52 protein-coding genes and 1 pseudogene (1 of these 53 only partly in view) are annotated in these 57,024 nt (G+C 72.1%); 26 read left to right on the top strand and 27 right to left on the bottom strand.

What is annotated here, in order from left to right; genetic code table 11:
* Positions 1-917, bottom strand: partial view of an adenylate/guanylate cyclase domain-containing protein gene (locus CR470_RS04340; RefSeq protein ID WP_097866244.1) — the 5' portion only. It extends 283 nt beyond the left edge of the window; the window shows 917 of its 1,200 coding nt (coding positions 1-917); it begins with the start codon at positions 915-917; its stop codon lies beyond the left edge, outside the window.
* Between the two features lie 178 nt (positions 918-1,095).
* Entirely contained in the window at positions 1,096-1,965 is an 870-nt protein-coding gene (locus CR470_RS04335; RefSeq protein ID WP_097866243.1) for a biotin--[acetyl-CoA-carboxylase] ligase, read from the bottom strand.
* A 155-nt stretch (positions 1,966-2,120) separates the two neighbouring features.
* On the opposite strand from CR470_RS04335, the gene CR470_RS04330 reads away from it, so the two are divergent.
* The 4 genes from CR470_RS04330 to CR470_RS04315 all read left to right on the top strand — a co-directional run bounded on the left by CR470_RS04330 (position 2,121) and on the right by CR470_RS04315 (position 4,841).
* Complete coding sequence (locus tag CR470_RS04330; protein WP_097866242.1) at positions 2,121-3,701, top strand: acyl-CoA carboxylase subunit beta; 1,581 nt, start codon at positions 2,121-2,123, stop codon at positions 3,699-3,701.
* A gap of 35 nt (positions 3,702-3,736) precedes the next feature.
* Positions 3,737-3,943 (top strand): acyl-CoA carboxylase epsilon subunit, encoded by a 207-nt coding sequence (locus CR470_RS04325; protein ID WP_097866241.1) that lies wholly within the window; start codon positions 3,737-3,739, stop codon positions 3,941-3,943.
* 99 nt (positions 3,944-4,042) lie between these two features.
* Positions 4,043-4,171 carry a morphogenic membrane protein MmpB gene (gene mmpB, locus CR470_RS40300; protein ID WP_097866240.1) on the top strand — a complete coding sequence of 43 codons (129 nt, stop codon included), beginning with the start codon at positions 4,043-4,045 and terminating at the stop codon, positions 4,169-4,171.
* 43 nt (positions 4,172-4,214) lie between these two features.
* Complete coding sequence (locus tag CR470_RS04315) at positions 4,215-4,841, top strand: nucleoside triphosphate pyrophosphatase (protein ID WP_179892135.1); 627 nt, start codon at positions 4,215-4,217, stop codon at positions 4,839-4,841.
* Here the strand turns inward: CR470_RS04315 and CR470_RS04310 are convergent.
* A complete protein-coding gene (locus CR470_RS04310; RefSeq protein ID WP_097866238.1) occupies positions 4,838-5,290 on the bottom strand; it encodes a hypothetical protein in 453 nt (150 codons plus the stop codon). The two genes, CR470_RS04315 and CR470_RS04310, sit on opposite strands and share 4 nt — an antisense overlap.
* Before the next feature lie 365 nt (positions 5,291-5,655).
* On the opposite strand from CR470_RS04310, the gene CR470_RS04305 reads away from it, so the two are divergent.
* Both CR470_RS04305 and CR470_RS04300 read left to right on the top strand, forming a co-directional pair.
* The gene (locus CR470_RS04305; protein ID WP_097866237.1) at positions 5,656-7,410 is read left to right on the top strand and encodes an acetyl/propionyl/methylcrotonyl-CoA carboxylase subunit alpha; all 1,755 of its coding nucleotides are present in this window, start codon (positions 5,656-5,658) and stop codon (positions 7,408-7,410) included.
* A 171-nt stretch (positions 7,411-7,581) separates the two neighbouring features.
* The gene (locus tag CR470_RS04300; protein WP_441350773.1) at positions 7,582-8,124 is read left to right on the top strand and encodes a TetR/AcrR family transcriptional regulator; all 543 of its coding nucleotides are present in this window, start codon (positions 7,582-7,584) and stop codon (positions 8,122-8,124) included.
* A gap of 65 nt (positions 8,125-8,189) precedes the next feature.
* Here CR470_RS04300 and CR470_RS04295 read toward each other — a convergent pair whose 3' ends face one another.
* Positions 8,190-9,149, bottom strand: a complete 960-nt coding sequence (locus tag CR470_RS04295) for a DeoR/GlpR family DNA-binding transcription regulator (protein WP_097866235.1) — start codon at positions 9,147-9,149, stop codon at positions 8,190-8,192.
* Positions 9,150-9,345: 196 nt separating this feature from the next.
* Complete coding sequence (locus tag CR470_RS04290) at positions 9,346-10,785, bottom strand: NAD(P)H-quinone dehydrogenase (protein ID WP_097866234.1); 1,440 nt, start codon at positions 10,783-10,785, stop codon at positions 9,346-9,348.
* A 272-nt stretch (positions 10,786-11,057) separates the two neighbouring features.
* On the opposite strand from CR470_RS04290, the gene CR470_RS04285 reads away from it, so the two are divergent.
* From CR470_RS04285 to CR470_RS04275, 3 genes are all read left to right on the top strand, one after another.
* Positions 11,058-11,495: a gamma-glutamylcyclotransferase gene (locus CR470_RS04285; RefSeq protein ID WP_097866233.1), complete on the top strand. Its 438-nt coding sequence runs from the start codon at positions 11,058-11,060 to the stop codon at positions 11,493-11,495.
* A gap of 116 nt (positions 11,496-11,611) precedes the next feature.
* Positions 11,612-12,436, top strand: a complete 825-nt coding sequence (locus tag CR470_RS04280; RefSeq protein ID WP_097866232.1) for a purine-nucleoside phosphorylase — start codon at positions 11,612-11,614, stop codon at positions 12,434-12,436.
* 271 nt (positions 12,437-12,707) lie between these two features.
* The gene (locus tag CR470_RS04275; protein WP_097866231.1) at positions 12,708-14,348 is read left to right on the top strand and encodes a phospho-sugar mutase; all 1,641 of its coding nucleotides are present in this window, start codon (positions 12,708-12,710) and stop codon (positions 14,346-14,348) included.
* A 100-nt stretch (positions 14,349-14,448) separates the two neighbouring features.
* Here the strand turns inward: CR470_RS04275 and CR470_RS04270 are convergent, their stop codons facing one another.
* Positions 14,449-15,087 (bottom strand): PH domain-containing protein, encoded by a 639-nt coding sequence (locus tag CR470_RS04270; RefSeq protein ID WP_097866230.1) that lies wholly within the window; start codon positions 15,085-15,087, stop codon positions 14,449-14,451.
* Positions 15,088-15,267: 180 nt separating this feature from the next.
* Between CR470_RS04270 and deoC the strand changes: the two genes are divergently transcribed.
* From deoC to CR470_RS04255, 3 genes are read left to right on the top strand one after another with little or no spacing between them, the layout of a single operon-like run.
* Positions 15,268-16,215 (top strand): deoxyribose-phosphate aldolase, encoded by a 948-nt coding sequence (gene deoC, locus CR470_RS04265; protein ID WP_050360204.1) that lies wholly within the window; start codon positions 15,268-15,270, stop codon positions 16,213-16,215.
* A 5-nt stretch (positions 16,216-16,220) separates the two neighbouring features.
* Positions 16,221-17,660, top strand: a complete 1,440-nt coding sequence (locus CR470_RS04260; RefSeq protein WP_097866229.1) for an aldehyde dehydrogenase family protein — start codon at positions 16,221-16,223, stop codon at positions 17,658-17,660.
* Positions 17,650-18,567 carry an aldehyde dehydrogenase family protein gene (locus CR470_RS04255; RefSeq protein ID WP_097866228.1) on the top strand — a complete coding sequence of 306 codons (918 nt, stop codon included), beginning with the start codon at positions 17,650-17,652 and terminating at the stop codon, positions 18,565-18,567. Before CR470_RS04260 ends, CR470_RS04255 begins: the two co-directional genes overlap by 11 nt.
* Positions 18,568-18,642: 75 nt before the next feature.
* Here CR470_RS04255 and CR470_RS04250 read toward each other — a convergent pair whose 3' ends face one another.
* Entirely contained in the window at positions 18,643-19,062 is a 420-nt protein-coding gene (locus CR470_RS04250) for a hypothetical protein (protein ID WP_097866227.1), read from the bottom strand.
* Between the two features lie 61 nt (positions 19,063-19,123).
* On the opposite strand from CR470_RS04250, the gene CR470_RS04245 reads away from it, so the two are divergent.
* Entirely contained in the window at positions 19,124-19,834 is a 711-nt protein-coding gene (locus tag CR470_RS04245; RefSeq protein WP_097866226.1) for a uridine kinase family protein, read from the top strand.
* 316 nt (positions 19,835-20,150) lie between these two features.
* Here the strand turns inward: CR470_RS04245 and CR470_RS04240 are convergent, their stop codons facing one another.
* Complete coding sequence (locus CR470_RS04240; RefSeq protein WP_097866225.1) at positions 20,151-20,918, bottom strand: SigE family RNA polymerase sigma factor; 768 nt, start codon at positions 20,916-20,918, stop codon at positions 20,151-20,153.
* A 182-nt stretch (positions 20,919-21,100) separates the two neighbouring features.
* Here CR470_RS04240 and afsQ1 point away from each other — a divergent pair, with 182 nt between their 5' ends.
* The 5 genes from afsQ1 (at position 21,101) to CR470_RS04215 (ending at position 24,986) form a co-directional block, all read left to right on the top strand.
* A complete protein-coding gene (gene afsQ1, locus CR470_RS04235; protein ID WP_006127084.1) occupies positions 21,101-21,778 on the top strand; it encodes a two-component system response regulator AfsQ1 in 678 nt (225 codons plus the stop codon).
* A complete protein-coding gene (locus CR470_RS04230) occupies positions 21,775-23,304 on the top strand; it encodes a sensor histidine kinase (RefSeq protein WP_097866224.1) in 1,530 nt (509 codons plus the stop codon). The genes afsQ1 and CR470_RS04230 overlap by 4 nt, the downstream gene beginning before the upstream one ends.
* Complete coding sequence (locus CR470_RS04225) at positions 23,301-23,936, top strand: hypothetical protein (RefSeq protein WP_097866223.1); 636 nt, start codon at positions 23,301-23,303, stop codon at positions 23,934-23,936. The genes CR470_RS04230 and CR470_RS04225 overlap by 4 nt, the downstream gene beginning before the upstream one ends.
* A gap of 176 nt (positions 23,937-24,112) precedes the next feature.
* Entirely contained in the window at positions 24,113-24,685 is a 573-nt protein-coding gene (locus tag CR470_RS04220) for a VanZ family protein (RefSeq protein ID WP_097866222.1), read from the top strand.
* A 94-nt stretch (positions 24,686-24,779) separates the two neighbouring features.
* A complete protein-coding gene (locus tag CR470_RS04215) occupies positions 24,780-24,986 on the top strand; it encodes a PspC domain-containing protein (RefSeq protein WP_030591389.1) in 207 nt (68 codons plus the stop codon).
* 105 nt (positions 24,987-25,091) lie between these two features.
* Here the strand turns inward: CR470_RS04215 and CR470_RS04210 are convergent, their stop codons facing one another.
* Positions 25,092-25,394, bottom strand: a complete 303-nt coding sequence (locus tag CR470_RS04210) for a hypothetical protein (protein WP_097866221.1) — start codon at positions 25,392-25,394, stop codon at positions 25,092-25,094.
* A gap of 134 nt (positions 25,395-25,528) precedes the next feature.
* Positions 25,529-26,683, bottom strand: a complete 1,155-nt coding sequence (locus CR470_RS04205) for an adenosine deaminase (protein WP_097866220.1) — start codon at positions 26,681-26,683, stop codon at positions 25,529-25,531.
* Between the two features lie 103 nt (positions 26,684-26,786).
* On the opposite strand from CR470_RS04205, the gene CR470_RS04200 reads away from it, so the two are divergent.
* A complete protein-coding gene (locus CR470_RS04200; RefSeq protein WP_373561387.1) occupies positions 26,787-27,548 on the top strand; it encodes an alpha/beta hydrolase in 762 nt (253 codons plus the stop codon).
* 27 nt (positions 27,549-27,575) lie between these two features.
* On the opposite strand, the gene CR470_RS04195 is transcribed toward CR470_RS04200, so the two are convergent.
* Together CR470_RS04195 and CR470_RS04190 are read right to left on the bottom strand one after the other, a co-directional pair.
* Positions 27,576-28,361 (bottom strand): hypothetical protein, encoded by a 786-nt coding sequence (locus tag CR470_RS04195; RefSeq protein WP_257138404.1) that lies wholly within the window; start codon positions 28,359-28,361, stop codon positions 27,576-27,578.
* Between the two features lie 110 nt (positions 28,362-28,471).
* A complete protein-coding gene (locus tag CR470_RS04190) occupies positions 28,472-29,425 on the bottom strand; it encodes a LysR family transcriptional regulator (RefSeq protein WP_097866219.1) in 954 nt (317 codons plus the stop codon).
* A gap of 62 nt (positions 29,426-29,487) precedes the next feature.
* Here CR470_RS04190 and CR470_RS04185 point away from each other — a divergent pair, with 62 nt between their 5' ends.
* Positions 29,488-30,798 (top strand): MFS transporter, encoded by a 1,311-nt coding sequence (locus tag CR470_RS04185; protein ID WP_097866218.1) that lies wholly within the window; start codon positions 29,488-29,490, stop codon positions 30,796-30,798.
* 172 nt (positions 30,799-30,970) lie between these two features.
* Here the strand turns inward: CR470_RS04185 and CR470_RS04180 are convergent, their stop codons facing one another.
* Positions 30,971-31,717, bottom strand: coding sequence for an SAM-dependent methyltransferase (locus CR470_RS04180; protein WP_097866217.1), 747 nt, complete (start codon positions 31,715-31,717; stop codon positions 30,971-30,973).
* 253 nt (positions 31,718-31,970) lie between these two features.
* On the opposite strand from CR470_RS04180, the gene CR470_RS04175 reads away from it, so the two are divergent.
* The gene (locus CR470_RS04175) at positions 31,971-32,687 is read left to right on the top strand and encodes a L,D-transpeptidase family protein (protein ID WP_032794296.1); all 717 of its coding nucleotides are present in this window, start codon (positions 31,971-31,973) and stop codon (positions 32,685-32,687) included.
* 173 nt (positions 32,688-32,860) lie between these two features.
* Complete coding sequence (locus CR470_RS04170) at positions 32,861-33,889, top strand: sigma-70 family RNA polymerase sigma factor (protein ID WP_097866216.1); 1,029 nt, start codon at positions 32,861-32,863, stop codon at positions 33,887-33,889.
* 131 nt (positions 33,890-34,020) lie between these two features.
* On the opposite strand, the gene CR470_RS04165 is transcribed toward CR470_RS04170, so the two are convergent.
* A complete protein-coding gene (locus CR470_RS04165; protein ID WP_097866215.1) occupies positions 34,021-34,395 on the bottom strand; it encodes an STAS domain-containing protein in 375 nt (124 codons plus the stop codon).
* Positions 34,396-34,657: 262 nt separating this feature from the next.
* Here CR470_RS04165 and CR470_RS04160 point away from each other — a divergent pair.
* A pseudogene (locus CR470_RS04160) lies at positions 34,658-37,909 on the top strand (S8 family peptidase); the annotation flags it as partial.
* A gap of 49 nt (positions 37,910-37,958) precedes the next feature.
* Here the strand turns inward: CR470_RS04160 and CR470_RS04155 are convergent.
* The 8 genes from CR470_RS04155 to CR470_RS39365 form a co-directional block, all read right to left on the bottom strand.
* Positions 37,959-39,236, bottom strand: coding sequence for a thymidine phosphorylase (locus CR470_RS04155; RefSeq protein WP_097866214.1), 1,278 nt, complete (start codon positions 39,234-39,236; stop codon positions 37,959-37,961).
* 122 nt (positions 39,237-39,358) lie between these two features.
* Positions 39,359-39,787, bottom strand: a complete 429-nt coding sequence (locus CR470_RS04150) for a cytidine deaminase (RefSeq protein ID WP_097866213.1) — start codon at positions 39,785-39,787, stop codon at positions 39,359-39,361.
* Entirely contained in the window at positions 39,784-41,046 is a 1,263-nt protein-coding gene (locus CR470_RS04145) for an ABC transporter permease (RefSeq protein WP_097866212.1), read from the bottom strand. Before CR470_RS04145 ends, CR470_RS04150 begins: the two co-directional genes overlap by 4 nt.
* On the bottom strand, positions 41,043-42,161 hold the full coding sequence (locus CR470_RS04140; RefSeq protein ID WP_097866211.1) for an ABC transporter permease: 1,119 nt from the start codon (positions 42,159-42,161) through the stop codon (positions 41,043-41,045). The genes CR470_RS04145 and CR470_RS04140 overlap by 4 nt, the downstream gene beginning before the upstream one ends.
* Positions 42,158-43,741 carry an ABC transporter ATP-binding protein gene (locus tag CR470_RS04135; protein WP_097866210.1) on the bottom strand — a complete coding sequence of 528 codons (1,584 nt, stop codon included), beginning with the start codon at positions 43,739-43,741 and terminating at the stop codon, positions 42,158-42,160. Before CR470_RS04135 ends, CR470_RS04140 begins: the two co-directional genes overlap by 4 nt.
* Before the next feature lie 358 nt (positions 43,742-44,099).
* A complete protein-coding gene (locus tag CR470_RS04130) occupies positions 44,100-45,149 on the bottom strand; it encodes a BMP family lipoprotein (RefSeq protein WP_097866209.1) in 1,050 nt (349 codons plus the stop codon).
* A 174-nt stretch (positions 45,150-45,323) separates the two neighbouring features.
* Positions 45,324-46,559 carry an amidohydrolase gene (locus CR470_RS04125; protein ID WP_097866208.1) on the bottom strand — a complete coding sequence of 412 codons (1,236 nt, stop codon included), beginning with the start codon at positions 46,557-46,559 and terminating at the stop codon, positions 45,324-45,326.
* A gap of 280 nt (positions 46,560-46,839) precedes the next feature.
* Positions 46,840-46,989, bottom strand: a complete 150-nt coding sequence (locus tag CR470_RS39365) for a hypothetical protein (RefSeq protein WP_179892134.1) — start codon at positions 46,987-46,989, stop codon at positions 46,840-46,842.
* A 134-nt stretch (positions 46,990-47,123) separates the two neighbouring features.
* Between CR470_RS39365 and CR470_RS04120 the strand changes: the two genes are divergently transcribed.
* Positions 47,124-48,653, top strand: a complete 1,530-nt coding sequence (locus CR470_RS04120; RefSeq protein ID WP_257138402.1) for a N,N-dimethylformamidase beta subunit family domain-containing protein — start codon at positions 47,124-47,126, stop codon at positions 48,651-48,653.
* Between the two features lie 24 nt (positions 48,654-48,677).
* Here CR470_RS04120 and CR470_RS04115 read toward each other — a convergent pair whose 3' ends face one another.
* From CR470_RS04115 to CR470_RS04100, 4 genes are read right to left on the bottom strand one after another with little or no spacing between them, the layout of a single operon-like run.
* Complete coding sequence (locus tag CR470_RS04115; RefSeq protein WP_097866207.1) at positions 48,678-49,712, bottom strand: hypothetical protein; 1,035 nt, start codon at positions 49,710-49,712, stop codon at positions 48,678-48,680.
* Between the two features lie 10 nt (positions 49,713-49,722).
* Positions 49,723-50,655, bottom strand: coding sequence for an N-acetylneuraminate synthase family protein (locus CR470_RS04110; protein ID WP_006127058.1), 933 nt, complete (start codon positions 50,653-50,655; stop codon positions 49,723-49,725).
* Between the two features lie 12 nt (positions 50,656-50,667).
* Positions 50,668-51,915: an acylneuraminate cytidylyltransferase gene (locus CR470_RS04105; protein WP_097866206.1), complete on the bottom strand. Its 1,248-nt coding sequence runs from the start codon at positions 51,913-51,915 to the stop codon at positions 50,668-50,670.
* A 41-nt stretch (positions 51,916-51,956) separates the two neighbouring features.
* On the bottom strand, positions 51,957-53,342 hold the full coding sequence (locus CR470_RS04100; RefSeq protein WP_097866205.1) for a DUF6716 putative glycosyltransferase: 1,386 nt from the start codon (positions 53,340-53,342) through the stop codon (positions 51,957-51,959).
* 208 nt (positions 53,343-53,550) lie between these two features.
* On the opposite strand from CR470_RS04100, the gene CR470_RS04095 reads away from it, so the two are divergent.
* Together CR470_RS04095 and CR470_RS04090 are read left to right on the top strand one after the other, a co-directional pair.
* Positions 53,551-54,534, top strand: a complete 984-nt coding sequence (locus CR470_RS04095) for a glycosyltransferase family 2 protein (protein WP_097866247.1) — start codon at positions 53,551-53,553, stop codon at positions 54,532-54,534.
* Positions 54,531-55,865 (top strand): polysialyltransferase family glycosyltransferase, encoded by a 1,335-nt coding sequence (locus tag CR470_RS04090; protein WP_097866204.1) that lies wholly within the window; start codon positions 54,531-54,533, stop codon positions 55,863-55,865. The genes CR470_RS04095 and CR470_RS04090 overlap by 4 nt, the downstream gene beginning before the upstream one ends.
* A 59-nt stretch (positions 55,866-55,924) precedes the next feature.
* Here the strand turns inward: CR470_RS04090 and CR470_RS04085 are convergent, their stop codons facing one another.
* A complete protein-coding gene (locus CR470_RS04085; protein WP_097866203.1) occupies positions 55,925-57,004 on the bottom strand; it encodes an acyltransferase in 1,080 nt (359 codons plus the stop codon).
* Positions 57,005-57,024: the final 20 nt, after the last annotated feature.

The following is a 57,024-nucleotide window of genomic DNA, read 5'->3' as shown; positions in this document are numbered from 1 at the left end:
AGCCGGCTGGCGAGGTTCACCGTGGTGCCGAAGACGTCGCCCATCCGGGTGGTGACCGTGCCGAAGGCGATGCCCACGCGCAGGGCGGGCATCGTCTCGTCCTGGGACATCGCCTCGATCAGCCGGAGCGCTATCTCGGCGGCCGTGCCCGCGTCGTCGGCGGCGAAGAGGACCTCGTCGCCGAGGGTCTTGATGAGCCGGCCGCCGTGCGCGGCGACCAGGTCGGCGGCGGTCGTCTCGAAGGACTCGACCAGCTCGCCGAGCTCCTCCTCCTCGAGGCGCCGGGTCAGCCGGGTGAAGCCGACCAGGTCGGCGAAGCCGACGGCGAGCCGCCGGTCGACCATCTCCTCGTCGTCCGCGGCCTGCACGACCCGGCCGGTGGCGGCGGCGAGCTGGCGCCGCCACACGTAGACGAGGAACTCCTGGAGCTCCGGGAGCAGCAGCTCGACCAGCGGGTACGTGACCTCGGTGCGGGTCATGCCGGGCTCGGGCGGCTCGGTCAGCCCCTCCAGGAACGAGTCGATCTGCCACTCGGCCAGCCGGGCGGTGGTCTGCCCGGTGGAGCGGGCGACCTGGATCGCCATCGGCTCGCTGAGCAGCCCCGCCTCGACGAGGCCGGCGAGCCGCCGCAGGGCGAGCACGTCGGCCTCGGTGAGCGCCTTGGCCTGGCCGATGTCGGCGAAGCCCATGGCCCGCCAGAACCGGGAGGCCAGGTCCATGGAGACCCCGGCGGTGCGGGCCGCCTGGAAGGGCGTGTAGCGCCGGTCGGCCCCCAGGATCAGCGCTTCGAGGCGGATGGCGAGGGGGTCGTCGGTCGGTTCCACCGTGTGGTCGACCTCGTGGTGGGGTGTGGCGTGGACCGAGGAGTCCGGCCCGGGCTCCTCACCCGCGCCGGACGTCGTGTCGCCGACGGTCACCAGCCGCCTCCTGCCCGTTCCCTGCGCACTGCCCTGCCGATCTGTCGCTGGATCGCCTCAACGATACGGCAGGTGTGCCCCAGCTCACGTCCTTGGCCGCCCGTCCCCGGTGCGTCGCGCGTGACATCCCAGGCATACGCGGTATCCGCCCGTACGCCCGTCGGGAGCGCGGCCCCCCTCAGGTCAGGCCGCCCGCCGCGCCCCGCAGGTGGACGATGTCCCCGGCCGAGACCGGCTGCTGGAGCCCGTCCTCGGTGGAGAGGACGAGACGTCCGTCCCCGTCGATCGCGACCGCCTCGCCGACCAGGGACGTCCCCCCTGGCAGCTCCGCCCGCACGGTCCGGTCCAGCGTCGCGCAGCCCGCCGCGTAGGCGGCCTGGAGCCCGCTCGCGGCCGCGTCGCCACCGGCCGCCTTCCACTGGCCGTACCAGTGCTCCAGCGACCGCAGGACGGCGCGCAGCAGGGTCTCCCGGTCGGTGGAGACCGCTCCGGCGAGCGCCAGCGACCCGGCGGTGGGGGCGGGCAGCTCGTCGGCGCGGAGCGAGACGTTGATGCCGAGGCCGACGACGATGCCGTCCCCGGCGAACTCGCCGAGGATGCCGCCCGTCTTGCGTTCCTCCCCCTCCACCGAGACGAGCAGGTCGTTGGGCCATTTCAGCGACATGTCGACACCCGCCGACTTCGCGAGCCCGGTCGCGGCGGCGACCCCGGCCAGCAGCGGCACCCACCCCCAACGCTCCACGGGGATGTCACCGGGCTCCAGGTACACCGAGAGGAACAGCCCGGAGCGGGGCGGTGCGGTCCAGCTCCGCTCCAGCCGTCCGCGCCCCGCGGTCTGCTCCTCGGCGACCAGCACCGTGCCCTCGCCCACCGCCCCGCCACGGGCCTGCCCGGCGAGGTCGGTGTTGGTGGATCCGGTGGACCCCACGACCTCCAGCGACGTCCACAGCGCGTCCGGCCGCAGCAGTCCGCGACGCAGCGCGGTCACGTTGAGGGGCGGCCGGTCGAGATCCGACCAGCGGTTGTGTGGCGCATCCGGTGGTGTCATGCAACCCAGCCTAGGTGTGGCAAAGGACGCACTGCCTTTCCGGAGGCGCGCCGATACCCTACGAGTCAGTAGCCAGAGCCGGACTGACGGCTGGCCGTCCCCCCGTGACCGGTGCCAGACGTCGTCCCCGTGACCAGGCAGGGAGCCGCCCCCCGATGTCCGAGCCGCTAAGCGACATCCACACCACCGCGGGCAAGCTCGCGGACCTCACGCGCCGCATCGACGAAGCGACGCACGCCGGTTCGGCCCGCGCGGTCGAGAAGCAGCACGCCAAGGGCAAGCTGACGGCCCGTGAGCGGGTCGAGCTGCTGCTGGACGAGGGCTCCTTCGTGGAGCTCGACGAGTTCGCCCGGCACCGCTCCACCAACTTCGGCATCGAGAAGAACCGCCCGTACGGGGACGGAGTCGTCACCGGTTACGGCACGGTCGACGGCCGCCCGGTCTGCGTGTACTCGCAGGACTTCACGATCTTCGGCGGTTCGCTCGGCGAGGTCTACGGCGAGAAGATCGTCAAGGTCATGGACTTCGCGCTGAAGACCGGCTGTCCGGTCATCGGCATCAACGACGGCGGCGGCGCGCGCATCCAGGAAGGCGTCGTCGCGCTCGGCCTGTTCGCCGAGATCTTCCGCCGCAACGTGCACGCCTCCGGGGTGATCCCGCAGATCTCGCTGATCGTCGGCCCGTGCGCGGGCGGGGCGGTCTACTCCCCCGCGATCACCGACTTCACGGTGATGGTCGACCAGACCTCGCACATGTTCATCACCGGTCCCGACGTCATCAAGACGGTCACCGGCGAGGACGTCGGCTTCGAGGAGCTGGGCGGCGCCCGTACGCACAACACCACCTCCGGGGTGGCGCACCACATGGCGGGCGACGAGAAGGACGCCATCGAGTACGTCAAGTCGCTGCTGTCGTACCTCCCGTCGAACAACCTCTCCGAGGCGCCGGCCTTCCCGGAGGAGGCGGACCTCGCCACCACCGACGAGGACCGCGAGCTGGACACGCTCATCCCGGACTCGGCGAACCAGCCGTACGACATGCACACCGCGATCGAGCACGTGCTGGACGACGGCGAGTTCCTGGAGACCCAGGCCCTGTTCGCGCCGAACATCATCACCGGCTTCGGCCGGGTCGAGGGCCACCCGGTCGGCATCGTCGCCAACCAGCCGATGCAGTTCGCCGGCTGCCTGGACATCAACGCCAGCGAGAAGGCGGCCCGCTTCGTCCGCACCTGCGACGCGTTCAACGTCCCCGTCATCACCTTCGTGGACGTGCCGGGCTTCCTGCCGGGCGTGGACCAGGAGTACGGCGGCATCATCCGGCGCGGCGCGAAGCTGATCTACGCCTACGCGGAGGCGACGGTCCCGCTGATCACCGTCATCACCCGCAAGGCCTTCGGCGGCGCGTACGACGTGATGGGCTCCAAGCACCTGGGCGCCGACCTGAACCTCGCCTGGCCGACCGCGCAGATCGCCGTCATGGGGGCGCAGGGCGCGGTGAACATCCTGCACCGCCGCGCCATCGCCGCCGCCGAGGACCCGGACGCGACGCGGGCCGAACTGATGACGGACTACGAGGACGCGCTGCTCAACCCGTACGTGGCGGCCGAGCGCGGCTACGTCGACGCGGTGATCATGCCGTCCGACACCCGGGCCCACATCGTCAAGGGGCTGCGTCAGCTGCGTACGAAGCGGGAATCCCTGCCTCCGAAGAAGCACGGCAACATCCCGCTCTAACCGGTCCCATCAGCCGCTCGCAGAAAGGTCTGCCCATGATCAAGGTCGTACGGGGCAACCCCACCCCGGAGGAGCTGGCCGCCGCACTGGCGGTGGTCCGGGCGCGCGCCGCGGCGGCGTCCGCCGTGTCGTCCGGCGCACCGCTGCCGGCCGAACAGTGGTCCGACCCGGGGCGCATCGCCCGCACCGGCCGCCCTCGGCCGGGCCCCCGCGCCTGGGCCCGGACGTACTGGCCGGCCTGAGCCGCCGGTCCGACCGCGAGCCGCCCCCGTCCCGATCGGGGGCGGCTTTGAGTACCTGTACTCAGGCGTGGGGACGGGCGGCGCAGCAGGATCGGGAGCATGCTGTGGTCCGACCCCGAGAACAAGCCGCCGAAGGAACTGCGCGACGCCCAGGCCATGCTGCGCAGAGCGGGCGTCCTGCTGGCGATGGCCATGCTGGTGGCGATGTTCGTGCTCGGCATCCGCTGAGCGGCGGGCCCGCGGCCCCTCGGCCCCCACGGGCCCTTCTACGATGGCTCGCATGACTGATCAGCGCCGTCTCGTGCTCGCCTCCGCCTCCCCCGCCCGTCTCGGCCTGCTGCGCCAGGCCGGTTTCGCCCCCGAGGTGATCGTCAGCGGGGTGGACGAGGACGCCCTGAGCGCGCCGACCCCCGCCGAGCTCGCGCTCGTCCTGGCCCGGGCCAAGGCGGCGGCGGTCGCGGAGCGCCCCGAGGTGGCGGGCGCCCTGGTCATCGGCTGCGACTCGGTGCTGGAGCTGGACGGCGAGGCGCTGGGCAAGCCGGCCGACGCCGAGGAGGCCACCGCCCGCTGGAAGTCGATGCGCGGCCGGTCGGGCGTCCTGCGGACCGGGCACAGCGTGATCGACACCGCCACCGGGCGCACCGCGTCGGCGACGGCGTCCACGGTCGTACGGTTCGGCGAGCCGAGCGACGCCGAGGTCGCCGCGTATGTGGCCTCGGGCGAACCGCTCCACGTCGCGGGGGCGTTCACGCTGGACGGCCGCTCGGCCCCGTTCGTCGACTCCATCGAGGGCGACCACGGCAACGTCATCGGGCTCTCGCTGCCACTGCTGCGCCGACTGCTGGGCGAACTGGACGTCTCCGTGACGGAGCTGTGGGTCCAGACCGGCGGCCTCTAGACCGGCAGCCCCTTTGCCGCCGCCGGGGCCACCTCGTCGCTCGCGCCGTCCTCGGCCCGGGTCCCGGGCCCGTACGCCAGCAGGGTGAGCACCAGCAGGGCCAGCACGAGCATCATGAACGCGAAGGCGCCCCAGCCCACCAGGCCGACGACGACCGCGCCGAGGACGCCGTGCACGACCGCGCAGCCGATCAGGGCGACGCGTCCGAAGCGCCCCGGGGCCCGGTCGCGGGCCCCGGCCAGCAGGGCGACCAGCCCGCACAGGACCAGCAGCAGCCCGGAGACGCCGCCCATCACCCAGGTGCCGGTGGACATGGCGTCCGGGTCCAGACCGGCGAGCGACATGTTCTGGTTCTCGGCGACCGTGGCCAGGACGGCGTTGATGAGCACGATGCCCACCGCCTCCCCGAACAGCACGAGCGCGGTCACGATCGCCACCGGTCTGCGCATGACCGTTCCACCCCCTGTTACCTGCAGTACGTGCGTAGCGCGGACCCTACTCACGGGTATTCCGTCGGACAAGAGGTACGACAGGGGTGGGGCAGGTCCGTGCGCCGGGCAAAGAATCCATCGGCCGTTCGTAGGGACTCCACAAAGAAACACCGTGAGGCGTTGACCTTAAAGACAGAGACCTGCACCACACCGGCTGGTTACTGTGCGGTGGAGGATCGCGGCGTACCGTGGTGCCACAAGGGATTTCACTACTGGGGCAAGCCTCGGATCACACTCCGTGTGGGCAAGCTCACCATTGGGGACGGGTCGTACGGCCGTGTCGGTAGTCCCTAAACTCAGCTTGTTTCGAGGAGGGAGTCATCGTGCGCAAGGTGCTCATCGCCAACCGTGGCGAAATCGCTGTCCGCGTTGCTCGGGCGTGCCGGGACGCGGGGATCGCGAGTGTCGCGGTCTACGCCGAGCCGGACCGGGACGCACTGCATGTCCGGGCCGCAGACGAGGCGTTCGCCCTGGGCGGTGACACCCCGGCCGCCAGCTATCTGGACATGGCCAAGGTGCTGCGGGCCGCGGCGGATTCGGGGGCGGACGCGGTCCACCCCGGTTACGGATTCCTGTCGGAGAACGCGGAGTTCGCCCAGGCCGTCCTGGACGCCGGGCTGACCTGGATCGGCCCGCCGCCGCAGGCCATCCGCGACCTCGGCGACAAGGTCGCCGCCCGGCACATCGCCCAGCGCGCGGGCGCCCCGCTGGTGGCCGGCACCCCGGACCCGGTCTCCGGGTCCGACGAGGTCGTCGCGTTCGCCGAGCAGAACGGACTGCCGGTCGCGATCAAGGCGGCCTTCGGCGGCGGCGGTCGCGGCCTGAAGGTGGCCCGCACGCTGGAGGAGATCCCGGAGCTGTACGACTCCGCGGTCCGCGAGGCCGTGGCGGCGTTCGGCCGGGGCGAGTGCTTCGTCGAGCGCTACCTCGACAAGCCGCGCCACGTGGAGACCCAGTGCCTGGCCGACACCCACGGCAACGTGGTCGTCGTCTCCACCCGCGACTGTTCGCTCCAGCGCCGCCACCAGAAGCTCGTGGAGGAGGCCCCGGCCCCCTTCCTGAGCCAGGCGCAGAACGAGGAGCTGTACGCGGCGTCGAAGGCGATCCTGAAGGAAGCCGGCTACGTCGGCGCCGGCACGGTCGAGTTCCTCGTCGGCGCTGACGGGACCATCTCGTTCCTGGAGGTCAACACCCGCCTCCAGGTCGAGCACCCCGTCACCGAAGAGGTCACGGGCATCGACCTCGTACGCGAGATGTTCCGTATCGCCGACGGCGAGGAGCTCGGCTACGACGATCCCGCCGTGCGCGGTCACTCCTTCGAGTTCCGTATCAACGGCGAGGACCCGGGCCGCGGCTTCCTGCCCGCCCCCGGCACCGTCACCACCTTCGCCCCGCCGACCGGCCCCGGCGTCCGCCTCGACGCGGGCGTCGAGTCGGGCAGCGTGATCGGCCCCGCCTGGGACTCCCTGCTCGCCAAGCTCATCGTGACCGGCGCGACCCGCGAGCAGGCGCTCCAGCGCGCCGCCCGCGCGCTGGCGGAGTTCACCGTCGAGGGCATGGCCACCGCCATCCCGTTCCACCGTGCCGTCGTCGCGGACCCCGCCTTCACGGCGGACCCGTTCACCGTCCACACACGGTGGATCGAGACCGAGTTCGTCAACGACATCAAGCCCTTCGCCGCCCCCGCGGACGCGGATGCGGAGGACGAGGCCGGACGGGAGACCGTCGTCGTCGAGGTCGGCGGCAAGCGCCTGGAAGTGTCGCTGCCGTCCTCGCTGGGCATGTCGCTGGCCCGCACCGGCCTCGCCGCCGGGGCGAAGCCCAAGCGCCGCGCCGCGAAGAAGGCCGGCTCCGCCGCCTCGGGCGACAGCCTCGCCTCGCCCATGCAGGGCACCATCGTCAAGATCGCGGTGGAGGAGGGCCAGGAGGTCAAGGAGGGCGACCTCGTCGTCGTCCTGGAGGCCATGAAGATGGAGCAGCCGCTCAACGCGCACCGCTCCGGCACCGTCAAGGGCCTCACCGCCGAGGTCGGCGCCTCCGTCACCTCCGGCGCCCTGATCTGCGAGATCAAGGACTGACCGCCCGGCACGCCCCGAAGGGCCCGGTCCACGTCGTGATGACGCGGGCCGGGCCCTTCGTCACAGTGGCATCCTGGAACCCACGAGGGTCCGAGGACCGAGGGAGGGGCGGAAGCCATGGCAGGGGCGATCCCGATGGAGACGAGCACGGCACAAGCGCCGGCCCGGCCGATGCGCGCGGACGCGCGCCGGAACCACGACCGGCTGGTGGGTGAGGCCCGCAGGTCCTTCGCCGAGCACGGCACGGACGCGTCGCTGGAGGACATCGCCCGGCGGGCGGGTGTGGGCATCGGCACCCTCTACCGGCACTTCCCGAACCGGGACGCCCTGATGAACGCGGTCTTCCAGGACGCCCTGTGCTCACTCCTGGACCGCTCCCGGGAGCTGGCGGCGGCGGAAGCCCCGTGCCGTGCGCTGGTGGACTGGCTGGGCGCGATCGTCACTCATGCGGGTGAGTACCGCGGCCTGGCCCACGGCCTGATGTCCGCCTCGCGCAACGAGACCTCGGCCCTCGCGCAGTGCCATCTGCCGCTCCGGGAGGCGGGCGCGGGGCTGCTGCGCCGGGCCCAGGAGAGCGGGTCGGTGCGGGCCGACGTCTCGATCGACGATCTGCTCCAGCTCACCAACGCGATCGCGCTGGCGGCCGAGCAGTCGCCCGACGACCCGGAGTTGGCGGAGCGGCTGCTGCGGCTGACGCTGCGCGGGCTGAAGTAGGGGGCCCTGCGGCCGGGCTCGTGACCGCCGCGCGGGGTTCGGGGGCCAGCGCCCCCGAGACGGCCCTACCGCCGCCGCAGGTCCGCGACCCGCGCCCGCTCTCCCGGGACGTCCGCCAGCGCGGAGGCACTGCGGAGCTGCGGCCCGAGACCGCCGTTCTGCGTGCGCCGCTGGCCGGGGAGCGGCATCTCCCGGCGGGGCTGACGCCCCGGAGGGCCGCCGTCCCCGCCGGACGCGTCCGCGCCCGGACCGGCCACCGTGATCTCCACACCCTGGTCCGCCAGGGACTGGAGCTCGGCGGCGGCCCGCTCGTCGTGGAGCGGGGGCTCGTCCGTCACCAGACGGGTGATCAGCTCGGTGGGCACCGTCTGGAACATGGTGTCCGAGCCGAGCTTGGTGTGGTCCGCCAGGACGACCACCTCCGCGGCGGCCTGCACGAGAGCCCGGTCGACGCTGGCCGAGAGCATGTTGGAGGTGGACAGGCCACGCTCCGCCGTGAGGCCGCTCCCGGAGAGGAAGGCCCGGGAGACCCGCAGCCCCTGGAGGGACTGCTCGGCCCCGCTGCCCACCAGCGCGTAGTTGCTCCCGCGCAGGGTGCCGCCGGTCATGACGACTTCCACCCGGTTGGCGTGGGCCAACGCCTGGGCCACCAGCAGGGAGTTGGTGACGACGGTCAGACCGGGGACCCGCGCGAGCCGACGGGCCAGCTCCTGCGTGGTCGTGCCGGCGCCGACCACGATGGCCTCGCCCTCGCCGACGAGGCCTGCGGCCAGGTCGGCGATAGCAGTCTTCTCCGCGGTGGAGAGATGGGATTTCTGCGGAAAGCCGGACTCCCGCGTAAAACCGCCCGGCAAGACCGCACCGCCGTGCCGGCGGTCGAGGAGTCCTTCTGCCTCCAGTGCCCGCACGTCCCGCCGTACGGTCACTTCGGAGGTCTGGACGACGCGGGCGAGCTCACGGAGCGATACCGCCCCGTTGGCACGCACCATTTCGAGGATCAATTGACGACGTTCTGCAGCGAACACGAAACTGACAGTAACCTGACCGCCGGTGAGTTTTCAGCAGTTTGCGCCGAATAACAGAAGTTGTACTTCAAAGGGGCCTCCAAGTGGTATAGGAGGCCCCTCTGTTGTTCAGCGGTGATCGTCAGGCGGTCGTCGCACCGCCCGGACTGCCGCCGAGTTGCGGTGAGATGCCGGAAATGCCGCGCTTCCCGGGCCCTCAGTCCTCGCCCGTGAGCTTGCGGGTGTGCAGCTGCCGGGCCACTTCGGCGATCGATCCGGAGAGGGACGGGTACACCGTGAACGCGTTGGCGATCTGCTCCACCGTCAGGTTGTTGTCGACCGCGAGCGAGATGGGATGGATCAGCTCGCTGGCGCGCGGCGCGACCACGCAGCCCCCGACCACGATGCCCGTACCGGGACGGCAGAAGATCTTGACGAAGCCGTCGCGGATGCCCTGCATCTTGGCGCGCGGGTTGCGCAGCAGCGGCAGCTTCACCACCCGGGCCTCGATCTTGCCCGCGTCGACCTCGGCCTGGCTGTAGCCGACGGTGGCGATCTCCGGGTCGGTGAAGACGTTGGCGGAGACGGCCTTGAGGTTCAGCGGGGCGACCGCGTCGCCCAGGAAGTGGTACATCGCGATGCGGCCCTGCATCGCGGCGACCGAGGCCAGCGCGAAGATCCCGGTGACGTCACCGGCCGCGTAGACGCCGGGGGCGCTGGTGCGCGAGACCCGGTCGGTGAGGACGTGCCCGGAGTCCTTGAGCCGTACGCCGGCCTCCTCCAGGCCCATGCCCGCGGTGTTCGGGATCGCGCCGACCGCCATCAGGCAGTGCGAGCCGGTGATGACCCGGCCGTCGGCCAGCGTCACCTCGACCCGGTCGCCGACACGCTTGGCGGACTGGGCGCGGGAGCGGGCCATGACGTTCATCCCGCGGCGGCGGAAGACGTCCTCCAGGACGGCGGCGGCGTCCGGGTCCTCGCCGGGCAGCACCCGGTCCCGGGAGGAGACGAGGGTGACGCGGGAGCCGAGCGCCTGGTAGGCGCCGGCGAACTCGGCGCCGGTGACACCGGATCCGACGACGATGAGCTCCTCGGGAAGCTCGTCGAGGTCGTAGACCTGGGTCCAGTTCAGGATGCGCTCGCCGTCGGGCTGCGCGTCCGGGATCTCCCGGGGGCGGCCGCCGGTCGCTATCAGCACGGCGTCGGCGGTCAGCCGCTCCTCGGTGCCGTCCGCGGCGGTGACGACGACCTGGCGGGACCCGTCGGCGGCCTGGAGCCCGTCGAGCCGGCCCCGGCCGCGCATCACGCGGGCGCCGGCCCGGGTGACGGAGGCGGTGATGTCGTGGGACTGGGCGAGCGCGAGGCGCTTGACCCGGCGGTTGACCTTGCCGAGGTCCACGCCGACGACCCGGGCGGCCTGCTCCACGTGCGGGGTGTCGTCGGCGACGATGATGCCCAGCTCCTCGTACGAGGAGTCGAAGGTGGTCATCACCTCGGCCGTGGCGATCAGGGTCTTCGAGGGCACGCAGTCGGTGAGGACCGAGGCCCCGCCCAGACCGTCGCAGTCGACGACGGTCACCTCCGCGCCGAGCTGGGCGCCCACCAGGGCTGCTTCGTAGCCGCCGGGGCCGCCGCCGATGATCACGATCCGGGTCACGAAAAGTCCGCCTCGCGTTGTGTAACCCGCGGCCGTCTGCCGCCCCGGCCGGGGGTCCGGGGGATCGCCCCGGGGGAATGCAGTACGTACTCCATTGTCCCGCACGCGCCAAAGTGCTTCGCCCCGGGGCCCTCCATACGGGAAAGAGGGCGCCCGCCGCACGGGAACGAGCCGCCGGGAACGGCGCCGCGGACCCGCCGCGCACTCGCCCGACCGGGGCCTTCGTCACAGGAACCGCCGCTCCCGCGCCCACCTCCCGTACCCTCGGTCCCATGTCGCTCTACGCCGCGTACGCCGGCAACCTCGACGCGCGGCTCATGACTCGCCGCGCCCCGCATTCACCGATGCGCAGCACCGGCTGGCTCAACGGCTGGCGGCTGACCTTCGGCGGGGAGCAGATGGGCTGGGAGGGGGCGCTGGCCACCGTGGTGGAGGCTCCGCGCTCCCAGGTCTTCGTCGCGCTGTACGACCTGGCGCCGATGGACGAGGACTCGATGGACCGCTGGGAGGGTGTCGGGCTCGACATCTACCGCCGGATGCGGGTGCGCGTGCACACCCTGGACGGTGAGGAGCCGGCCTGGATGTACGTGCTGAACGGATACGAGGGCGGGCTGCCCTCGGCACGTTATCTGGGCGAGATCGCGGACGCCGCGGAATCCTCCGGCGCACCGCACGACTACGTGATGGAACTGCGCAAGCGTCCCTGCTGACCAGGGCGGACCGGGGCCCGGTCACGCCGTCTTCGTGCAAAAGCACAAGGACCCGCGGCACGTCTTTGCGCCCGTACATCTACGCGCGTAGGGATTCAGCGGTTACGCTCGTCCGCGTGAACGCATCAGTTATTCCGGACAACATCCAGGGCGACCCGCAGGCAGCCGCCGCCGGGGCCGCCGCCCGCCTGCGCGAGCTGACCGGCGCCGAGACCCATGACGTCGCCCTGGTCATGGGCTCCGGCTGGGCGCCCGCGGGCGAAGCACTCGGCGTCCCGGAGGCCGAGTTCCCCGTGACCGACCTGCCCGGCTTCCCGGCGCCCGCCGTCGAGGGCCACGGCGGCACGGTCCGCTCGTACAGGATCGGCGAGAAGCGCGCGCTGGTCTTCCTCGGCCGCACGCACTTCTACGAGGGCCGGGGCGTCGCCGCCGTCGCCCACGGGGTCCGCACGGCGGTGGCCGCGGGCTGCGGGACCGTCATCCTGACGAACGGCTGCGGCGGTCTGCGCGAGGGCATGCGCCCGGGACAGCCGGTCCTGATCAGCGACCACATCAACCTGACGGCCGCCTCCCCGATCATCGGCGCCAACTTCGTCGACCTGACCGACCTGTACTCCCCGCGGCTGCGCGCGCTGTGCAAGGAGATCGACGACACCCTCGAAGAGGGCGTCTACGTCCAGTTGCCCGGCCCGCACTACGAGACCCCGGCCGAGATCAACATGGTCCGGGTGCTCGGCGGCGACCTGGTGGGCATGTCCACGGTCCTGGAGGCCATCGCGGCCCGGGAGGCGGGCGCCGAGGTGCTCGGCCTCTCCCTCGTCACCAACCTGGCGGCGGGCATGTCCGGAGAACCTCTCAACCACGAGGAGGTCCTCCAGGCCGGCCGCGACTCGGCGACCCGGATGGGCGCACTGCTGGCCCGGGTGCTCGACCGCGTCTGATCCGCGCCCTCGGGGACCGGCTCGCCTGTCCCCGAGCCCTTCGGAGACTGGCTCGCCTGCACCCGAGCCCTTCGGGGACCGGCACTGCCTGTTCCTACCCGCCTCGGCCCGCCCGGCCGCGTTTCCAGCCCGTCCGGCGTGTGAGGACCTGGGTCCGGGGCGGAGCCCCGAACCCGCGCCCCCGGACCCCGCGCCCTCGCACCGCCCCCAGCCCCGACCGCCCGCACCCCACCCCCGTACCCCGCTTCCGCACCCCCGAAAGGCGGACCCCGTGCAGCACGACCTCATCGCGCAGGCCAGGACCTGGCTGGCCGAGGACCCCGACCCCGAGACGCGTGCGGAGCTGGGCGCGATCGTCGAGGCGGGCGACACCGCCGAGCTGGCCGCCCGGTTCGCGGGCACGCTCCAGTTCGGCACCGCCGGGCTGCGCGGGGAGCTGGGGGCCGGTCCGATGCGGATGAACCGGTCCGTGGTGATCCGGGCGGCGGCCGGCCTCGCCGCGTATCTGAAGGCCCGGGGCAAGGAGGGCGGGCTCGTCGTCATCGGGTACGACGCCCGCTACAAGTCCGCCGACTTCGCGCGCGACACGGCGGCCGTGATGACCGGGGCCGGGCTGCGCGCAGCCGTGCTCCCCCGCCCGCTCCCCACCCCCGTACTGGCGTACGCCATAAGGCATCTGGGAGCCGTCGCCGGGGTCGAGGTCACCGCCAGCCACAACCCGCCGCGCGACAACGGCTACAAGGTCTACCTCGGCGACGGCTCACAGATCGTGCCCCCGGCCGACGGCGAGATCGCCGCAGCCATCGACGCGGTCGGCCCGCTGGCGGGCGTACCGCGCCCCGAGGGCGGCTGGGAGACCCTCGGCGACGAGGTCCTGGACGCCTACCTCGCCCGCACGGACGCGGTCCTGGCCCCCGACAGCCCCCGTACGGCACGCATCGTCCACACCGCGATGCACGGCGTCGGCACCTCCGTGCTGACCGCCGCGTTCGCGCGGGCCGGGTTCCCCGCGCCGGTGCTCGTCGCGGAGCAGGCCGAGCCGGACCCCGCGTTCCCCACCGTGGCCTTCCCGAACCCGGAGGAGCCCGGCGCGATGGATCTCGCCTTCGCCACCGCGCGCCGGGCCGCGCCGGACCTGGTCATCGCCAACGACCCGGACGCGGACCGCTGCGCCGTCGCCGTGCCCGACACCGCCACGGAGGGCGGCTGGCGGATGCTGCGCGGCGACGAGGTGGGCGCGCTGCTCGCCGCGCACCTGGTGGAGCGGGGCGTGAGCGGCGTGTTCGCCGAGTCGATCGTGTCGTCGTCGCTGCTCGGCCGGATCGCGGAGAAGGCGGGCCTCGGTCACGAGGAGACGCTGACCGGTTTCAAGTGGATCGCCCGGGTGGACGGCCTGCGGTACGGGTACGAGGAGGCGCTCGGCTACTGCGTCGACCCCGAGGGCGTCCGCGACAAGGACGGCATCACCGCCGCCCTGCTCGTCGCCGAGCTCGCCTCCGTACTCAAGGAGCAGGGCCGTACGCTGCTGGATCTGCTGGACGACCTGGCGCTCGCGCACGGCCTGCACGCCACCGACCAGCTCTCGGTGCGGGTGGAGGACCTGTCGGTCATCGCGGACGCCATGGCCCGGCTCCGGGAGCAGCCGCCGACCGCGCTGGCGGGTCTCGCCGTCACCTCGGCCGAGGACCTGGCGCGGGGCACGGACAAGCTGCCGCCCACCGACGGTCTGCGCTACCAGCTGGAGGGGGCCCGGGTGATCGTCCGCCCGAGCGGCACCGAGCCGAAGCTGAAGTGCTACCTGGAGGTCGTCGTCCCGGTGGCGGACGCGGCCGGGCTGCCCGCCGCGCGGGCCCGGGGGGCGGAACTGCTCACCGGGATCAAGCGGGACCTGGCGGCGGCGGCAGGGATCTGACGCACCGCTTTCACGCCGGAGGGCCGGCGCCCCGGGAGGGGCGCCGGCCCTCCGGCGTTCGATGGTTCGGCCTCGGCCTCCGAGGCCGTCCGACAGCCTCTCAGCCGGTCGCCCCCACCACCACGAGCAGGACGGCCCCCGCGACGGCCGGGGCGATCACCTCGTACGCCCAGCGCACGGAGCCCCGGTCCGCACCCTCGGCGGTCGTGTCGCCGGCCCGCTCGGCGATGTCCCGCAGATCACGAACGGCCTGGTCGGCGGATGCGGTGCGCTCGGCGGAGTCGCGGACGTCGGCGCTGACGGAGGTGCGGCCGTAGGGGTCGTCGTGCGCCGCGCGGGCCGCGCTGCGCGCCGCGCGCTTGCGGGCGCGCAGGGAGACCGGGACCGCCCACAGCTGGTACTTCGCGCCGTCCCGGGCGAGCAGCTCGGAGGAGTACGAGGCCCGTACGTCGGCGACCTCGGTCCAGGGCAGCTGGATCGTCCGGAACGGGTTGCGGATCCGGATGCGCTCGTCGTCCGCGAAGACGGCGGGCCGCAGGGTGAACGCCACGACCAGCGGCACCACGAGGAGCAGCGCGGCCGCCGCCAGCCAGGGCACGCGCCCCTCGCCCCGGATCATGGCGTCCCCGGCCATCCAGGCGATCAGCAGGAGCAGCAGCGACCCGCAGACCAGTGCGGCGACGGAACGGTAGGTCCGAGTCGCGGGCGGCTGCTCCGCGGGAGGTGTGGGGCTCGTCATGGGGCCGATTCTGCCTGACGGGCGCGGAGGACGGCGGAGCGGCCGCACCGCACGGCCGCCCGGCCGTCCGGCCCGTGGCGCCCGGAGGAGCCGGTACGGGAGGAACGGGGTGCGGGACGCACGGATGGCCCGGCCCCCTGTACAGGTCGCTACGCGCGTAGATATGCTCCTCTGGTGACCATGCCCACCACTGCTCCCGCATTTTCCGACGCGACGGCGTCCGACAGTGCGCTGCGCCGCTTCCTGTTCGGGCTGCCCGGCGTCGACGCCGTCGGCCTCGAAGCGCGCGCCGCCTCCCTCGGAACCCGTTCGATCAAGACGACGGCCAAGGCGTACGCCATCGATCTCGCCATCTCGATGATCGACCTGACGACGCTGGAAGGCGCGGACACCCCGGGCAAGGTCCGGGCTCTCGCCGCCAAGGCCGTCAACCCCGACCCGACGGACCGCACGACCCCACGCACCGCCGCGGTCTGCGTCTATCCCGACATGGCGGCCACCGCCGCCGCCGCGCTGGCCGGCTCCGGCGTGAAGGTGGCGTCCGTGGCGACCGCCTTCCCGGCGGGCCGCGCCGCGCTGGACGTCAAGCTCGCGGACGTCCGCGACGCCGTGGCGGCCGGGGCCGACGAGATCGACATGGTGATCGACCGGGGGGCGTTCCTCTCCGGCCGGTTCCTGAAGGTGTACGAGGAGATCCTCGCCGTGAAGGCGGAGTGCGGGGCCGCCCGCCTCAAGGTGATCTTCGAGACCGGTGAGCTGTCCACGTACGACAACATCCGCCGGGCCTCCTGGATCGGGATGCTGGCGGGCGCGGACTTCATCAAGACCTCGACCGGCAAGGTGGCCACCAACGCCACCCCGGCCAACACGCTCCTCATGCTGGAGGCCGTCCGTGACTTCCGGGCGCAGACCGGCGTACAGATCGGTGTGAAGCCGGCCGGCGGCATCCGCACCACCAAGGACGCGGTCAAGTTCCTGGTGCTGGTGAACGAGACCGCGGGCGAGGACTGGCTGGACCCGCACTGGTTCAGGTTCGGCGCGTCCAGCCTGCTCAACGACCTGCTGATGCAGCGCCAGAAGCTCAGCACCGGCCGCTACTCCGGCCCCGATTACGTGACGGTGGACTGATAGCCATGGCATCCGCATTCGAGTACGCACCGGCGCCGGAGTCCCGCGCCGTCGTCGACATCGCGCCCTCCTACGGGCTGTTCATCGACGGCGAGTTCACCGAGGCCGCCGACGGCAAGGTCTTCAAGACCGTCTCGCCGAGCAGCGAGGAAGTCCTCTCCGAGGTCGCGCGGGCCGGCGCGGCGGACGTGGACCGGGCCGTGAAGGCGGCCCGCAAGGCGTTCGAGAAGTGGTCGGCGCTGCCCGGCTCCGAGCGCGCCAAGTACCTGTTCCGGATCGCCCGGATCATCCAGGAGCGCAGCCGCGAGCTCGCCGTTCTCGAAACCCTCGACAACGGCAAGCCGATCAAGGAGACCCGCGACGCGGACCTCCCGCTGGTCGCGGCGCACTTCTTCTACTACGCGGGCTGGGCCGACAAACTGGACCACGCGGGGTACGGGGCGAACCCCCGTCCGCTGGGCGTGGCGGGCCAGGTCATCCCGTGGAACTTCCCGCTGCTGATGCTCGCGTGGAAGATCGCTCCGGCGCTCGCCACGGGCAACACGGTGGTGCTGAAGCCCGCCGAGACGACCCCGCTCTCCGCCCTGTTCTTCGCGGACATCTGCCGCCAGGCCGGACTGCCCAAGGGTGTCGTCAACATCCTCACCGGCTACGGCGACGCGGGCGAGGCGCTCGTCACGCACCCGGACGTCAACAAGGTCGCCTTCACCGGTTCGACCGCCGTGGGCAAGGCCATCGCACGCTCCGTCGCGGGCACGGACAAGAAGGTCACCCTGGAGCTGGGCGGCAAGGGCGCGAACATCGTGTTCGACGACGCGCCGATCGACCAGGCCGTCGAGGGCATCGTCACCGGGATCTTCTTCAACCAGGGCCAGGTCTGCTGCGCGGGCTCCCGGCTGCTGGTCCAGGAGTCGGTCCAGGACGAGGTGCTGGACGCCCTGAAGCGCCGGCTGTCCACGCTGCGCCTGGGCGACCCGCTGGACAAGAACACCGACATCGGCGCGATCAACTCCGCCGAGCAGCTGGCCCGGATCACCGCCCTGGTGGAGACCGGCGAGGCGGAGGGCGCGGAGCGCTGGAGCGCCCCCTGCGAACTGCCGTCGTCGGGCTACTGGTTCGCCCCGACGCTCTTCACGAACGTCACCCAGGCGCACACGGTGGCCCGCGACGAGATCTTCGGCCCGGTGCTCTCCGTCCTGACGTTCCGCACCCCGGACGAGGCGGTCGCCAAGGCCAACAACAGTCAGTACGGCCTCTCGGCGGGCATCTGGACGGAGAAGGGCTCCCGCATCCTCGCGGTGGCGAACAAGCTCCGCGCGGGCGTCGTCTGGGCCAACACGTTCAACAAGTTCGACCCGACGTCGCCGTTCGGCGGCTACAAGGAGTCGGGCTACGGCCGCGAGGGCGGCCGCCACGGCCTGGAGGCGTACCTCGATGTCCGATAACAACCGACTTGGCGTCTTCAAGACCTACAAGCTGTACGTCGGGGGCAAGTTCCCCCGCTCCGAGAGCGGCCGGGTGTACGAGGTGACGGACTCCAAGGGCCAGTGGCTGGCGAACGCGCCGCAGTCCTCCCGCAAGGACGCGCGCGACGCGGTCGTGGCCGCGCGCAAGGCGTTCGGCGGCTGGTCGGGCGCGACCGCGTACAACCGGGGCCAGGTCCTCTACCGCGTCGCGGAGATGCTGGAGGGCCGCAAGGACCAGTTCGTCCGTGAGGTGGCCGCCTCCGAGGGGCTGTCGAAGTCCAAGGCGGCGGCCGCGGTCGACGCGGCGATCGACCGCTGGGTCTGGTACGCGGGCTGGACCGACAAGATCGGCCAGATCTCCGGCGGGGCGAACCCGGTCGCGGGCCCCTTCTTCAACCTCTCCACCCCCGAGCCGACGGGCGTCGTCGCGGTCCTCGCGCCGCAGAAGTCGTCGTTCCTCGGGCTGGTCTCGGTGATCGCCCCGGTCATCGCGACCGGCAACACGGCGGTCGTCGTCGCCTCGGCCGACGCCCCGCTGCCCGCGCTCTCGCTGGGCGAGGTGCTGGCCACCTCGGACGTGCCCGGCGGCGTGGTCAACATCCTGTCGGGCGCCACGGCGGAGCTGGCGGCCCCGCTCGCCGCCCACCAGGACGTCAACGCGATCGACCTCACCGGTGCGGACACCGCCCTGGCGAAGGAGCTGGAGATCGCGGCCGCGGACAACCTGAAGCGCGTCCTGCGCCCGGGGCCGGCGGACGCGGACGGCGCGGCGGACTCCGCGGACTGGACGGCCTCCCCCGGCACGCACCGCCTGACGGCGTTCCTGGAGACCAAGACGGTGTGGCACCCGACGGGCGCTCTGGGAGCTTCCGGCTCCTCGTACTGACGGACACCCGAGGCCCGGACGGGGCCGCCCTCCCACCCCGGGGCGGCCCCGTCCGCCGTTCGCCGGCGGCCGGCGTCAGCCCGTGATGAGCCCGGTGGCCGTCCCCACCACGGGCAGATCGCTCAGCGAGCCGCCGCTGGTGATCGGGTCCGTGAGGACGGCCGTGGTCAGCGGCTTGAAGTCGGCGATCTGGGTACCCACGGCGTTGTCCAGGGGGTCCACCCCGGTGTTGGCCAGCGGGTCCAGCTGGAGGTCGGTCACCGGGGCGACGCTGCTGGCCAGCGAGGTCCCGAGCGCGCTGGTGACCGCCGGTCCGGCCGTCTCGCCGACCGCCCGGAGGGCCGAGGTGCCCTGGTCCGGGATCTCCGCGACCGGGGGCAACTGGACGGCCCCCGCGGAGCCCGCGCCGGCTCCCAGGGCGGCCCCCAGCGCGGTGAGGGTCAGACCTGCGCGCAGCAGGGCGCGGCGTTCGGGCTTACGTGCGTGAAGTGCCATGTTTTCCACCTGATCGACCTGGTCGGGTAATCGTCTGTGCGCGCAGAGTAGTTGAGGTGTGATGCTGGATACCAACAGGAGGCCCGAGGGATCCCCTGCGCGGGTCAATGCCTCACACTTCTGTTCTGTGAGTTCCCAACCGATCCCGACCCGCGTCGTGCTGCTCGCGGGCCCTTCCGGCTCCGGCAAGTCCGTCCTGGCCGCCCGCACCGGCCTGCCGGTGCTGCGTCTGGACGACTTCTACAAGGAGCACAACGACCCGACGCTGCCCCGGGTGCCGGGCTCCACGGACATCGACTGGGACTCCGCCGGGTCCTGGGACGCGGAGGCGGCGGTGGCCGCCATCGCCGAGCTGTGCCGCGCCGGCCGCACCGACGTGCCGGTGTACGACATCGCGACCAGCTCCCGTACGCACCACGAGGCCTTCCACATCGAGCGGTCACCGCTGTTCGTGGCGGAGGGGATCTTCGCGGCGGACATCGTGGAACGCTGCCAGGACCTGGGGCTGCTGGCGGACGCGCTGTGTCTGCGCGGCCGCCCGTCCACCACGTTCCGGCGGCGGCTGGTACGGGACCTGCGCGAGGGCCGCAAGTCGGTGCCGTTCCTGCTGCGGCGGGGCTGGCGGCTGATGCGGGCCGAACGCCGCATCGTGGCCCGCCAGACGGCCCTGGGGGCGTACCCCTGCGGCAAGGAGGAGGCGCTGGGGCGGTTCGCCGCCGCGGCGGCCGGGCGGTGCCGTCGGGCGGGCGCGGGAGCGCCGGTCCCGGAGTAGGGACGGGCGCCCCGCCACCATCACGACCAGCACGGCCACGACGGCCCAGACCTTCCACACCGGCCTCGTACGGCCCTCTGCTGTGCTCACCGACTCGCTTCCTGGTTCACACCGTAACGGTCGGGGCACGGAGAGCGGGGCCGTACAGGACCCCCCGGCCCGTACGACCCCGCTGTGTCTCCCCCGTGACCCGTGCCTCCCCCGAAGCGACGGGCCGTTCCCCCGTGGTTCCCCCGAACCCCCTCGGTCCCCGTTTTTACTGCTCCCCCGTACTCCCCCCGCGGCCCCCGCCTCCCCCGAAGCGAAGGGCCCAGCCTCAGGCCACCAGCTCGCCGAAGGACTCCTGCTCGTCACGTCCGAAGCTGAGGACCTCGTCCTCGCGCAGCCGGCGCAGGGAGCGCCAGATGCTGGACTTCACCGTGCCGACACTGATGTCGAGGATCGACGCGATCTCCGGGTCGGTGCGGCCCTCGTAGTACCGCAGGACCAGCATCGTGCGCTGGAGTTCGGGCAGCCGGGCGAGCGCCTGCCAGAGCACCGCCCGCAGCTCCGTGCCGCGCATCGCGTCCGTGTCGCCCACCGTCTCCGGCAGCTCCTCGGTCGGGTATTCGTTGAGCTTGCGCCTGCGCCAGGCGCTGATGTGCAGATTGGTCATGGTGCGGCGCAGATAGCCGCCGACCGCCGCCTTGTCGCTGATCCGGTCCCACGCCCGGTACGTCGAGAAGAGCGCGCTCTGCAACAGGTCCTCGGCCTCGAACCGGTCACCGGTCAGGTGGTAGGCGGTCGCGTACAGGGAGGCCCGTCGCTCCTGGACGTAGGCCGTGAACACCGCTTCGGCGTCCGCGTTCTCCGTCCGGGCCGTGCGATCCCCCGTGGCCTCCCCGTACGCGTTCGCCGCCCCCTTGGGCGCGTCGACCACCGCCATGTACGGCATGCGCACCTGCTCCGCGGCCGCCTGGTGCTGACGCCCGGTGCTCCGGACACACCCCCGCATGGTCATCGCACCGGACTTCTCCGTGCTCCGCCCGACGTCGTGGAGACGCGTGACAACTGCGCTTGAGCTGGTGCTGTGCAGTGCGTTCATCTCGCGCCCCCTATCGGTGGAGTCCGTTCGTTCCCTGATGTCGAAGAGCTTGCCGGGGCAGTTTCATGACGCTGTCCCCCGACTGTCACAGGCCTGTCACAGGGGTGGTCGGAGCCGTGCCCGGAAGATCCGACCGGGCCACAGGTCGAACTGAAGCGCCACCATGGGCCAGAATGACGTCCGTGCCTTTCCTGTTGCTGATCGAGGACGACGACGCCATCCGCACGGCCCTCGAACTCTCGTTGTCACGCCAGGGCCACCGTGTGGCCACCGCGGCGACGGGAGAGGACGGCCTGGAGCTGCTGCGCGAGCAGCGGCCCGACCTGGTCGTGCTGGATGTGATGCTGCCCGGGATCGACGGTTTCGAGGTGTGCCGGCGTATCCGCCGCACCGACCAACTGCCGATCATTCTGCTGACCGCGCGCAGCGACGACATCGACGTCGTGGTGGGACTGGAGTCCGGCGCGGACGACTATGTGGTGAAACCTGTCCAGGGCCGGGTGCTGGACGCCCGGATCCGGGCGGTGCTCCGCCGGGGGGAGCGCGAGTCGACCGACTCGGCGACCTTCGGCAACGTGGTGATCGACCGCTCCGCCATGACCGTCACCAAGGACGGCGAGGATCTGCAGCTCACGCCGACCGAGCTGCGGCTCCTGCTGGAGCTGAGCCGCCGGCCCGGCCAGGCCCTGTCGCGGCAGCAGTTGCTGCGCCTGGTGTGGGAGCACGACTACCTGGGCGACTCCCGTCTGGTGGACGCCTGTGTGCAGCGGCTGCGCGCGAAGGTGGAGGACGTGCCGTCCTCCCCCACCCTGATCCGCACGGTGCGGGGCGTGGGCTACCGGCTGGACTCGCCTCAGTGACCGAAACCGCCAAGCGGTCCCTGCGCGCCGGTCTGCGCTGGACCAGTCTGCGGCTGCGCCTGGTCGTGGTGTTCGCGCTGGTGGCGCTGACGGCCGCGGTGTCCGCTTCGGGGATCGCGTACTGGCTCAACCGCGAGGCCGTGCTGACCCGCACCCAGGACACCGCGCTCGACGACTTCCGGCGGCAGATGCAGGACACCGCGGCGGAGCTGCCGACCCGTCCCACCAAGGACGACCTCCAGCAGGCCGCCGGGAGGATGGCGTCCAGCAGCCCGGGCTACAGCGTGCTGCTGGAGGCCGAACGCGAGCGCGGCAAGCCGATCGTGGGCTACTCCGACCTGGACACCTTCACCCGGGCCGATGTGCCGGGCTCGCTGCAGAAGCAGGTGTCCCGCAAGCAGCCGCTGACGTCGAGCAACGAGCACGAGTACCACCTGTTCTGGCAGCGGACGAGCATAGCGGGCACGCCGTATCTGGTCGCCGGTACGCGGATCATCGGCGGCGGCCCGACCGGCTACATGCTCAAGTCCCTCGACCAGGAGCGGCAGGACCTCAACTCGCTGGCCTGGTCGCTGGGGATCGCCACGGCCCTCGCGCTGGTCGGCTCGGCGCTGCTCGCGCAGGCCGCCGCGACGACGGTGCTGCGCCCGGTGCAGCGGCTCGGCGACGCGGCCCGCAAGCTCGGCGAGGGCAAGCTCGACACCCGGCTCGTGGTCTCCGGCACGGACGAACTCGCCGACCTCTCCCGTACGTTCAACAGAACGGCCGGCTCGCTGGAGAAGAAGGTCGCGGACATGAGCGCGCGGGAGGAGGCGAGCCGGCGGTTCGTCGCCGACATGTCGCACGAGCTGCGCACCCCGCTGACCGCGATCACCGCGGTGGCCGAGGTGCTGGAGGACGAGGCGGACACCCTCGACCCGATGATCGCGCCCGCCGTGCATCTGGTGGTCAGCGAGACCCGGCGGCTGAACGACCTGGTGGAGAACCTGATGGAGGTGACCCGCTTCGACGCGGGCACGGCCCGTCTGGTGCTGGACACGGTCGACGTCGCCGACCAGGTGACCGCGTGCATCGACGCGCGGGCCTGGCTGGACGCGGTGGACCTGGACGCGGAACGCGGCATGATGGTCCGGCTCGATCCGCGCCGGCTGGATGTGATCCTGGCCAATCTGATCGGCAACGCCCTCAAGCACGGGGGCTCGCCGGTGGGCGTACGGGTGCGGACCGAGGGCGAGGAGCTGGTCATCGAGGTACGGGACCACGGTCCGGGCATCCCCGAGGACGTGCTGCCGCACGTCTTCGACCGCTTCTACAAGGCCAGCGCCTCCCGGCCGCGGTCGGAGGGCAGCGGGCTCGGCCTCTCCATCGCCATGGAGAACGCGCACATCCACGGCGGTGACATCACGGCGGCGAACTCCCCGGACGGCGGTGCCGTCTTCGAACTGCGGCTGCCGCGCGACGCCGAGAAGCTCGCGCACCACGACGAACCGGGGGCGGACGCCCCGGACGAGAACGGGGCGACGTGAAGCACGGCGATGTCACGTACCGGCGAGGCCCGCTCCGGCGGCGTACGGCGGCCTCGGTGGCGGCCGTACTGGCGGCCGCGGCGCTGGCCTCCGGGTGCGGGATCCGTACGACCTCGGTGCCGGTGGACGCGGGGGCCGCGCCCTCCCGGGTGCCGTGCCGGCTGTCCTCGTCGGACGTCGCCACCCGGTCGCCGGACGGCGTGAGCGCCACGGTGTATCTGGTGTGCACCTCGCAGCTGGTCACCGCGGACCGTCCGGTGGCGGCGGACGCGGCGGGCGCCGATCCGGTGGTGGTCGCCCGGGCGCTGTTGAAGGAGGTCCAGCAGGCGCCGCCCCCGAACGAGCGGCGGGCGGGGTTCACCACCGCGGTTCCGGCCGGGCTGCGGGTGACTCCGGCCCGGGACGGCGACCCGGCGGGCACCGTGCGCCTCAGCAGCCAGCCGGAGGACCTGTCGGCGGAGGCGCTGGCCCAGCTGGTGTGCACGTACGCGGAGAGCGAGACGCTCGTCAGGGACGGGGCGGTGGTGCTGGGCGGGCCCGGGGACTACCCGCCGCGCGGCTATCTCTGCACCTCGCAGACGAAGTCCCGGCCGGGTGACCTGGCCACGCCGGACGCGGCCCGGCTGCACTGACACGGCCCGCCTCGACCTGCGCGGCCCGGCTGGACCGACACCGCCCGGCTCGGACCGGCGCGGCCCGCCTCGGCCGACACGGGTCCCGTGCGGTCCAGCCGCGCGGCGGCCTGGAGAGCCATCCGGGCGCCGGTCCACGACAGCGCGGAACCGATCCTGCCGGTCGCGGCGTCTTGGTGGACGTGCGTCACAGTTCGGACGGCCAGACCGTCATCCACTTCCGCGCGGCGGGGGTCACTCTCCTTGTCGCGCATCTGCTGTTCGTCGGGTGGCTGACGCTGCGCCCGCTGGACGTTCCCTGGATCACGGCGGCGAATTTCGAACCGCTCGCCGGGATCAGGGCGGACCTCGCGCTGGGACCGGCCGAGGCGGCCCGCCGGATCGGCGGGGCGTTGTTGCTGCTGGCCCCGCTCGGGGTGCTGCTGCCGATGGCCGGGGGCCGGATCTTCGTCTCCCCCTGGGTCTCCCTGCTGCGTACGGTCGCCGCCGGGGCGCTCATCTCCCTGGCCATCGAGCTGGGCCAGACCGGGGTGCCCGGTCAGATCGTCGACATCGACTCGCTGCTGCTGAACACCACCGGGGTGGTGCTGGCCCATCTGCTGGTCGTCCCGGTCTGCCGGACGCGGCTGCGCCGCCGGGGGCTGCCGGGGGTACGGGACCTGCCTTACTACCGGCAGGAGACCCGCCTCAGGGGGGAGGCCCCTGGGGGGCCGACCCCGACGATTACCGGGGTCGGCCTCGCACCGTAGAGCGATGCTTTGTCCCCCTTCGCGGCGGCACCATGGATACATCGGGGAGCGCACAAGGCCGCTCCTCACGCAACGGTTCGCGAAGGAGCCCACCATGGCCGCACTTGTCCGCCCCCGCGAAGGCCGCATGATCGGCGGAGTGTGCGCGGGCCTCGCCCGGCGCTTCGGTATCTCCGCAAGCACGATGCGCGTCATCTTCGTCGTCTCGTGTCTGCTGCCCGGCCCGCAGTTCCTGCTCTACCTGGCGCTGTGGGCGCTGCTGCCCTCGGAGAAGTCCGCTTCCTCCGCGACGGCCTGGTGACGCGCCGCGTCACGGGGAGCGAGAACGCGCGGTGGGGCGCACACCCTGGACCAGGGTGTGCGCCCCACCGGCAGGTGCGGGTGGCGCCGGTGGCCCGGCAGCCTCTCAGCCGCCGAGCGGGATCCCGTTGGCGGTGAGGCCCTGGGTGGGCAGTCCGCCGAGCAGGCCGGTGACCGGGGCGGCCGCGTCGGTGGCGTCGCCGCCGAGGACCTTGCCGACGGTCTCCTGGACCGGCGCGTTCTGGGCCGACTTCGCGACGGTGTCGAGCGCCATCGTCGAGACGGGGAGCGCCCCGGCCGCGGCGTCCAGCGGCAGCGAGGGGGCGGCGGAGGCGCTGCCGGCGGCGGCAGCGGCGAAAGCAGCACCGAGAGCGGCGACACCGAGAGTCTTGGCAGCAGAATTCTTCATGGAGAGTTCATCCTTGGGGAAGGGGATGTGAGCGGCTCTGCAAGCTAGCCATCCCGCTGCCCTTATCGCAAACATCCCGACACGCGGAAAAGGGCCGGGATTTCCCTTCCCGGCCCTTTCACCTGTCGGATACCTCAGCCTGCGGACACCGCGGAACCGCTGGTCACAGCGGTCTGGCGGAAGAGCCACTCGGACTTCAGCTCCGCGTACCCGGGCTTGACGACGTCGTTGATCATGGCGAGACGTTCGTCGAAAGGAATGAAAGCTGATTTCATCGCATTGACGGTGAACCACTGCATGTCGTCGAGCGTGTATCCGAAAGCCTCGGTCAGCCGCTCGAATTCCCCGCTCATGCTCGTGCCGCTCATCAGCCGGTTGTCCGTGTTCACGGTGATCCGGAAGTGCAGCTTGCGCAGCAGTCCGATCGGGTGCTCGGCGTACGAGGTGGCCGCGCCGGTCTGGAGGTTGGAGGTCGGGCACATCTCCAGCGGGATGCGCTTGTCCCGTACGTAGGAGGCGAGGCGGCCGAGGGAGACCGAGCCGTCCTCGGCGACCTCGATGTCGTCGATGATCCGCACTCCGTGGCCGAGGCGGTCGGCGCCGCACCACTGGAGGGCCTGCCAGATCGACGGCAGACCGAAGGCCTCGCCCGCGTGGATCGTGAAGTGGTTGTTCTCGCGCTTGAGGTACTCGAACGCGTCGAGGTGGCGGGTGGGCGGGAACCCGGCCTCGGCGCCCGCGATGTCGAAGCCGACGACGCCCTGGTCGCGGTAGCTGTTGGCGAGTTCGGCGATCTCCAGCGCGCGGGCCGCGTGCCGCATCGCGGTGAGGAGGGCGCCGACGCGGATGCGGTGGCCGCCCGCGCGGGCGATGCGCTCGCCCTCGCGGAAGCCCTCGTTGACGGCCTCGACGACCTCTTCGAGGGTCAGGCCGCCCTCCAGGTGCTGCTCGGGGGCGTAGCGGATCTCGGCGTAGACGACGCCGTCCTGGGCGAGGTCCTCGGCGCACTCGGCGGCCACCCGGAACAGCGCGTCACGGGTCTGCATGACGGCGCAGGTGTGGGCGAACGTCTCCAGGTAGCGCTCCAGCGAACCGGAGTCGGCGGCCTCGCGGAACCAGATGCCGAGCTTGTCGGCCTCGGTCTCGGGGAGGGAGTCGTAACCCTGCGCGCGGGCCAGCTCGACGATGGTGCCCGGCCGCAGGCCGCCGTCGAGGTGGTCGTGGAGCAGCACCTTGGGGGCGCGCCGGATCTGGTCGGAATCAGGGACATTCGGGGTCTGGCTCGTCATCTTGGCACTCTAGCGCCTACGCGCGTAGAGCGCCTGGTGTCGATGCGTAACAGTGACCGCGAAGTCGGGTGGAGTACACCTCTCCTTCTGACACTGTTCTGTCATGGGACAGCGCGCACTCCCCCCGGCACCCCCGAGGCTGGGACGGGCCGTTCAGACGGCCGGAGCAATGGACGAGGTCAGCGGCGTGGTTCTGCTGCTTCCGGACGGCCGGGCCGACTCGCACCGTCGCCCCTCCACCCTTTCGTACGCGGCACAGCTGCCGTTCGCCCGTTCCCTGGCGCGTGCCGGGGTGGGCGACGGGCTCGCGGTGCATGTGCTGCGCTACCGCTGCCGGGGCTGGAACGCGGACGACGCGCATCCCGCCGAGGACGCCGCGTGGGCGGCCGACGAGGTCCAGCGCCGGTACGGCGACGTGCCGGTCTGCCTGGCCGGCCACGGGATGGGCGGGCGGGCCGCGCTGCGGGCCGCCGGGCACGGCGCGGTCACCTCCGTCCTGGCGATGGCCCCGTGGCTGCCCGAGCGGGCGGCGGCCGAACCGGAGCCGGTGAAGCAACTGGCGGGGCGGCGGGTGCTCATCGTGCACGGCACCAACGACGAGCGCACCGATCCGGAGCTGTCCTACCGGCTGGCCGAGCGTGCGAAGAAGTCCAACCGGGACACCTGTCGCTTCGAAGTCCACTCCGACGGCCACGCGTTGCGCCAGCACCGCTCCGAAGTGGTGGCGCTGGCCGCCGACTTCGTACGCGGCTCGCTCTTCGCCCGGTCCTACGCCCGCCCGGTCGCGGACGCGGTCGCCGCACCGCCGCCGCTGGGGCTGCGGATGCCGCTGGCCGCCGGGTTCGGCCGGTCACTGCGGCACTGAACGCCATACGGGGGCGGAACCCGTGCCTCAGACGGTGCTTCCGCGTGCCGGCCGGCGGAGCAGCCACGCCGAGACCGCCCACAGGACCGCGCAGGCGGCGGCGGTGGCGAGGAGGGCGACCGGCAGGCTCTCGACGGTGACCGCGGCCGTGACCGCGACGCCCACCGCCGACGCCGTCGCCACCATCGGCACGGTGATCTGCGCGGCGCGGACGGCCGGGGCGCCGGGCGCACGGCGGCCGTTCCACCAGAACGCCGACCGCACGAAGACGCCTCCGACGATCAGCAGGGCCAGCGCCACGGCCAGCCGGACGATCGCGCCGGGCCCCGGCCGGTCGATCGCGTCCTGGCGCGCCTCCCCCGCCACCACCTGGACCGTCCGACCGCGCCAGGAGGAGACGGCGACCCGGTCGCCCGGCGCGAGCTTCTCCCACACCGGCCGCTCGCCCCGCAGCCGGACGCGGAACGGCTCGCTGTCCCGGCCCGGGTCGAGGGTGACCCAGCGGGCGTGGCCCTTGCCCTGGCGGCGGGCCTCCGTGCCGAGCACCGTGGCGGGCCACTCGGCGAGACAGTCGCCGTTCTCCGCCGCGGAGCCCCCGAGCTCCGCGCACGGCCGCGCGGCCCGGAAGTCGCGGGCCTCGGAGAGCTGTCCGGGCAGCAGCGCGAGGAGCACCGCCGAGGCCAGCAGCATCACCGAGCCGACCACGGCTGCGAGCACGACGCCCTTCAGGCCGGCGGACGCGGACGGGTGCGGGGGCAGGGCGGACGGGGCGGGCCAGGGGGGCCCGGCGGAGGACGCACGGTCACGGGTCACCGGGACATTCTCGCTGCCCCGGACGGAAGGACGAGCGGGCCCCCGGGGGCACCGGCCGCGCACCGACCGCGCACCGGGCCGCGTGCGTGCGCCGCCCGCCGCGTGTCCGCTCAGTCCGGCAGCAGGTGGCCCCGGCGCGAGAGCAGGAAGCGCTTGAAGGCGGCGACCGGCGGGGTGTCGGGGTGGCCGTCCAGCCAGGCGACCCCGATCTCACGGGCCGCGCGCGGTGCGGTGACCGTCAGCTCGACGACGCCGGGGCGGGCGACCGCGGGCGGCGGCAGCAGGGCCACCCCGAGCCCGGCGGCGACCAGTCCGCGCAGGGTCTCCGCCTCCTCGCCCTCGAAGGCGACCCGGGGCGTGAAGCCCGCCTCCGCGCAGAGGTCGTCGGTGATCCGGCGCAGCCCGTATCCGGGCTCCAGGGTGACGAACGTTTCGTCGGCGGCCTCGGCGAGGCGGATGCGGCGGCGGGAGGCGAGGCGGTGGTCGTCGGGGACCACGAGGCGCAGCCGCTGTTCGTCGAGGCGGCGGGCGACCAGGTCGGGGGCGTCGGGCACGGGAGAGGTGAGGCAGAGGTCGAGGCCGCCCGCGCGCAGCCGTTCGATCATCGCCTCGCCGTAGTTCTGCACGAGTTGGAAGCGGACCTTGGGGTGGTCGACCCGGAAGGCGCGGATCAGGGCGGGCACGGTCTCCGAGCCCATGGTGTGCAGGAAGCCGAAGGAGACCCGGCCCGTCGTCGGGTCGGCGTCCGCCCGGACCGAGTCGGCGGCCTTCTCCACCTCGGCCAGGGCCCGTTCCGCCGAGCCGAGGAAGGTGCGGCCCGCCGGGGTGAGCGAGACGGTGCGGCCCTTGCGGGCGAACAGGGCGACGCCCAGGTCCGCTTCGAGCCGGACCATGGCCCGCGAGAGCGTTGACTGCGGGACGCCCAGCTCGTGCGCGGCACGGGTCACATGCTCGTGCCTGGCGACCGCCTCGAAGTACGCGAGGCGGGGCGCGAGTACGGCCCGGATGTCTTCTTCGTAACTACTGGGTGACAGCCGAGGCCCTGAGCTGCGTTCATGCGCCATGGGATTGATTATCTCAGTTTTGTGCATTGGACGCATGAAACGTCTCCCTCTACGTTCGACGTATGCCTCCCGCCAGTACCGGGGCATCCACCATCGCCGTGGATGCCTCTGCCCCGCAGTCCCCCGTCACCACCACCGCCGCGCCCGCCGCCGCCACCCATGAGCGCCTGGAGCCCGGCCGCCCCGGCTACCGCCGGATGAGCTTCGCCCTCTTCGCCGCCGGTGTCGCGGCCTTCGCCCTCCTCTACTCGACCCAGGCGCTGTTGCCCGCGCTCTCCGCGTCGTTCGATGCGAGTGCCGGGCAGGCGAGCTGGACGGTCTCGGCGGCGACCGGGGCGCTGGCCCTGTTCGTGCTGCCGCTGAGCGCGCTCTCGGAGCGGTTCGGGCGGCGGCAGCTGATGACGGCGTCGCTGGCGATCGCGGTGCTCGTCGGGCTGCTGGTGCCCTTCGCCCCGTCGATGGGCGCGCTGATCGCCCTGCGCGCCGTCCAGGGTGCGGCGCTCGCCGGACTTCCGGCCTCCGCGATGGCGTACCTCGCGGAGGAGGTACGGCCCAAGGCGCTGATCGCCGCGATCGGGCTGTTCGTCGCGGGCAACAGCATCGGCGGTATGAGCGGTCGCATCCTCACCGGGTGGGTCGCCCAGGCCTGGGGCTGGCGCGCCGCGCTCGCGGCGGTCGGGCTGCTCGCGCTGGCGTGCGCCGTCGCCTTCCACTTCCTCATCCCGAAGGCCCGCAACTTCCGTCCCGGTTCGCTGAACCCGAAGGCCCTGGCGAAGACCGTCGCCACGCATCTGGCCGACCCGCTGCTGGTCCGGCTGTACGCGATCGGCGCGCTGTTCATGACGGTGTTCGGCGCGGTCTACACGGTGATCGGCTACCGGCTGGTCGAGGAACCGTTCAGCCTGCCGCAGGGCGTCATCGGCTCGATCTTCCTGGTCTACCTGGTCGGTACGGTCTCCTCCGCCGCCGCCGGACGTCTGGTGGCCCGTCTCGGCCGCCGGGGCGCGCTCTATCTGGCGGTCTCCACCACGGCGGCCGGGCTGCTGCTCTCGCTGGCCGACCGGCTGGGGCTGGTGCTGCTGGGCCTGGTGCTGATCACGGCCGGCTTCTTCGCCGGGCACGCGGTCGCCTCGTCCTCGGTGAGCCGCACCGCGACGACGGGACGGGCACAGGCGTCGGCGCTCTACCAGTCGGCGTACTACCTGGGCTCCAGCGTGGGCGGCACGCTGGGTGCGGTCGCCTTCCACGCCGGGGGCTGGACGGCGACGGTGGCACTCGGCCTGCTCGCGGTGCTCGGGGTCGTCTCGATCACCCTGTACGGGACCCGGGTGGCGCGTGCGGAGCGGCGGGCGCTCGTCCCCGCCACGCGCTGAACCGCCCGGGCGAACGGGCGCGGGTCCGGGCGGCGTGTGCCGCCCGGACCCGCGCCGATGGGCCCGTCGGCGGGCCCTCAGGCCGTACCACCGACCTGCCGACCTGCTGACCCGCTGACCGGCCGGTCGGCCGGTCGGCCGGTCGGCCGACCGGCAGCAGGCCATCAGACCGTCAGCGGGCCATGAGGGCGAAGACCCCCCAGCCGAGGTACTCCCGCTCGTACCGCGTGTAGCGGGCGGGTTCGGTGGTGAGTTCGGCCCGCACCTCGGCGGCGAGCTCGTCGTCGGGGTGCGCGTCGAGCCAGCGGCGGAGGTTGAGCCACTGCGCGGCCCGGTACCGGTCCCAGCTGTCCTGGTCGGCCAGCACCATCTCCACGACGTCGTACCCGAGGTCGCCGAACCGCTCGATCAGCTCCGGCAGTACGAGGAAGTCGTCCTCGCCGCCGGCGTGAGCGGCCCGAGCGGTCTCCCGGTCCGGCACCTCCCTGCGCCAGTACGGCTCGCCGATCAGCATCAGGCCACCGGGCCGGAGACTCCGGCCCAGCAGCTCGACCGTGCCGGCCACGCCGCCGCCGATCCAGGTGGCGCCGACGCACGCGGCGAGATCGACCCGCTCGTCCGCGACGAAGCCGGAGGCGTCGCCGTGCACGAAGGCGACCCGGTCGGCGACGCCGAGTTCGGCGGCCCGGGAGCGGGCCTTCTCGGTGAACACCGTGCTGATGTCCACGCCGGTCCCGGTGACCCCGTGGTCCCGGGCCCAGGTGCACAGCATCTCGCCCGATCCGCTGGCGAGGTCGAGCACCCGCGTACCGGGCGCCAGGCGCAGCGCCCGGCCGAGGCCGGCGAGCTTGCCCGGGGTGAACGGGTTGTGGATGCGGTGGCTACTTTCGCGGAGGGTGAAGATGCGGGGAAGATCCACGAGAGGTGTTCCTTACGTTCGATGAGGTCATGGCAGCTACGGAGGGCAGCCGGCCGGAGTCGGCCGCCGTTGCTCGGACCGTCATCGAGAACACCTCGTCGTCAGCGCGGGATCGGGAACCCGGCGACCATAAGGCCATCCCGGCGGCGGCTCCACCGGTTTTCCCGGCTCGTCGCGCGCAACCACCGCCCGCCTTCGGGCGTCTACCATGCGTAACCAACAACGCACTGTGGGCGAAGGGGAGTTGGCGCGCATGGGAGTCACGGCGAAGATATCCGGAAGACCGCTGCGGCGAGGGGTGGCACTGTCCGTCGCCGGACTGGTGGCCGCTCCGGCCCTGGTCCTGGGCACCGGCACCGCCGCCCACGCGGCGTCCTGCACCAAGTCGGTGGGACCGCACCAGAAGCAGGTCGAGAAGTTCCTGAAGCGGCCCGTGGACGGCAAGCAGTCGACGGCCGACTGCAAGGCGACCCAGAAGTTCCAGAAGAAGCACGGGATCACCCCCACCATCGGCTACGCCGGTCCGCTGACCTGGCGCACGATGAACACGATGCTTGCCCAGAAGGCGGCCGGGAAGAACCCCAACAAGGCGAAGAAGTGCCCCACCAACAAGGGGCGCATCGCCTGCGTCGACCTGACGCGGCAGCTGAGCTGGATCCAGGACGGCAAGAAGCTGAAGTACGGACCGGTGCCGGTCCGTACCGGCCGGAACGGCGTCGAGACCCGGACCGGGTCCAAGAAGATCTACTGGCGCAACATCAAGCACTGGTCGACCATCTACAAGGTCTGGATGCCGCACTCCCAGTTCTTCGACGGCGGCCAGGCGTTCCACTCGGTCACCAAGTCCATGTACAACCCGCCGGGCTCCGGCGGCTGCGTCAACATGCGTCCCGCCGACGCGAAGGCATACTGGAAACTGCTGAAGAACGGCGACGACGTGTACGTGTACGGGCGCAAGCCCGGGACCTGACCGACGCGCTCGCTGCAGGCGGGACGCCTGAGGGGTGCCTGGCGGATCGTGGCCGCGGCCGCCGGGCGCCCCTTGTCCTCTTTCCGCCCCGACTGTCAGTGGCCTGCGGTAGCTTCCGACGTACCGGGTGACGGATGCCACAGCGCGGCTGCGCGCGCGACAGGGGTGGAGCGATGAGCGATCTGACCACGACGACGGCCACGGGCGGGGCGGCGGGCGCCGAAGGCGCTGATACCGCCGGGATCGACAGCCGCCTGGAAGGGCACCGGGTCGAGCTGACGGGGTACTGCTACCGGATGCTCGGATCCGCCTTCGAGGCCGAGGACGCGGTGCAGGACACCCTGGTCCGGGCCTGGCGCAACTTCGACAAGTTCGCGGGTCGTTCCTCGCTGCGCTCCTGGCTCTACCGGATCGCCACCAACGTCTGCCTGGACATGCTGAACGCGGGCAACAAGCGGGCCCGCCCGGTCGACCTGACGGGCCCGACGCCGCTCGCCCAGGCCGCTCTGAGCCCCCGCCCGGAGAACGTCTGGCTGGAGCCGATGCCCGACGGCCGGATCCTGCCCTCGGTCCAGGATCCGGCGGAGGCGGCCGTGGCGCGCGAGTCGGTGCGTCTGGCGTTCGTCGCCGCCCTCCAGCACCTGCCGCCCAAGCAGCGCGCCGTGCTGATCCTGCGCGAGGTCCTCGCCTGGAAGGCCGCGGAGGTGGCCGAGCTGCTGGAGACCTCCGTCGCCTCGGTCAACAGCGCCCTGCAGCGGGCCCGCGCCACGCTGACCGAGACGGAGGGCCGGGCGGGCGATCCGGCGGACCCCCTCGACGAGGAGCAGCAGAAGCTCCTGGAGCGCTATGTGAAGGCGTTCGAGGGATATGACATGGCCGCCCTGACCGCGCTGCTCCACGAGGACGCGGTGATGACGATGCCGCCGTTCGACCTGTGGCTGCGGGGCACCGGGGACATCACGGGCTTCATGACCTCCATCGGCGCGGCGTGCGCGGGCTCCAAGCTGGTGCCCGTCTCGGCCAACGGGTCCCCCGGCTTCGCGCACTACAAGCCCGCCGAGGACGGGGACGGGTTCGTGCCGTGGGCGGTCCAGGTCATCGACATCCAGGACGGGGCGATCACCGGGATGCACTGCTTCCTGGACGTCCCGCGCTGGTTCCCGCTGTTCGGTCTGCCGGACCGGCTCCCGGCCGACGCGTAGCAGTCACGGCCGGGCCCGGCACCCCGCGGCACACCAACGGGGCGCCGGGCCCGGCCGTACGCACGCCGGTGCGGGCCCGGCGCCCGTTTGCGCGCGGCGCGGGTACGGACCCGGCATCCGCCCGCCCGGCGTCAGTACGGGCCCGGCACCCGTTCCTCCGGGACCTCCTCCAGGGTCACCACGTCGGCCAGCCCCACCAGGTCCAGCAGTGACCGGAGTTCGGGGGGTACGCGGCGCAGCCGCAGCGTGCGTCCGGACCGGCGGGCGACGAGCCCCAGCCGGGCCACCGCCTCGACCACGGTCAGATCCGGCCGGATCACCCCGCCCACATCGCAGTCCACCGCCGCGCCCGGGGCGAGGGCGGCTCCGCGAGGGCCGGCGAGAGCACGCTCCAGCTCGGCGCAGAGGTCGGGTACGACGGCACGGCTGACCCGGCCGGTCACAGTCAGGGCGATCGGATTCTCGGCATCCACACCAGGCAGACCGGACCGGCGGGCGAAATTCATCGGCCCCCTCCGCTCGACCCCCGTCGCGGAGGGGCCATTTTGCGACAACTGTGACCCTCGGGCGCCCTTCCCGTGAACCAACTCCCCCGGCATCCCCTCTAGTTCGGTGAACCGACGGGCCGCAGCCGTCGTTCCTGCGTCCCTGCGGACCGGCGGGACCGAGAAACCACCGAGTTCTCCAGGGGGAGAGTTGCGCAGACACGTGAGAAACGCGTGCATACCGGCGGTCGCCACTGCCGTGGCCGTGGCACTGGCGGCGGGCATGACCTCGTCCGCCGTCGCCCAGCCGGATCCGAGGGGGGCGTCCGGCGCCCGGGCCCAGGACCGTTCCCAGGACAGGGAGCTGCGTCAGCTGACCCTCGTCACCGGCGACCGGGTCACCGTCGACGCCCAGGGCAAGCCGGTCGCCTTCCGGCCCGCGAAGGGCCGGGAGAACATCCCGGTGCAGCGGATGAGCAACCAGGGGCACACGCTCGTCGTCCCGGCCGACGCCCACCGGCTGATCGTCTCCGGCAAGCTCGACCGGCGGCTGTTCGACGTCACCGAGCTGAGCCGCCCGGAGAACCTCCGGGCCCAGCGGGACGGTCTGAAGCTGATCGTCGGCTACCGGGGCAAGCAGGCCGCCACCGCGAAGGCGCAGGTCCGCGACGCGGGCTCCACCGAGGTCGGCCGGAGCCTGACGTCGCTGAACGCCGAGTCGGTGACCACGCCGACCGCCGACGCGCCGGCCATCTGGAAGGCGCTCACCGACCGGCGCGCGGGCGGTGAGCGGGTCACCACCGCGCCCGGCATCGACCGGGTCTGGCTGGACGGGGTACGCCGGGCGAGCCTCGACAAGAGCGTCCCGCAGATCGGCGCCCCGGCGGCGTGGAAGGCCGGGTTCACCGGCAAGGGCGTCAAGATCGCGGTCCTGGACACCGGGACGGACGCCACCCACCCCGATCTCCAGGGCCAGATCCTCGCGGAGAAGAACTTCAGCGCCGCCCAGGACACCAAGGACCGGGTCGGCCACGGCACGCACGTCGCCTCGATCGCGGCGGGCACCGGCGCCAGGTCGGGCGGGAAGTTCAAGGGCGTGGCCCCGGACGCCAAGCTGCTCGCGGGCAAGGTGCTCGACGACGACGGGTACGGCGAGGACTCCGGCATCCTGGCCGGTATGGAGTGGGCGGTCGCCCAGGGCGCCGACATCGTCAACCTGAGCCTCGGCGGGACCGACACCCCGGAGGTGGACCCGCTGGAGGCCGCGGTCGACAAGCTGTCGGCCGAGAAGGGCGTCCTGTTCGCCATCGCCGCGGGCAACGAGGGCGACGGCGCGGGCACGGTGGGCTCGCCGGGCAGCGCGAGCGCGGCGCTGACCGTGGGCGCGGTCGACGACCAGGACAAGCTGGCGGACTTCTCCAGCCGGGGCCCGCGGGTCGGGGACGGGGCGGTCAAGCCCGACGTGACGGCTCCCGGCGTGGACACCACGGCGGCCATCCCGTCCGGCTCGCAGATCGCGAAGGAGGTGGGGGAGAACCCCGCCGGCTACGCGACGATCTCGGGTACGTCGATGGCCACCCCGCACGTGGCGGGCGCGGCCGCCCTGCTCAAGCAGCAGCACCCCGACTGGGCGTACGCCGAGCTGAAGGGCGCGCTGACCGCGTCCACGAAGCCCGGCGCGTACAACCCGTTCCAGCAGGGCTCCGGCCGGATCGCGGTGGACCGTGCGATCGCCCAGACCGTCGTCGCCGACCCGGTCTCGGTGAGCTTCGGGGTGCAGCAGTGGCCGCACGCCGACGACGAGCCGGTCACCGAGAAGGTCACCTACCGCAACCTCGGCACGAGCGACGTCACCCTCGATCTGAAGGTGACGGGCACCGGCCCGGCGGGGAAGCCCGCTCCGGCCGGCTTCTTCACGCTCGGCACGGACAGGGTCACCGTCCCGGCGGGCGGCACGGCGGAGGCGACGCTGACCGCCGACACCCGGCTCGGCGGCACCGCCGACGGCACGTACTCCGCGTACCTGGTGGCCACCGGCGGCGGGCAGACCGTGCGCACGGCCGCCGCGGTCGAGCGTGAGGTGGAGAGCTACGACGTCACGGTCAAGCACCTCGGGCGGGACGGCCGTCCGGCGGTCTACGCGGACACCACGCTCTTCCGCTTCGGCGCTGAGTCCGGCAACCCGTTCCTGAGCCCGCGGGTCGTCGACGGCACCGCGAAGATCCGGGTGCCCAAGGGCACGTACGTGGTCAACTCCACGGTCTACAACGACCCGGACGACGTCACCAAGGGCGCCGACTGGATCGCCCAGCCCAAGATCGCGGTCACCAAGAACACCTCACTGACCTTCGACGCCCGCAAGGCGAGGCCGGTGAACGTCACGGTGCCGGACGCGAAGGCGAAGGCTCAGCTGTTCTCTCCGGACTACGTGGTGGAAGCGGCGGACGACGCGGTCTCCTTCGGCTGGCTGCTGGAGTCGGCCGCAGGCATCCGCACGCTCCACGCCGGCCCGAAGATCACCGACGGCTCACTCGCCCAGCACTGGTCGGGCACCTGGAGCAAGGGCGCGTCGACCGAGTACGACATCGCGGTCGGCGGCACGGTCAAGCAGCTCGCCACCGGCTTCGACCGGAAGTTCACCACGGCGCAGCTGGCCAAGGTGAAGATCGCCATGGGCTCGGCCGCGCCGAAGAAGAAGGGTTCGATCACCGCCTTCCCCTTCCTGCCCACGCAGGGCGGCAACTGGGCGACCTCGATCGATCAGAAGCTGCCCGGCACCCGCACGCTGTACGTCTCCACCGCGGACAAGGTGACCTGGAGCTTCGACTTCGACCAGCAGGGCCCGGTCGACGCGGACGGGTGGCCGACGTACGAGGCCAACTACCGGGTCGGCAAGGAGGCGACGTACAAGGCGGGCAGGACGTACACGAAGTCCGTGAACACCGCGGTGTTCGGCCCCCTGGTGGACAAGGACTACGGCATCGTCCGTGAGGGCAACGAGATCACCGGCGCTCTCCCGCTGCTGGCCGACGGCCGGGGCAACGCGGGCGGGATGCTGTTCACGTCGGCCAAGACCGTCCTGTACCGCAACGGCAAGAAGCTCGGCCAGAACGGCGACCCGGTGGGCGGCGGCGAGTCCTTCCGGGTCCCGGCGGGCGCGGCCGACTACCGGCTGACGACCACGGTCAGGCACAGCGCGAAGGTCAACCCGCTCTCCACCCGGGTGGACGCGGCCTGGACGTTCCGCTCGAAGAAGACCGCGTTCACGATGCTGCCCGTCTCCACCGTCCGGTTCACCCCGGCCGTGGGCGCCGACGGCCGGGTCAAGGCGGGCAAGACCGTATCGGTGCCGGTGAAGGTGCACGGCGCTGCCGCGGGCAAGAACCTGAAGTCGCTGAAGACGTACGTCAGTTACAACGGCGGCAAGACCTGGAAGAAGGTCACCGTCAAGAAGGGCAAGATCACCGTCAAGAACCCGGCCAAGGGCAAGGCGATCTCCTTCTCCGCCAAGGTCACCGACAAGAAGGGCAACACCCCGCACGGATCCTCTCCGTGCGGCGGGCCGCCCGCGTGTCCTGGTGCCGTTACGCGATACGTTCCCGCACCACCGGCAGCGGTGCGAACGACGTGCCGGCCGGGGCGATGTCGTACGCCTCGGGCAGTGCCTTCAGCGCGTAGTCGAACTTCTCGGGGGTGTCCGTGTGCAGCGTCATCAGGGGCTGGCCCTCGGTGACGGTGTCGCCGGGCTTGGCGTGCAGCTCGACGCCCGCGCCCGCCTGCACCGGGTCCTCCTTGCGGGCGCGGCCCGCGCCGAGGCGCCAGGCGGCGACGCCGACGTCGTAGGCGTCCAGGCGGGTCAGCACGCCGGAGGAGCGCGCGGTCACCACGTGCTGCTCGCGGGCGGCCGGGAGCGTGGCGTCCGGGTCGCCGCCCTGGGCGGAGATCATCCGCCGCCAGACGTCCATCGCGGAGCCGTCGGCGAGTGCCTTCTCCGGGTCGGCGTCCTTGAGCCCGGCCGCGTCCAGCATCTCGCGGGCGAGGGCGAGGGTCAGGTCGACGACGTCCCGCGGGCCGCCGCCGGCCAGCACCTCGACGGACTCGCGGACCTCCAGCGCGTTGCCCGCGGTGAGGCCGAGCGGGGTCGACATGTCGGTGAGCAGCGCGACCGTGCGGACCCCGCTGTCGGTGCCGAGCGCGACCATGGTGGAGGCCAGTTCGCGGGCGTCCTCGGTGGTCTTCATGAAGGCGCCGGAGCCGACCTTGACGTCCAGGACGAGTGCCCCGGTGCCCTCGGCGATCTTCTTGGACATGATGGAGCTGGCGATGAGCGGGATCGCCTCGACGGTGCCGGTGACGTCGCGCAGCGCGTACAGCTTCTTGTCGGCGGGGGCGAGCCCGTCACCGGCGGCGCAGATGACCGCGCCGGTGGTGTCGAGGACGTGTCGCAGCTCCGCGTTGGAGAGGTGGGCCCGCCAGCCGGGGATGGACTCCAGCTTGTCCAGGGTGCCGCCGGTGTGGCCGAGGCCCCGGCCGCTGAGCTGCGGCACGGCCGCGCCGCAGGCGGCGACCAGCGGGGCGAGCGGCAGGGTGATCTTGTCGCCGACGCCGCCGGTGGAGTGCTTGTCGGTGGTGGGGCGGGACAGTCCGTCGAAGCTCATCCGCTCGCCGGAGGCGATCATCGCGGCGGTCCAGCGGGCGATCTCGGTGCGGTTCATCCCGTTGAGCAGGATCGCCATGGCGAGGGCGGACATCTGCTCGTCGGCGACCTCGCCGCGGGTGTAGGCGTCGATGACCCAGTCGATCTGCTCGGGGGTCAGCTCGCCTCGGTCCCGCTTGGTGCGGATGACGGAGATGGCGTCCATGGGAATCCTTCCGGCCGGGTGCGTACGCAAGAGTCCGGACTGACTTTTGCGTGGATAGAGGGAGGGAAGAGCGGTGGCCCTTCCAAGAAGAGGGAAGGGCCACCGCCGAGGAGATACGGGGTTCAGCCGAGGTGCTGGGGGCCGAACGCCTGGGGCAGCATCTCGTCCAGCGTGCGCCGCCCGTCGGGCGTCTCCAGGAGGAGTTCCGGGCCGCCGAACTCGTACAGCAGCTGCCGGCACCTGCCGCACGGCACCAGAATCGCCCCGGTGCCGTCCACGCAGGTGAAGTGGGTCAGCCGACCGCCGCCGGTGGCGTGGAGCGCGGAGACCAGACCGCACTCCGCGCAGAGCGAGAGGCCGTAGCTGGCGTTCTCCACGTTGCAGCCGGTGATCGTTCGACCGTCGTCCACCCGGGCGGCGACACCGACCGGGTAGCGCGAGTAGGGGACGTACGCGCGGGACATGGCGTCCCGGGCGGCCTCCCGCAGGGCGTCCCAGTCGGCCTCGCCGAAAGCCGTGGCGGGCGGGCCTCCGGCGGCGGGCCGCGTCACTTGCCCTCGCCCTTGCGGTACGGCAAGCCGTTGGCCTTGGGCATCCGCAGCCGTTGCGCGGAGAGCGAGAGGACCAGCAGCGTCGTGACGTACGGGGCGGCGTCGACGAACTGGCTCGGCACCTGGTCGGTCAGGAAGTACCAGGTGAACAGCAGCGCCGAGACGGCCGCCGAGATCACCGCGGCGACGTACTTCTTCCGGTACAGCTGCCAGAACACCGCGACGACCAGCAGGATCGCCAGCAGGAGCAGCATCGCGTGGACGTTCTCCGCACCGCCGCGCAGCTTGAGGCTGTCGGTGAAGCCGAAGAGCCCGGCGCCCAGCGCCATGCCGCCCGGCATCCAGTTACCGAAGATCATCGCGGCGAGACCGATGTAGCCGCGGCCGCCGGTCTGGCCCTCCTGGTAGATGCCGGTGGCGACGATCGCGAGGAACGCGCCGCCCAGACCCGCCAGGCCGCCGGAGACCGTGACGGCGATGTACTTGTACTTGTAGACGTTGACGCCGAGGGTCTCGGCGGCCACGGGGCTCTCGCCGCAGGAGCGCAGCCGCAGCCCGAACGGCGTGCGCCACAGGATCCACCAGGTGGCGGGGATCAGCAGCAGGGCGACGACGGTGAGCAGGGAGAGCCCGGTGACGAGCCCGCCGATGATGCCGGCGATGTCGGAGATCAGGAACCAGTGTTGTTGTTGCAGGTCCTGCATCCAGTCCGAAAGCCCTGGAACGGTGATCCTGTCGATCGGATCGATGCGCGGGGACTGCTTGGAGGAGCCGCCCTCGATGCCGTCGAAGGCGAAGTTGGAGAGGTAGCGGGTGACGCCGACGGCGAGGATGTTGATGGCCACGCCGGAGACGATGTGGTTCACACCGAAGGTGACGGTGATGACCGCGTGCAGCAGGCCGCCGAGGCAACCGCCGAGGATGCCGAAGAGGACGCCCACCCACGGGCCCCACTGGAACCCGGCCCAGGCGCCGAACCAGGTGCCCAGGACCATCATGCCTTCGAGGCCGATGTTGACGACGCCCGCGCGCTCGGCCCACAGTCCGCCGAGGCCGGCGAGGCCGATCGGGACGGCGAGTGACAGGGCGCCGCGGACCTGGCCGACCGAGGTGATGTCGTTCGCGCCGCTGATGAGGCGCACCAGGGAGATCAGGGCGAGGGCGCCCGCGATGATCAGGAGGACGACGGGCAGGGAGAGCTTGCGGCGCCCGCCCTTGGTGGGGGCGACGCGTGCGGCGGTGGCTTTGCTCGTGCTCACAGGGCCGCCTCCTTCTCGGTCTTGAGGGCATGGCCGGCGGCGAGCTCCTCGCCGACCTTCTGCTGCTGGCGGCGGATGCCGTACCGGCGGACCAGCTCGTAGGAGACGACGACCGAGATCACGATCAGGCCCTGCATGATCGTGGCGATCTCCTTCTCGTACCCGTACTGGTCGAGCGAGGCCGACGACTTGTCCAGGAAGGCGATCAACAGGGCGCTGAAGGCGATGCCGAGCGGGTTGTTGCGGCCCAGCAGCGCGATGGTGATGCCGGTGAAGCCGATACCGGTGGGGAAGTCGAGGCTGTAGGTGTGGGTGTCGCCGAGCAGCGTCGGCATTCCGGCCAGGCCCGCGACCGCACCGGAGATCAGCATCGAGGTGAGGATCATCTTCTTGGCGTCCACGCCGGAGGCCTGGGCGGCGCTCGCGCTGGCGCCGGTGGCGCGCAGGTCGAAGCCGAACCGGGTGCGGTTCAGCACGAACCAGTACAGGAGGCCGCAGCCCGCGGCGACGAACGTGAAGCCGTAGATCTCCCCGGCCTGGTCGCCCATCGGCAGCCCCGGGAACCAGCCGGACTCCGGGATCTCACCGGTGGTCAGGTTGTTGGATCCGGCGGGCTGCTCGCCGAAGTTCTTCGGCAGGATCATCCAGGCGACCAGGGCGGTGGCGATCGAGTTGAGCATGATCGTCGAGACGACCTCGCTCACCCCGCGGGTGGTCTTGAGGAAGCCCGCGATGCCCGACCAGAACGCGCCGACCAGCATCGCGACGATCACGATCAACGCGATGTGCAGCGGCCCCGGCAGGCTGACGCTCGCGCCGACCAGCGCGGCCATCATGGCGGCGAGGCGGTACTGCCCGTCGACGCCGATGTTGAAGAGGTTCATCCGGAAGCCGACGGCCACGGCGAGTGCGGCGAGGTAGTACGTACCGGCCTGGTTGACGATCAGGACCTGAACGTCAACGTAGCCGGCCGACTCGAACATGATCCGGTACGGCTCGAAGGGGTCGCGGCCGGAGGCGAGCAGCACCACGGTCGTCAGCGCGAGGGCGACGACCAGGGCGAGCACCGGGCCGGCGAAGCCCAGGATCAGCCGGTCCTTGTCGAATTTCTTCATCGGGCCTCGTCCTCCGGGCTTTCGAGGTGACCGGTGGCGGCGCCGGTCATGGCCGAGCCCAGTTCCTCCGGGGTGATGGTGGCCGGGTCGGCATCGGCGACCAGTCGGCCGCGGTACATGACGCGCAGGGTGTCGGAGAGCCCGATCAGCTCGTCCAGGTCGGCCGAGATCAGCAGGACGGCCAGCCCTTCCCGGCGTGCCTCGCGGATCTGGTCCCAGATCTGCGCCTGCGCGCCGACGTCCACGCCACGGGTGGGGTGGGCGGCGATCAGGAGCTTGGGCGCGTGGCTCATCTCGCGGCCGACGATCAGCTTCTGCTGGTTGCCGCCGGAGAGGGAGGCCGCGGTGACCTCGATGCCGGGGGTGCGCACGTCGTACTCGCGCACGATGCGCTCGGTGTCGGTGCGGGCCGCCTTGTTGTCCAGCAGCCAGCCGCGGCTGTTGGGCTTCTCGGTGACGTGGCCGAGGATGCGGTTCTCCCAGAGCGGGGCCTCCAGCAGGACGCCGTGGCGGTGGCGGTCCTCGGGGATGTAGCCGATGCCTGCCTCGCGCCGCTTGCGGGTGGGGACGTGCGAGATGTCGTCCTGGTCGAGGGTGATCACCCCGCCGTCCGGGTCGCGCATGCCGATCAGGGCCTCGATCAGCTCGGTCTGCCCGTTGCCCTCGACCCCGGCGATGCCGAGGACCTCGCCCTGGTGAATGGTGAAGTCGATGCCGGCGAGCACGTCGCGGACGGTGCCGTCGGGGTCGGTGACCGTGAGCGCCAGGTCCTGCACGCGCAGCATCGGCACGTCGGTGACGGTGGACTCGCGGGTCTCCGGCGAGGGCAGCTCGCTGCCGACCATCAGCTCGGCGAGCTGCTTGGTCGTGGTGGACGCCGGGTCGGCGGTGCCCACGGTCGTACCGCGGCGGATGACGGTGATCTCGTCGGCGACGGAGAGCACCTCGCCCAGCTTGTGCGAGATGAAGATGACGGTCAGGCCCTCGGACTTGAGCTCGCGCAGGTTGGCGAAGAGCGCGTCGACCTCCTGCGGTACGAGGACCGCGGTCGGCTCGTCCAGGATCAGGATGCGGGCGCCCCGGTAGAGGACCTTGAGGATCTCCACGCGCTGCCGGTCGGCGACCCCGAGGTCCTCCACGAGCGCGTCGGGCCGGATGCCCAGGCCGTACGCGTCGGAGATCTCCTTGATCTTCTTCCGGGCGCCGGAGCCGATGCCGTACAGCTTCTCGCCGCCCAGGACGACGTTCTCCAGGACGGTGAGGTTGTCGGCGAGCATGAAGTGCTGGTGCACCATGCCGATGCCCCGCTCGATGGCGTCGCCCGGGTTGGAGAACGAGACCTGCTCGCCGTTGATCGCGATGGTGCCCTCGTCCGGCTTCTGCATGCCGTAGAGGATCTTCATCAGGGTGGACTTGCCGGCACCGTTCTCACCGACGAGGGCATGGACCGTGCCCTTGCCGATCGTGATGTCGATGTCGTGGTTGGCGACGACGCCGGGGAAGCGCTTGGTGATGCCGTGCAGTTCTACGGCAGGGGGGCTGCTGGACGCGTTGATGACGCACTCTCCTTGGCCGGACAGGAGCGGGGGCGGAGGGGCTGAGGGGGTCGGGCACCCCCTGAGGGGCGGGGTGAAGTTATCGCGCCGGAGGGCTGTCTACACGCGTAGCGCTGCCGAATCGTGAAACACAGGTGCACGTCACGGTCCGGACGCACGGTCCGGCCCGGGTGGGAGAGCACTGCGAGAGGCGGATCTTCTTCGGGTGAGGCGGGGAAGCTCGGGTGGTGCCGCGGAAGTTCGACGTTCGCGTTCCGTGGCGGGGAGCCTGTCCGTCCGGCGGGGATGGGCCCGCGGCCCTGTCCGTCCACCGGCCGGCGTGCGGCACGGGGACGGACAGGGCCTTCGGGAAACCAGCTGTACGGCAGGAGGCTCCGGGTGGTTACGGAGCGGTCTTGACGGTGATCTTGCCGTCGATGATCTCCTGCTTGGCCTTGTCGACGGCCGCGATGACGTCGGTCATCTTGACGAACGCCGGGTTGGACATCGACAGGCCGACGCCGTCCTTGTCCAGGCCGTAGCGGATCTCACCGGTGGTCGGCTTGCCGTCCTGGACCGACTTGATCAGGTTGAACACCGAGTCCTCGACGTCCTTGGTGACCGAGGTCAGGATGGACTCCTTGTAGGCCGCGAGGCCCTTCTGCTTGTACTGGTCGGAGTCGACGCCGATGTTCCACTTGCCGGCCTTGGAGGCGGCCTCGATGGCACCGGAACCGGCCAGACCGGCGGCCGAGTAGATCACGTCGGCCTTCTTGTCGAGCTGGCCCTGGGCGGCGGCCTTGCCGAGGTCTGGCTTGGAGAAACCGTCGAAGTTCGGCGGCTGCGTCAGGTACTGCGGGAGGACCTTGACCGCGGGGTCGGTGTCCTTGGCGCCCTGGATGAAGCCCGCCTCGAACTTCTTGATCAGCGGGGTCTCGACACCGCCGATGAAGCCGATCGTCTTCGTCTTGGTGACCTTGGCGGCGGCGACGCCGGCGAGGTAGGAGCCCTGCTCCTCGTTGAAGACGATGTTGGCGATGTTGTCACCGGTCACCGAGGCGTCGTCGATGATGCCGAAGGTGGTCTTCGGGAACTTCGGCGCGACCTTCTTGATGGCGGGGGCGTAGGCGAAGCCGACGCCGATCACCGGGTTGTTGCCGGAGCGGGCCAGCTCCGTGAGGCGCTGGACCTTGTCCGCGTCGCCCTCACCGTCGGAGGGCTCGGCCTCGCTGCCCTTGACGTCGAGTTCCTTCTCCGCCCTGGCGAGTCCGGCGTAGGCGGCGTCGTTGAACGACTGGTCGCCGCGGCCGCCGATGTCGTACGCGATGGCGGCCTTCTCGCCGCCCGAGTCGGAACCTGCGTCCGACGACGTTTTTCCGCCACAGGCGGTGACACTGAGAGCAAGCGCCGCGGACGCAATGCCCACGGTGGTGATCCTGGTGATCCGGCGCAAGGGAAGGCTCCTTCAAACCTGACCGAAGCGCCTCTTCCGGCGCTGGTTTCGCGGCGATCGTAACGCGCGTAGATGTCAGATAAGAGCACGTACGGAAGCCGTTACCGGATCGTCGTGAACAGAAGGCCTCCCGCGGGTCCACGAACGGCCCACGAAGACTGTGTCAACGCTCCGCTAACGGTTCCCGTCGAACAGTGCCGCGGCGGTGAACAGCTCGACCCCCACGGTGATGGCTTCCTCGTCCACGTCGAAGTTGCCGCGGTGCAGGTCGAGCCCGCGCGTGTCGCCCGGGGTCCGGACGCCGAGGCGGGCCATCGCGCCGGGGACCCGCTCCAGGTACCAGGAGAAGTCCTCGCCGCCCAGGCTCTGCTCGGTGTCCTCGATCGCGTACGATCCGCGGCGCTCGGTCATCGCGGCGTCCAGCAGGCCGATGGACTCGGCGTCGTTCACCACGGGCGGCACCCCGCGCACGTAGTTGACCACGGTCTTGGCCCGGTGCATTCCGGCCACCTCGTCGATGGCGGCGTGCACCAGGTCGGGTGCCGCGCGCCAGGCGTCCAGGTCCAGGCAGCGGACGGTGCCGGAGAGCTCGGCGTGTTGCGGGATGACGTTGGGGGCGTGCCCGGTCTCCAGCCGCCCCCAGGTCAGCGCGAGCCCGGAGCGGGCGTCGACCCGGCGGGCGAGCAGCGCGGGCACGTCGACGGCGATCCGGGCGGCGGCGGTGACCAGGTCGGTGGTCAGGTGCGGCCGGGCGGTGTGCCCGCCGGGCCCGTCGAGCGTGACCTCCAGCCGGTCGCAGGCCGAGGTGATGGCCCCGATCCGCAGCCCGATCCGCCCGACGTCCACCTTCGGGTCGCAGTGCACGCCGATGATCCGCCCGACGCCCTCCAGCACCCCGGACTCGATGGCGTCGACCGCGCCCCCGGGCAGGACCTCCTCGGCGGGCTGGAAGATCAGCCGCACGGCGTGGGGCAGCAGCCCCTCCCGGTCGAGCCCGGCGAGCACGAGCCCGGCCCCGAGCACGGTGGTGGTGTGCACGTCGTGCCCGCAGGCGTGCGCCCGGTCGGGCACGGTGGACCGGTAGGGCACGCCCGCCTTGGTGTCCGGGATCGGCAGCGCGTCGATGTCCGCCCGCAACGCCAGCATGGGCGTCACCCCGTCCCACTCCCCCACGTCGCACATGAGCCCGGTCCCGACGGCGAGGACCTTCGGCTCCAGCCCGGCCTTCTCCAGCCGGTCCTTGATGGCCGCGGTGGTGCGGAACTCCTGGTTGCCCAGCTCGGGATGCATGTGCAGATCCCGGCGGAAGGCGATCAGCTCGGCACGGAGTTCGTCGGAGAGCCTGCCGGGCAGCTCACCTCCCCGGGGCTGGCCGACCGGGTCGTGGGGGCGGGAGGCGCGGGACTTCAACTGGTTCACCTTATGAAGCGTAGGCCCCTTGCCCCCTCAACTGGCCACAGATCAACAAAACTTCAGCCGCTCAGGCGAACAATTTCCCTGTGAGCATGTGTGACGCAGGGTGGTTGCGGGTATACCGGTTCGCCTTCCGTACTCCGGTCCGCGCGCTTGAGGACGCGGTCAGCGGGGCGAAGTGCGCTTCGGCACCATCCAGAGGACACCCCGGCCGAACAGGAACGGCCAGCCGCCGGCGTGGCCCGCACCACCGACGGTGCGGACCCCGCGCGGCTACTCAGCTGCCGTAGCGCTCCACCACGTGCGCGCGGGCGAAGCTGAAGCCGGTCATCACCCCCAGCTGCTCACCTGCCTGGCGAAGGGTGCGGTCGGGCCTGAGGCGAAGGCGGCGCGCCCCGGACCTGACCTTCGTGGTGTGTTCGGTCACACAACCGCCACACCTGTATCTCGTTCCTTTCTCACTCGGTCGACAGGTGCGCACACCCCTGTGCACTCCACCCGTCGCATACGTATCGACGCGTGCGGCGTGAGGCCCGGCGTCCGGGCCCCGGAGTGTGTGCTGTGTCGAAAGTGTCCCGCCGTGTCGCCCTGGGGACCATCGGGGTCGGAGCCATAGCGGTGGCCGGCTACCAACTGCGGGGCGAGGCGGAGTCCTTGCCGAGACGCCCTGCCGCGAGTACGGGGAAGAACCCCGTCTCGCGCGAGAACCGCTCCGCCGGATCCCAGGAGTGGCGCGTCGGGCAGGGTGGCACGCGGGCCGCCGACGACAAGGACATACAGATACAGGGGTACGCCTCTGCCACATCGGTGAGCCGCGGCGAGTCGATCGGCTTTCACCTGTCGGCCCACCGCGCCCAGGAATGCACCGTGGCGATCTACCGGGTGGGGTACTACGGCGGTGACGGCGCCCGGCACCTGCTGACCGGCGCCCCGGTCCGGGTGGAGCCCCATGAGCGGCCGGATCCCGATCCGGACACCGGGCTCATAGCCTGCGACTGGCCGATCGCCTGGACCCTGGACGTCCCGGACGCGTGGGTGTCGGGAATCTACCTGGCCGTCTTCACCTCGGACGACGGCTACCGCAGTTCCACACCGTTCGTCGTACGCGACACCGAGCGCCGGTCCGACCTGCTGATGGTGCTGCCCTTCACCACCTACCAGGCGTACAACCTCTGGCCCTTCGACGGACGCACCGGCAAGAACCTGTACAAGGGCTACACCCCGGCGGGCGAGATCGGCGGCAACGAGGAGCGGGCCTTCCGGGTCTCCTTCGACCGGCCGTACGTGGACACCGGAGCACCACGGTGGTTCGAGATGGACACCGCCGCGGCCCGGTGGGCCGAGGAGGCCGGATACGACATCACCTACGCGAGCAGCGTGGACCTGCACGAGGGGCGGATCGACCCGGGCGCCTACACGGCGGTCGTCTTCTCCGGGCACGACGAGTACTGGTCCAAGGAGATGCGCGACTGCGCCGAGGACGCGGTGGCGGCCGGGACCCATCTCGCCTTCCTCGCCTCGAACAACATCTACTTCCACATCCGCGTCGAGCCCTCCGCCGACGGCCGCGAGGGCCGGGTGGTGACGTGCTACAAGGAGGCTCCGGACCCCGAACCGGGTGCGGCGGGCCCCACCGTGCGCTGGCGCAAGCTGGCCAAGAAGCGGCGGAAGGCCGAACAGGGCCTGCTGGGCGTGCAGTACAACGGCATCCTCGCGGAACCCGCACCGCTCGTGGTCAGGGAGAGCGGCCACTGGTTCTGGAAGGGGACCGGGCTGCGTGACGGCGACGGCATCCCGGGTCTGGTGGGGGTGGAGGCCGACGGATTCGATCCCTCGATGCCTCGACCGGCGGACAGCGAGCAGACGCTCCTGGCTGCTTCCCCGTACAAGGACAGCTGGGGCCGCGGCCGCCGCGAGCAGAACACCAGCCTGTGCGAGAACACCGAGGGAACGCTCGTCTTCGTCGCCGGGACGTTCCACTGGCCGCTCGCGCTGAACGAGCCCGACCACCTCAACCCCCTGGTACAGAGGGCCACCCGGAACCTGGTGGAGAGGATGCTGGAGCCACGCCGCCAGGTACGCGGCGCGTAGGGGCTCCCGCCGCCCCGGGAGCCCCTACGCGTGGGCCACCGACGACAGTCGCTGCACCCCCCGCGCCGTCTCCGTGACCCCGCTCAGGAAGCCCTGGGCGCGGGGCGATGCCGTGGCGCGGAGCCATTCCGGGGAGATGTCGCAGACCGCGACGTTCACGCCCGTGCCGGCCAGGGCCAGCGGGAGGGTGTGGACGACCGTGGAGGGGAAGCTGACGATCGTGCGGCCGATGGGGCCGCGGCGGGCGATGAGTTCGAGCGGAAGGTCCGGGCGGACGATCTCCAGGCCGGTGGCGGCTTCCAGGGCGCGGAGCTTCTCGGCGGACTCGCGGCGGTGGGCGAAGTAGCGGGTGGCTCCGTGGGTGCGGGCCAGGGCCGTGACCGCCTCCTGGTACGGGGCGGGGTCGACGACGCCCGTCTCGACCAGGGAGGTGCCGACCAGGTCCGCGCCCTTGCCGATGCTGGGCGGGCCGAAGCGGGCGCGGGTCCAGGCGAAGGTGTTCGGGGTGACCACGATGCCGGGCGGAGCCTCGACCGGCATCGCGGTGAACACCTCGACCGTGTGGTCCGCCGTCGGGGTGAAGCGGCGGCGGGCCGTCGCCGTGACCGGGGCGAGGACCAGTTCGCGCGGTCCTGTGCGGCCCCGGCGGTGCCAGCGGGTGAGGCGTTCGCCCCGGGCCAGCTGGGCGACGAACTCCATGGTGGCCGTGCCGTCGTCGACCACCGTGAGGCGGTCGGCGCGGACCAGGGTCAGCAGGAGCTGCACATAGCGGGAGAACGGGTCGCCGATCACTATGTGGTCCGCGCGCCGGACCAGGCCGGCCAGGGCGCGCAGGGCCTTCAGGGGCGCGCCGGACTCGCCGCGCGCCTCCTGCCAGCGGACGGCGATGCCCTCGTCGCGGGCCAGCTCCGCCATCCGGCGCAGCTGACCGCGCGACATCGGGTCGACCGGGGGGAGGACGACGACCGTGGTGGCGGCCGGATCGTCTCCCCCCTGGGTGTGAACCCACTCCAGGACGTTCAGGAGCTGGACCGGGCTCTCGACGAAGGCGAGGTTCACCGGTCGGCGCTCAGACCGCGACCGGCTCGGGGGCCGGCGCGTTCTCGGTCTCGGCGACGACGCCCGCGACCCGGCGGAGCTTCTTCATCGGGCCGAGCTCGGACTCGTACACCTTCTTGACGCCGTCACCGAGCGACTGCTCGATGGTGCGGATGTCGCGGACCAGGCGGGTCAGGCCCTGCGGCTCGACGGAGGCGGCCTGGTCGGAGCCCCACATCGCGCGGTCCAGGGTGATGTGGCGCTCGACGAACGTGGCGCCGAGCGCGACGGCCGCGAGGGTGGTCTGCAGGCCGGTCTCGTGGCCGGAGTAGCCGATCGGGACGTTCGGGTACTCCTGCTGGAGGGTGTTGATGACCCGCAGGTTCAGCTCCTCGGCCTTCGCCGGGTACGTGGAAGTGGCGTGGCAGAGCAGGATGTTGTCCGATCCGAGGACCTCGACCGCGTGGCGGATCTGCTTCGGGGTCGACATGCCGGTGGAGAGGATCACCGTGCGGCCGGTGGCGCGCAGGGCGCGCAGCAGCTCGTCGTCGGTGAGGGAGGCGGAGGCCACCTTGTGGGCGGGGACGTCGAACTTCTCCAGGAAGGCGACGGCCTCGGTGTCCCACGGGGAGGCGAACCAGTCGATGCCGCGCTTGGCGCAGTGCTCGGCGATGGCGGTGTACTCGGCCTCGCCGAACTCGACGCGGTGGCGGTAGTCGATGTACGTCATCCGGCCCCAGGGGGTGTCGCGCTCGATGTCCCACTGGTCGCGCGGGGTGCAGATCTCCGGGGTGCGCTTCTGGAACTTGACGGCGTCGCAGCCGGCTTCGGCCGCCGCGTCGATCAGCGCGATGGCGTTGTCGAGGTCGCCGTTGTGGTTGATGCCGATCTCGCCCGTGATGTAGACGGGGTTGCCGGGGCCGGCGGTGCGGGTGCCGAAGGTGCGCAGGCGGGAGGTGCTCATGGTGGTGCTTCCTTACTTGGTGGGGACTGTGGGGACAGAGGGAGTGGTGGTGAGGGTGGGGCCCAGCAGCCAGGCCGCGATCTCGCGGATGGCGCCGTAGCCCCCGGGGGTGGTCGTGACGGCGCGCGCCGCGGCGCGTACCGAGTCGTGGGCGCTCGCGACGGCGACGGGCCAGCCGGCGAGCGAAAAGCAGGGCAGGTCGTTGACGTCGTTGCCGACGTAGAGGACCCGGTCGGGGGCGATGGACTGCTCGTCGCACCACCGCTTCAGCGCCTCGTCCTTGCGGTCGATGCCGTGCAGCACGGGGATCTGGAGCTTGCGGGCCCTGGCCGCCACGACCGGGTTCTGCTCGGTGGAGAGGATCAGCAGGGGCACCCCGGCCTTGCGCAGCGCGGCGATGCCGAGTCCGTCGCCCCGGTGCACGGCGACCGTCTCGCGGCCCTCGGAGTCGATCATGACCCGGTCGTCGGTCTGGGTGCCGTCGAAGTCCAGGACGACCGCGTCCACGTCCGCGAGGGAGGGCAGCGGGGAGGGGTCCAGGAGCGGGGCGAGCGCGCGGGCGCGGGCCAGGTCGTGCGGGTCGTCGATCTCCAGTACCCGCGCCGGGTCGGTGGGCACGAGGGCGGTGTGGCCGAAGAAGCGGTGGCGGTGGGTGCGGAAGCCCGCCGCGTCCATCGCGTAGGCGGCGCCGGTCTCCAGGTGGTCCTGGGGGCGGTCCTGGCGGCGGGGGCGTACGGACTTGTCGTGGTTGACGCCGTACGTTCCCTCCTCGACCGCGTGCCCGTCGCGCCAGACGAAGCCGTGGAACGGGGCGACCGTGACGGCCGTGTCCGCGCCCTCGTGGGCCACCGCCCGGGCGACGCCGCCGATGTCCTCGCGGGAGACGAACGGGCTGGTGCACTGGACGAGGAGGACCACGTCGACGCTCCGGGCGCGTTCGGCCTCGTAGACGTCCATCGCGTGCAGCACGGCCGCTTCGCTGGTCGCGGTGTCGCCCGCGATGGCGGCGGGGCGCTCGACGACGTGCAGCCGGTGGGCGGCCCGGAGGTCGACGGCGGCGCTCCGGGCGGCCTCGGCGATCGCCCCGTCGTCGGTGGTGACGACGACGTCGGTGACCTCGGGGGCGCCGAGCGCGGCGCGGACGGCGCGGGCGACCAGGGGGATGCCGCCGACCTCGGCGAGGTTCTTGGCGGGGACGCCCTTGGATCCGCCGCGGGCGGGGATCACGGCGAGGACGGTCGGGGTCGGGGGCGGTTGCATCGTTGTCCCTGGGGTCATGGTGGCTGCTCCTGGAGTGGTGGTCACAGCTCGCCCATCCGGCGGATCACGGGGGCGACGCGCTGGACGCCCTGGCGGTAGGCGCCCCGGGCCGCGTTGCGGACGGTTTCGCGCACCGCGCCCCGGACCCGGCCGGGTTCCTGCGGTGCGGCGGCGCCGGGCAGGGGCGTGCCGTCGGGGGCCAGGTGGTGGCGGGCGAGGATGCCGGGGAGGTAGCCGGGGGCGGTGGCCGGTGTGTAGTAGGGGGCCGGCGGCGGGAGTTGGCCGGTGGCGAGGAGGGCGGTGACCTTGGCGCGGGCCGTGTCGTAGGCGGTGCCGTACGAGCCGTCGGCGGCGACGCCCTGGCCGGCGAGCCACTGGCCGTCGGGCCGGGGCCGGATCCCGCCGTCGAGCCGGTCCCAGGAGGTGAGGAGCCCGGAGCCGACGAAGTGGTGGTTGCCGAGCGTCTCGCGGACGCCGAGGTCGGTGAGGATCGCGGTCGGGATGCGGCGGTGCAGGGACTCCAGCGCGGCCGTCGAGGAGACCGTGACCAGGAGGTCGGTGCGGTCCAGGACTTCGCCCATGTGCCCGTACACCAGGCGGAAGTTGGGCGGCAGACCGCCGGGCAGCCGCTGCGCGAGCTTCTGGTAGGGCAGCTCCTCGATGTGCGTGGTGTGCTCACCGGGCTTGGAGCGCAGCTTGAGCAGCACCTCGCGGCGCGGGTGCAGCCGGGCGTGCTCGACGAGCCTGCGCAGCAGGTACGTACGGTCGGCGCGGGAGGCCGGCACGGAGGGCTGGGCGGCGAACACCACCGTGTCGCGGCCCTCTTCGGGACGGTAGGGGGCTCCGCCGAGGAAGGGGAGGGCGGCTTCCGTGACGGCGGAGGCGTCGGCGCCCACTCCCTCGTACACCGCGCGGAAACGCTCCGCGTCGTGGGCCGAGTTGGCGAGGACGACGTCCGCGCCGTGGCGGAGGAGGAGCCCGTCGGCGAGCTTCTCGTAGACGACGCCCACGTATCCGGTGACGATGACGGGCCGGCGCGGCAGGCCGAGGGCGGCGAGGCCGTGCAGCATGGCCTGGACGCCGCCGCCGACGAGGGCGAGGACGACGAGGTCGTACCCCTCGTCGCGCACGGTGTGCAGGAACTCGACGGCGGTGACCTCGCGGACCCGCTCGGGGTCGATCCCGACCTCGCCGACCTCCGCGAGCTGGCGGGGCGTCGGGGTGGCCCGGCCGCGCAGCAGCAGCCCGCTGACCTCGACGGGCCGCGCGTCCGGGCCGTCCGCCGCTCCGGCGGTCAGGCGGCGCGCGGTGAGCGCGCCCCATTTCCACCGGGTGTCGGAGTCGGCGAGGACGGCGACCCGCAGCGCCGGTCGGAGCGCGGCGGGGGTTTCGGCCGGTTCGGCCTCATTGCTGGTACGTGGGGGCACGTCCTAGAAGTTAGGAAGGCATTCCGATGCGCGGCCCAACGTGATGGCAACAGATGGTTAACAGCGAGCCGACGATTGGGGGCCGGGCCCGAATGCACCCTCAATTCCGGCCCCGGGGAACGCGATTCACCTGAGTGACGGGCGTTGTTCACCTGCTGGGCGCATTGCGGAAAAGGAAAGAGCCGGAGCCGCACCTAACGTGATGCGCGTGGTTAAGCTCTCCGTCATCGTGCCGTTCTTCAACGTGCAGGCCTACGCGCCCGACACCCTCAGAAGTCTGCGGGCCAACGCCCGCGAGGACTTCGAGTTCCTTCTCGTCGACGACTGTTCGACCGATGAGACCCCCCGGCTGCTGCGCCGGGCCGCGGACGAGATCCCGGGGGCCGTGCTGCTGCGGCACGAGGTGAACGGCGGTCTGGCGACCGCGCGCAACACCGGTCTGGAGGCCGCCCGCGGCGAGTACATCGCCTTCCTGGACGGCGACGACTGGCTGGCCCCAGGGCACTACGAACGGCTGGTGGCCCGGACCGAGGCGCTGGGATGCGACTTCGTGCGCACCGACCACGTCCAGGCGAACGGCACGTCGCGGACCGTACGCCGGGCTCCGCACGGGCCGCACGGGGTGGTGAGCGACCCCCGGGCCGCGATCCTGCCCGCCCACCGCACCACCTCCGTGGACTACGCGTTCGCCTGGGCGGGCCTCTATCACCGGCGGCTGCTGGACCGGGGACTGCTCCACTTCACCGACGGGCTGCGCACGGCCGAGGACCGGCCGTGGATCTGGCGGCTGCACCGGGAGGCGGAATCGTTCGCCGTGCTGGGCATGCTCAGCCATTTCTACCGGCGCGGGGTGGCCACGTCGCTGACCCAGATCGGCGATGTGCGTCAGCTCGATTTCCTGCGCGCTTTCGACCAGGTGATCGCCGAGACGGCCGCCGACCGTGACGCGGACGCTTTGCTGCCGAAGGCCGTACGCACCTATTGCGCGGTCATCGCCCATCATCTGGGCGCCCTCGAAAAATTCGAACCGGCCGTGGCCCGCGAACTGAAGTCGCGCGGTGCGGCGGCCCTGGGACGCCTGCCGCAGCGGCTGCTGGACGAGGCTCTCGACGCCATGGACGTGACACGAGCGACCCGGGTGCGCAGGCTGCGCCGCCGTCCGGTCGCCGCGAAGGGGGCCTCGGCCGCATGACCATCCGGATCTTCCACGCCTCCTCGCCCGCCGCGACGGTGCTGCTCGCCGCGGCGATCGACGCGGGCTGCTTCACCGAGCCCGACCGGCGGATCCTGCTGCTGTCCCGGACGGGGCCGGCTCCGGAGACCGTCGCCGATGTCTCGGAGACCGCCGGTTTCGAGCGGCTGCGCGCCCGGTTCGACGAGGTCCTCTCGTGGAACGACGCGATCTTCCCCTTCCACCCGGCCGGCTGGACGCCCCGGACCGACGACGCCCCGTTGTGGGAGCGCCACTTCCGGCGCGCCTGGCAGCTCGGCGACGAGGAGCTGGAGCTCGTGGTGGACTCCCCGCACGCCGGTCCCGCCCGGGCGCTCACCCAGGTCTTCGCCGGTGCCCCGGTCGATGTGTACGCGGAGGGGCCCGGCGGCTACGGCCCGACCGGGGAGAAGATCCCCCCGCTGACCGGGGTCCGGGTGCGGCGGCTCCTCCACGCGGATCTGGTCCCGGGGGCACGTCTGTTGTTGCTGGGCGAGTACGGGGTGGAGCCGCGGGCCGTTCCCGCCGAGGCGTTCACCAAGGTGTTCGGTGAACTGGCGGACGCGGGCGTGGAGCTGCCTGCCGTCGAGGCGCCCGCGCTGCTGCTCGGGCAGGACCTCGCCGGGGCCGGGCTGATCCCGGCCGCCGAGGAGGCGGAGCTGCGGCTGGAGATGGTGCGCGGGGCCGCGGCCCTCGGCCACCGTCGGCTGGTGTTCGCACCGGACCCGTACGCCCCCTGGGAGGACCCGGCGGCGCTGCGCGCCGAGGCGGACCGGCTGGGCGTCGAACTGACCGTGCTGGAGAGCCCGTTGCCGGTGCCGGCCGATGTGCTGCTGCACCGGATGCGGCCCGCGCTGGTCGTCGGCTGCACCTCGGCCGCGCTGTTCGGGGCGGCCCGGTTCCACGGCCTTCCGGTGGCGGCCGTCGGCACGGGGCTGCTCCTGGAGCGGCTGACCCCGTACGAGAACGCGGAGCGGATACCGGCGACGCTCGCCGACGCCCTGCTGCCGGGGATCGGTGACGCGGAGGCGGTCGCCGCGCGGACACCGTACGCCGGTGCGGAGTTGGACGGTCTGCTCGCGGCCGTCGGCTTCGCGATGCGGCCGAAGGTCCGCCCCGATCTGCGCCCGGCGGCCGAGCGTTATCTGTCCACGCGGCTGGACGACCGCACCTGGCGCTACTTCAAGCGCCGGCGCCTGGCCTCGCTCGCGCTTCCCGGAGTGGTCCCGGCCCGGCTGGCGTTCCTGCGCGGCAGCCCGGCCCTGCGCCGGGTGGCGCGGCGGGCCAAGGCGTTGCGGAACGGCAGAGGCTGAGGAGCCTCCCCCCGGGGGGGGCAGGCCCTCCCCCGGGGCGCGGCAGGCGCGCGGAACGGTCAGCCCAGCACCTTGCCCGCACCCGCGCGGCCCCACAGCATGGCCGCGCCGAACGACAGGGCCGTCGTGGCCACCGTGATCCCGACCACGAGCGCGGCGGCGGCCGGGCCGCCCAGGTCCGCCCGGACGAGGGCGTCGGTGAGGACGCCGAGCACGAGTACGTGCACCAGGTAGGCCCCGAACGACGCGTCGGCCAGCCGGGTCAGGGTGGGGCGCATCCGCTCCGGGACGCGCAGGCCGTGCAGGGAGATCAGGACGCCGCAGCTGAACAGGGCCACCAGGACGTGTGCGTACGGGATCGCGTAGTGCACCTCGTGCTGGTACGCGATCACCCCGGCCAGCGTGGCCGCCGCGAGCAGCAGCCAGGGGAGCCGGCGTCGGCCGAACGTGCCGGCCGGGGCGGCGAGCAGCAGCGCCCCGAGCACCGCGTAGATCAGCTGGTACGGCCCGAACGCCCAGCCGAAGCGAGGAAGTTCGCGGCCGGTGGCCTCGGCCAGATCGCCGAAGAGCGACGGGGCGGACGCCAGGACCAGCAGCACCGCGCCGAGACCCCACGGCCGCTTGCCCGACCTGACCAGCACCACCAGCCCCAGGGTCATGATCACGGGGAGGTAGGCGTAGAGGTACCAGAGGTGGTAGGCGGGGCGGACCGAGGCGAACACGGAGTCCAGCGCCAGGTCGCCCACCGGGTCGTCGTTGGTTCCGCGCAGCCTGCCCCAGGCGAGGTAGAGCGCCGTCCAGACGGCGAGGGGCACCACGATCCGCACGATGCGCCGCCGCAGCCGTGCGCCGTCCTTCGGCGGGGCACCGACCAGGACGACCCAGCCGGCGATGGCGAAGAAGAGGGGCACGGCGAAGCGGCCGACGGAGTCGGCGGTCAGCCCGGCCCAGTAGGTGCCGGGCCCCTGCGACGCCGTCCGGCCCACGGCGTTCACGAAGGCCGAGCCGGTGTGGAGGCCGATCACGCCGACCGAGCAGAGCAGCCGGATCAGGTCGATGTCGTAGCGGTGCTCGCGGACGGGACGAGGCGTCTCCGGGACCGTCGGCGCCGGGGCGGGGGCGGGGGGTGTGGTCGGCATGGTCCTCAGGGGGTGGGCGC

The organism is Streptomyces sp. rh34 (assembly GCF_002551245.1).
In the GTDB taxonomy this organism is placed as follows: Bacteria; Actinomycetota; Actinomycetes; order Streptomycetales; family Streptomycetaceae; genus Streptomyces.
This window is presented reverse-complemented; position numbering and strand designations above follow the sequence as displayed.

Bases quoted from the DNA above. Each gene is read 5' to 3' on its own strand.
- CR470_RS04170 (WP_097866216.1), top strand. From the start codon at position 32,861: ATGAGCGATCTGACCACGACGACGGCCACGGGCGGGGCGGCGGGCGCC.
- CR470_RS04110 (WP_006127058.1), bottom strand. From the start codon at position 50,655: ATGAGCACCTCCCGCCTGCGCACCTTCGGCACCCGCACCGCCGGCCCC.
- CR470_RS04260 (WP_097866229.1), top strand. From the start codon at position 16,221: ATGGCATCCGCATTCGAGTACGCACCGGCGCCGGAGTCCCGCGCCGTC.
- CR470_RS04255 (WP_097866228.1), top strand. From the start codon at position 17,650: ATGTCCGATAACAACCGACTTGGCGTCTTCAAGACCTACAAGCTGTAC.
- CR470_RS04215 (WP_030591389.1), top strand. From the start codon at position 24,780: ATGGCCGCACTTGTCCGCCCCCGCGAAGGCCGCATGATCGGCGGAGTG.
- CR470_RS04190 (WP_097866219.1), bottom strand. From the start codon at position 29,425: ATGGCGCATGAACGCAGCTCAGGGCCTCGGCTGTCACCCAGTAGTTAC.
- CR470_RS04085 (WP_097866203.1), bottom strand. From the start codon at position 57,004: ATGCCGACCACACCCCCCGCCCCCGCCCCGGCGCCGACGGTCCCGGAG.
- CR470_RS04140 (WP_097866211.1), bottom strand. From the start codon at position 42,161: ATGAAGAAATTCGACAAGGACCGGCTGATCCTGGGCTTCGCCGGCCCG.
- CR470_RS04105 (WP_097866206.1), bottom strand. From the start codon at position 51,915: ATGCAACCGCCCCCGACCCCGACCGTCCTCGCCGTGATCCCCGCCCGC.
- deoC (WP_050360204.1), top strand. From the start codon at position 15,268: ATGCCCACCACTGCTCCCGCATTTTCCGACGCGACGGCGTCCGACAGT.
- CR470_RS04090 (WP_097866204.1), top strand. From the start codon at position 54,531: ATGACCATCCGGATCTTCCACGCCTCCTCGCCCGCCGCGACGGTGCTG.
- CR470_RS04185 (WP_097866218.1), top strand. From the start codon at position 29,488: ATGCCTCCCGCCAGTACCGGGGCATCCACCATCGCCGTGGATGCCTCT.
- CR470_RS04335 (WP_097866243.1), bottom strand. From the start codon at position 1,965: ATGACACCACCGGATGCGCCACACAACCGCTGGTCGGATCTCGACCGG.
- CR470_RS04285 (WP_097866233.1), top strand. From the start codon at position 11,058: ATGTCGCTCTACGCCGCGTACGCCGGCAACCTCGACGCGCGGCTCATG.
- CR470_RS04330 (WP_097866242.1), top strand. From the start codon at position 2,121: ATGTCCGAGCCGCTAAGCGACATCCACACCACCGCGGGCAAGCTCGCG.
- CR470_RS04270 (WP_097866230.1), bottom strand. From the start codon at position 15,087: ATGACGAGCCCCACACCTCCCGCGGAGCAGCCGCCCGCGACTCGGACC.
- CR470_RS04165 (WP_097866215.1), bottom strand. From the start codon at position 34,395: ATGAATTTCGCCCGCCGGTCCGGTCTGCCTGGTGTGGATGCCGAGAAT.
- CR470_RS04240 (WP_097866225.1), bottom strand. From the start codon at position 20,918: ATGAACGCACTGCACAGCACCAGCTCAAGCGCAGTTGTCACGCGTCTC.
- CR470_RS04325 (WP_097866241.1), top strand. From the start codon at position 3,737: ATGATCAAGGTCGTACGGGGCAACCCCACCCCGGAGGAGCTGGCCGCC.
- CR470_RS04200 (WP_373561387.1), top strand. From the start codon at position 26,787: ATGGGACAGCGCGCACTCCCCCCGGCACCCCCGAGGCTGGGACGGGCC.
- CR470_RS04205 (WP_097866220.1), bottom strand. From the start codon at position 26,683: ATGACGAGCCAGACCCCGAATGTCCCTGATTCCGACCAGATCCGGCGC.
- CR470_RS04155 (WP_097866214.1), bottom strand. From the start codon at position 39,236: ATGGACGCCATCTCCGTCATCCGCACCAAGCGGGACCGAGGCGAGCTG.
- mmpB (WP_097866240.1), top strand. From the start codon at position 4,043: ATGCTGTGGTCCGACCCCGAGAACAAGCCGCCGAAGGAACTGCGCGAC.
- CR470_RS04210 (WP_097866221.1), bottom strand. From the start codon at position 25,394: ATGAAGAATTCTGCTGCCAAGACTCTCGGTGTCGCCGCTCTCGGTGCT.
- CR470_RS04245 (WP_097866226.1), top strand. From the start codon at position 19,124: ATGCTGGATACCAACAGGAGGCCCGAGGGATCCCCTGCGCGGGTCAAT.
- CR470_RS04315 (WP_179892135.1), top strand. From the start codon at position 4,215: ATGGCTCGCATGACTGATCAGCGCCGTCTCGTGCTCGCCTCCGCCTCC.
- CR470_RS04310 (WP_097866238.1), bottom strand. From the start codon at position 5,290: ATGCGCAGACCGGTGGCGATCGTGACCGCGCTCGTGCTGTTCGGGGAG.
- CR470_RS04175 (WP_032794296.1), top strand. From the start codon at position 31,971: ATGGGAGTCACGGCGAAGATATCCGGAAGACCGCTGCGGCGAGGGGTG.
- CR470_RS04300 (WP_441350773.1), top strand. From the start codon at position 7,582: ATGCGCGCGGACGCGCGCCGGAACCACGACCGGCTGGTGGGTGAGGCC.
- CR470_RS04250 (WP_097866227.1), bottom strand. From the start codon at position 19,062: ATGGCACTTCACGCACGTAAGCCCGAACGCCGCGCCCTGCTGCGCGCA.